We start from the raw sequence: 57,671 nt of genomic DNA on the forward strand, positions 1-57,671 counted from the left end.
CGCGCAGCCGGTCGACGGCGCCCGCGCCGCCGAACTGTGCCGCGCCGAGACCCTCCACGAAGTAGCCGCGCCGCACGCGGCCGGACTCCTCCGCAGCGGCGAGCACTCGGTAGACGCCGGCGAAGCCGCCGGGCACACCCTCGGCCTGCACGGCGCCGCGCGTGACGATGCCGTGCCGGTCGAGCAGCACCTCCGCCTGGGCGAAAGCCCTTGCGGTGACGTCACTTTCGACCACCGGCAGCAGCGCCCAGCGCCCCGTCGCAGTGGGTGGCCCGTTGCGGGAGGGCATCGCCGGGCGGGCGGATCGACCCAGGCCACCGATCCCGGGGCGCCCGTGTCGAGACTGCCGCGGACCGGCTGATCGGGTCTTGTGGGCGGTGCGGCCACCGGCGAGCAGGGCGCGCACCGGCCCGAAGGTGTCGCCGCTGACCCGGCCCGACCAGACGAGATCCCAGAGCGCAGAGAGCATTTCGTCGTCGGCGACGCGTTCGCCACCGGCGTGCACCGCGTCGCTGAGGGCACGGAAGAAGTAGGCGCCACCGCCGTCGAGAGCGGTCAGCAGGTCGCGGTGCAGCGGGGTGAGGTCGACGGTCTCGTCCGGAGGGGCGAGTGTCAGCGGCGCGGTGTCGGCGACGTGCAGCGACACCCAACCGTCGTCGCCGGGCAGGGCGGCGTGCCCCTGCCAGACGACCTCACCGCTCGCCATGAGTTCGTCCAGCATCCCGGGGCTGTATGACGCGACCCGCGTCGGCAGCACCAGCGACTCCAGGGCGCTGGCCGGCACCCGCGCCCCGGCCAGTTGCTCGACGGCGCGCAGCAATCCGTCGATCCCGCGCAGTTTGCCGCCGACGCCCTGCCACTGGGGGAGGAATGCCACCAGATCGCGCGGTGGCACCGGCTCGACCTCGGCGCGCAGCGACGCCAGGGAGCGGCGCTTGATCGTGCGCAGCACCTCGGGGTCGCAGTAGTCGATGCCGTGGACGCCGCCGCCGAGTTCGGCGGGCAGGAACTCGCCCTCCACCAGGCGGCCGGCCGCGACCAGACGGCGGAGCGTGTCGTGCGCGACCGCGCGACCGACCCCGAGGGCGCGGGCGGCGGCGACGTCGGGGAACGGGCCGTGGGTGCGCGCATGGCGCGCGACCAGGTCGCCGAGCGGGTCGTCGGCGGGCTCGAGGAAGGCTGCCGGCACACCGGGCGGCACCGCGACTCCGAGGGCGTCGCGCAGGCGGGCGGCGTCCTCGACCGCGGCGTAGCGGATGGCGTCGTCCCAGCGCAGCTCGATCAGCCGCCGGGCCTCCACGAGTTGACCGAGCCAGCCGGACACCTGGCTCCGCACCTCCTCCCGCGTGCGGTCGGTGACCTGCTCGAGGGTGAGTGGGCCGAGCACCCGCACCAGGTCGGCGACGTCCTCGGCGTCGCGCGCCTGCCGTTCTTCGGTGAGCCGCTGCAGCCCGGCTTCGGTCTGCGAAATCACTTGGGCGTCAAGGAGTTCGCGCAGGGAGGCGCCTTCCCCAGTGCCGAGGAGGTCGGCCAGGAGAGAGGGGTCGAGGGACAGCGCGGCAGCGCGACGCTCGGCGAGCGGGGAGTCGCCCTCGTAGAGGAACTGTGCGACATACCCGAAGAGCAGGCTGGTCGCGAAGGGCGACGGTGAGTCGGTGTCGACCTGCACCACCCGGATGCGACGCGCCGCGACGTCCCGCATGAGCTGGGTCAGCCCGGGCACGTCGAAGACGTCCTGCAGACACTCGCGCACCGCTTCGAGCACGATCGGGAACGACGGGTAGCGCGAGGCGACCTCGAGCAGTTGCGCCGACCTCTGGCGCTGCTGCCAGAGCGCCTGCCGGCGACCCGGGTTGCGGCGTGGCAGCAGCAGCGCGCGGGCCGCGCATTCGCGGAATCGCGATGCGAACAAAGCAGATCCGCCGATCTCGGCGGTGACGATCTCGGTGACCTCGTCGGCGTCGACCAGCACCTGGTCCAGCAGGTCCGGCGACTGCGCGAGGTCTCCGTCGCCGAGATCGGGTAGCCGAAGCACGATGCCGTCGTCACCGTGCATCGCCTGCACGTCGACGCCGAACTTCTCGCGCATGCGGGCCGCGATGGCGAGCGCCCAGGGTGCGTGCACCGGCGCGCCGTACGACGAATGGACGACGACCCGCCAGTCGCCGAGTTCGTCGCGGAAGCGTTCGACCACGATCGCCTTGTCGTGCGGCACCTGACCGGTCGCCTCGCGCTGCTCGCGCAGATAGGCGAGCAGGTTGTCCGCCGCCCACTCGTCGAGGCCGGTCGCGCGCACGCGGGCGTGGGCGGCGTCTTCCTCGGCGGCGACCAGCTCGCGCACGAAAGCGCCTACGGCAGAGCCCAATTCGACCGGGCGGCCGGGGGAGTCGCCGCGCCAGAACGGCAGCCGGCCGGGTTGCCCGGGCGCCGGGGAGACCAGCACCTGGTCGTGGGTGATGTCCTCGATGCGCCAGCTGCTCGTGCCCAGTGTGAAGATGTCGCCGACGCGCGACTCGTAGACCATCTCCTCGTCGAGTTCGCCGACGCGGCGGCCGGGCCCTTCACCGGATGCGAGGAACACGCCATACAGCCCACGGTCGGGGATGGTGCCACCGCTGGTCACCGCGAGTCGTTGCGCGCCGCGGCGGCCGGTGAGCGTGTCGGTGATGCGGTCCCACACGATGCGCGGCCGCAGCTCGGCGAACTCGTCGGACGGGTAGCGGCCGGCGAGCATGTCGAGCACCGACTCCAGCACGGTGCGGGGCAGGCTGGCGAACGACGCCGTGCGCTGCACGAGTTGCTGCAGGTCGTCGACCGTCCAGTCGTCCATGGCGCACATCGCGACGACGTGCTGCGCCAGCACGTCGACCGGATTGCTCGGCACCGCAAGGGATTCGATCAAACCCGAGCGCATGCGGTCGACCACGACGGAGGTCTGCACCAGGTCCCCGCGGAACTTCGGGAAGAGCACACCGTGCGACACCGCACCGACCTGGTGACCGGCGCGGCCGACGCGCTGCAGTCCGCTCGCGACACTCGGCGGCGACTCGACCTGGATGACGAGGTCGACCGCTCCCATGTCGATGCCGAGCTCGAGTGAGCTGGTGGCCACGACCGCCGGAAGGCGGCCCGACTTCAGTGCATCCTCGATGTCGGCGCGCTGGTCCTTGCTGACCGAGCCGTGGTGCGCTCGGGCCAATACCGCTGGTGCGCCACCGGATTGGCCGGCCTGTCCCATGAGTTGGGCGGGTGGCGCGGTGCTGGTTGCTGCGTCGGTGGGAGGCGCGTCGAGCTGCTGCCGGTCGGCCCAGATCTCGTTGAGCCGGGCGGTGAGTCGCTCGGCGAGCCGGCGCGAGTTGGCGAAGACGATCGTCGAGCGGTGCTCGGCGATGAGGTCGACGATGCGTTCCTCGACGTGCGGCCAGATCGACGACCGCTCGACCGGGCCGGCCGCCGGTCCGGTGAGATCGTCGGTGACCCGGCCGAGCTCGGTCAGGTCCGGCACTGGGACCACGACGTCGAGCTGCCACGACTTGTCGGCCCGTGGCTGCACGGTGGTGACCGGGCGGCCACCGGCGAGGAACCGGGCGACCTCCTCGACCGGGCGGACGGTGGCCGACAGCCCGATGCGCTGCGCAGGCTTGGGCAGGATCGCGTCGAGCCGCTCGAGGGAGAGCGCCAGGTGCGCGCCGCGTTTGGTGCCGGCGACCGCGTGTACCTCGTCGACGATGACCGTCTCGACGCCGGCGAGCGCCTCGCGGCCTGCGGAGGTGAGGAGCAGGAAGAGCGACTCCGGGGTGGTGATCAGCACGTTGCTCGGCCGGCGGGCGAAGCTCCGGCGGTCGGCGGCCGGGGTGTCGCCGGACCGCACCGCGACACTCACGTCGGGCGCGGGCAGGTCGAGTCGCTGCGCCGCGTGCCCGATGCCGACGAGCGGCGAGCGCAGGTTGCGTTCGACGTCGACGGCGAGCGCCTTCATCGGTGAGATGTAGAGCACCCGGCAGCGCTTCATCGGGTCGTCGGGCACCGGCTCGCGGGCCATGGAGTCGATCGCCCAGAGGAACGCCGACAGCGTCTTGCCCGAACCGGTGGGCGCCACCACCAGCGTGTGCTCGCCGCTGCTGATCGCGCGCCAGGCGCCGTCCTGGGCGGCCGTGGGCGCGCTGAAGGACCCCTCGAACCACGCGCGGGTGGCAGGGGAGAAGCGCTGCAGGACGTCATCGGGCATGTAGCACTAGCTTCGCACCGAGCACCGACAGCCGCTCCATCCCGTATGACGGCCGGGGCTGGGGCGTGCAGAAGTCGCGACGGTCGCGGGGTATGCACGCGGAACCGGGCTGGGGCGTGCACAAGTCGCGACGGTTGCGGGCTGTGCACGCGGATGGTTGCGGGTTGTGCGCGGGCGCGATGCGAGCGCCCCAGCCCACGCCGCCTACGCTGGCGAGGTGAAGCTTTCCGAATACCGGCGCCTGATGGCCGACGAGTTCGGCTCGGCATACGCCGGCGTGCTCGGCAGCACCCACGTGCTGCAGGCGCTCGGCGACCGCACCCCGGACGAGGCGCTGGCCGACGGGGTCAAGCCGCGCCAGGTGTGGGAGGCGATCTGCGACGACCTGCAGGTCCCGCCCGAACGCCGCCTCGGCAAGGACCTGCCGATCCGCGAGCGCCGGGACGGCTGAGCGCCTTCACCGCGGCGGTGCATCGAGGCTGGGCGACAGGCCGATCACTTCCTCGGGCGCGACCCGGGGCGCACCGCTGAGGGGGCGTCAGTGACACGTGTTATGTAAGCATCGCATACATAGGCTGTATGCTGGAGAAATGGTGGACAAGCAGCAGGCGAGCTACCACCACGGCGACCTGCCCGCGACGCTGGTGCGGACGGCCGTGGAGATGCTCGACGAGGACGGCGAGGTCGAACTCTCGTTGCGTGCCGTGGCGCGCAAGGCGGGGGTGTCGAGCGCCGCGCCATACCGGCATTTCCCCGACCGCATCTCGCTGCTGTCGGCGGTGGCGGCCGTGGGCTACCAGGAGCTGATGGCCGGGCTCGCCGCCCGGCACCCGCAGCCCGCGTCGACCGCCGACCTGGCCGATCTCGCCGTGGCGTATGTCGAGTTCGCGCTCGACCGGCCGGGGCTGTTCCGGGTGATGTTCGCCGAGGGCTGCGATCGCACCAGCCCCGATCGGGTGGCCGCGGTCGACGCGATCCACGCCTACCTGCGGGAGGCGGTCGGCCGGGTGGTCGAGACCGACGACCCGTCCGCCACCGCCACCGGCATGTGGGCCCTCGTGCACGGGCTGGCCTTCCTCTACCTCGACGGCAAGCTCGACGCGTCGTCGCGCAAGGAGGTCGCCGCGCGCATCCGGCAGACCGTGGTCGCCATGCAGGAGGCCCGGTCGAGGTGACCGGCCCGGCCGGCCAGTCCGGCCAGTCCGGCCAGCCTTGTCGGCGTTGTCAGTTGTCGTCCGGCAGGAGGAGCACCTTGCCGACCGAACCCGCCGAGTCGAGCAGCGCCTGACCCTCGGCGGCGTCGCGCAGCGGCAACTTCGCCGAGATGACCGGACGCACGGATCCGTCTGCGATCAAAGGCCATTCGCCCTCGCAGACCGCCTCGACGATCTCCGCCTTCGAGCCGGGACCAGTGGTCGGCCGGTTGCGCACGTTGGTGCCGATGACACGGGCGCGCTTGCCGATGAGTTCGGCGATGTTGAGCTCGCCGACCAGACCGCCCTGCATGCCGATGATCACCAGCCGGCCGCCCGGCGCGAGAGCCTTCACGTTGGGGCCGAGGTAGCTCGCCGCCATGATGTCCAGGATGACGTCGACCTGCCCGGCCAGCTCCTCGGCGAAGTCCTGCTCGCGGTAGTTGATCACGATGTCCGCGCCCAGCTCGCGACAGCGCTGCGCCTTGTCCTCCGAGCCCACGGTCACCGCGACCTTCGCGCCCAACGCCTTCGCCACCTGTATGGCGTGGGTCCCGATCCCGCCGCCACCGCCGTGCACGAGCAACGTCTCACCCGCGCGCAGGCCGGCCTCGACCACGAGGTTGGACCAGACGGTGCTCGCGACCTCGGGCAGCGCGGCCGCGTCGACGACCGAGACGCCGTCGGGGATCGGGAGGAGCTGACCGACGGGCACGACTGCGAACTGGGCATATCCGCCACCGGCGAGGAGTGCGCAGACCGGGTCGCCGACCGACCAGCCGGTCACGTCGGCACCGACCTTCGCGATGGTGCCGGCGATCTCCAGGCCCATGATGTCGGTGATGCCCGCAGGCGGCGGGTAGAGCCCCAGCCGTTGCATCAGGTCGGCCCGGTTGATGCCGGCGGCCTGCACCTTGACCAGCACCTCGTCCGGGCCGGGCTCGGGAGTCGGCACCTCGGTCAGGCGCAGGTCCTGGGTCTTGTCGTCGACAGTTATCGCTTGCATGAGTTTCCTTCGTGGTCGTGAGGTGTGGTGGATCGGGCCGGCGCTCATTTGACGCCGGGCACGCGTCGCAGCAGGCGGAAGGCCGCCGTGACGACCCGCGCGTAGAGCGCCGGACTGACTCCGTCGGGTGCGCCGACGGGCAGGACGCGTTCGACCGCGATCGTCTGGGCGTCGGTGTACTTGGTGATGCCGTGCTCGCCGTGGCGACTGCCGATGCCGGAGGCCTTCATCCCGCCCATCGGCGCGTCGATCGAGCCCCACGTCGCGGCATACGCGTCGTTGACGTTGACCGTGCCGGCCTGCAGCCGGGCGGCCACCGACCGTCCGCGCTCCGGATCCGACGTCCACACACTGAAATTCAGGCCGTACTCGCTGTCGTTGGCCCGGGCGATCGCTTCCTCCTCGGTCGCGACCCGGTAGAGCGAGACGACCGGCCCGAAGGTCTCGTGCGCGAACACCGTCATCTCTTCGGTGACGTCGGTGAGGATGGTCGGCTCGTAGAAGTGCGGGCCGAGGTCGGGCCGTGGGCGGCCACCGGCGAGCACGGTCGCGCCCTTGTCCTTGGCGTCCTGGACATGGTCGGTCACCGTGCCGAACTGCTTGGCGGAGATCAGCGAGCCGATGTCGCCCGAGTAGTCGAGCGCCGGGGAAAGCGTCAGCGCGCGGGCCGCCTGCGCGAACTTCGCGGTGAACTCCTCCCACAGCGTCGCCGGCAGATAGATGCGCTCGATCGAGATGCACAGCTGGCCGGTGTTGGAGAAGCATGCGCGCACGGCGCCGGCCACGGCGTTGTCGACATCGGCGTCGTCCAGCACGAGCAGGGCGTTCTTGCCGCCCAGCTCCATGGAGCAGTCGATGAGCCGCTCGCCCGCCTGGCCGGCGACGGTGCGGCCGACGGCGGTCGAGCCGGTGAACATCAAGAAGTCCGACTGCTCGATGATCGCGCTGCCGAGCTCGGCCCCGGAGCCGGTGACCACCTGCACCAGACCGGCGGGAAGCCCTGCCTCCTCGAGCAATTCGACCGCCCAGAGTGCGGCAAAGGGCGTTTGCTGGTCGGGCTTGGTGAGCACGGCGTTGCCGGCCATGATCGCCGGGAGAGCGTCGCTGATGCCGAGGGTGAGCGGGTAGTTCCAGGGCGAGATCACCCCGACCAGACCCTTCGGGTGGCGCAGCTCGGTGACCTTGGTCAGCGCGAGCTGCACGCCCTGACGGCGCTTCGGCTGCAGGTAGTCGGCGGCGGTATGCGCGTAGTAGCGCGCGTTGAGGGAGACGTCCATGATCTCCTCGAACGCGTGCCGGCGAGCCTTGCCGTTCTCCAGCTGGATCAGGTCGAGCACCTCGTTCTGCCGCTTCAGCACCAGGTCGTGGAAGCGCAGCATGATGGCGGCGCGATGCTCGAACGACATTGCGGCCCAGGCGGGTTGGACGGCGCGCGCTCGCGAGGCCGCCGCTGCGACGTCATCGGGGGTGCACCGCGGCACCTGCCCGAGATCATCGCCGGTCATGGCGTTGCTGACGACGAGAGCGGGCCGTTCGCCGACGGTCTCCACTCGTGCCACCAGGGAGTCCAGACGCGTCGGATTCACTGATCCAAGAGCTGTTTTCGTCGTGATGGTCGCACTCATGAGCGCGTCGCCACCGAGATCGGTGCGGGCAGGTGCAGCGCGATCTGCACCTCGGTCGCCACCTCGAACTGCAACGGCCGGATGGTCTCCAGCGACCGCAGGTCGTCCGACACGCGGCCGTTGCCGAGCTCGACGTCGACCTTCCGCGGAAGGAGTTGCACGCCGGAGGCGAGCACGTTGGTCTGGCTCAGCGTCGAGAACCAGTCGTCGCCGATCTGGGTGTAGGACGTGAGCGATCCGACCTTGCTCCCGCTGGGGTAGTGCTTCTGCTTCGGGGTGCGCGCCGTCAGCGCGATGTCGGTGCCGCCGGTGTCGTTCGCCACCCGCGCGGAGGTGCGTGCGGCGTCGATGTCGACGTCGAGCTCGGTGACCCACTTGGGGAAGCCGTATCCGTCGTGGCCGCGCACCTGCGCGATCTGGGTGTTCACCGGTAGTGACATCACATACGCGTAGAGGTGGTTGTTGCCCAAAGCCGTTGCCAGGTCGGCAAATCCGACGTGACCGTGCCGCGCCGGACGCACCGCGGCACCGACGGCCGCCTCGGTGTAGAAGTCGATGTCGGCGACGTCGTAACGGAAGAACATCACGAAGGCGAGGCCGATGCCGGGCGCCACCTCGAGCGGGTCCAGCTCGCGGGGGAGGCGCGAGCGGATCGCGCCGGTCTTGGCCAGGTAGGTGAGGCGCGCGGTGGAGTTGCGGTAGTAGAAGTTGGGCGTGAGCGTGGTGCCGATCGGCGACTCCACCACGGTCTTGGGGATGCTCCGGAAGAAGCTCACGTCACTGACACGCGGATCACGCGCGACCTCGTCGAGGTCGGAATTCATCCGGAAACGGTCGTAGTACCCGCCCTTCGGCACCGGAACGGTGTGGGTGCCAAGGGTGACGTCGACGGTGTCCATCGCTGCTCAACTCCTTACATGTTTTCACTGATTACATCGAGCATACTCGCAATGTAATCAGTGTCAACATTGGTGCGTCGTCGCACCCTGACGGTCCGATTCACGTCTGACGGTCGAATGCGACCGTCAGACGTGAATGCGGCCGTCAGACTCGGTGGGAGGCAGTCATCCCGTCGGTCATCCCGGCGGTCAGTTGCCGTTGAGCGCGTCGTGCAGGAAGTCGATCGCGACCTGACGGGCCAGGTTGGCGGCCTTGGTGTCGCGCAGGCTGTCCAGCAGCAGGAAGTCGTGCACCATGCCGGCGACGCGCATCGAGGTGACGTCGACGCCCGCTTCGCGCAGCTTGTTGGCATACTGCTCGCCCTCGTCGCGCAGCACGTCGGCCTCGTCAGTGATCACGAGAGTCCTTGGCAGACCACGCAATTCGTCGAGCGAAGCCTGCAGGGGAGCGGCGTACTTCTCCTTCCGCTTCTCCGGGTCGGTGGTGTAGGCGTCCCAGAACCACTTCATGCCGTCGCGGGTGAGGTAGTAGCCCTCCGCGAACTGCAGGTATGACGGGGTGTCGAAGTCGGCGTTGGTCACCGGGTAGAGCAGCGCCTCCGCCTTGAGGTCGAGGCCGCCGCGGTCCTTGTTCATCAGGGCGAAGACTGCCGACATACATCCGCCGACCGACTCACCGGTGACCGCGAGGCGCGAGGTGTCGATGCCGTACTCCGCACCGTGCTCCGCGACCCACTGACCGACCGCGTAGTTCTGCTCGACCTGGGTTGGGTAGCCCTTCTCCGGGGCGCGGTCGTAGACCGGGAAGATGCCGACCGCGCCGGCGCCGACGGTGAGCTCGCGGAAGAGGCGGTCGTGGGTGTGCTCGTCGCCGAACACCCAGCCCGCGCCGTGGATGTAGAACAGGCCGGGCAGGTCCCCGGTGACGCCCTTGGCCCGGACGATGCGGGTGCGGACGGTGCCCCACTCGCCGGCGTCGACGTCGACCCACTGCTCGTCGACGTCGGGGCGCTCGACGCCCTCACCGCTCTGCAGGTCGGAGAGGATCTTGCGGCCCTCCTCCGGCGGCACCTCGTAGATGCGGGGGTGCGGATCGGTCGCGTCGGCCAGTTCCTTGGCCTCGGGCTCGAGGTAGGGGGTGATCGGAGGGGGAAGCTCGGACATTGTCACTCCTTGTAGGGTCGGACTGCTCTGACGGGATGGGTGCTGCGTCTCGGTCAGTCCGGCGATGATTTGCTTCGCCAGCTGCTCCGAGGATTGGGGGTTCTGGCCGGTGTAGAGGTTGCGGTCGACCACGATGTGCGGTCGCAGGGGGAAGCCCTTGGAGTAGTCCGCACCGGACTCCTTCAGCCGGTCCTCAAGGAGCCACTTCGCTTTCCAGGCAAAGGGATTCAGCCGTTCTTCGCGGTTGGACAGCCCGGTCATCCGGTAGCCCGCGAACGGCCAGGAGCCGTCGGGGTTGCGGGCGGCGAGCGATGCCGCGGGCGCGTGACAGAGCAGTGCGAGCGGGCGACCCGAGGCGAGCCGCGCCGTGAGCAGCGCGCCGGACGTCTCGTCGACCGCGAGGTCCTCCATCGGACCGTGGCCACCGGAGTAGAAGACTAGGTCGTAGTCGGCCTGGTCGACGTCGGAGAGGTTGGCCGGGTGCTCCAGCACCGGCGCCAGGCGCTTGGCCTCGGCACCGATCCTCTTGGTCTTGGCGGGCAGCCCGCCGGAGATGCCGAGGCTGAGCTTGTCGATCACCGGCTGGCGGCCGCCCGGCGTCGCGACCGTGACGTCGAAGCCGGACTCGGTGAAGAGCTCGTAGGGCACCACGAACTCCTCGGCCCACACCCCGGTCGGGTGCAGCGTGCCGTCCCGCAGCGTCCACACGTGTGCAGCGGACAGGACCATGAGGACGGACGTCATGCGGGCTCCTCGGGGAGGTGGGACGACAGCGACGACCGCACTGTGGGCGGTGCTTACATCACGCTAGGCAAGGATGTGAGCATCGTCAACACCGGACCGTAGGTTGGCGCCGTCCGCGTCCGACGTCGACGGCGTAAGCCATTTCCGCCCGATACATTGCCTGGCATGTCGGCTCCAGATCAGGTGCGCGCCTGGGACCCCGGCGTGCCCGGCGTCCGCGAAGTGCTGCACGCGCGGTGGGCCGACCACCACTACCCGGCGCACACCCACGACGCCTGGACCGTGCTGATCGTCGACGACGGCCGCATCGGGTATGACGTCGACCGGCACCGTGACGCGGCCACCGCCGGAGCAGGGGTCACGCTGCTGCCGCCGCACGTGCCGCATGACGGGCATCCGTTGACCGCGGCCGGTTTTCGCAAGCGGGTCGTCTATCTGGAGACCGCCGCACTGCCGGAGCGGCTGATCGGGCGCAGTGTCGACGCACCGCTGGTGCTCGACGACCGGTTGCGCGCACAGGTGTCGGTGCTGGACGACGCGCTCGCGGCGGGGGAGCGGCCGGCCGCGGAGTCCGCGCTCGCCATCGTCGTCGAGCGCCTGGAATGGCACCTGACCGGCCACCCCACGCCGCGCCGGGCGGCACCCGGTCAGCCGGCGTGGCTCGCCCGCCGCGCCCGTGACCTGCTCGATGCCGACCCGATCGATCCGCCCAGCATCACCGAGATCGCGCGGCGGCTGGGGGTGAGTCCGGCATACCTGATCCGAGTGTTCACCCGGGAATTCGCGATACCTCCGCACCGGTACGTCGTCGGGCGGCCGCCTCGATGCCGCCCGTCGACTGCTCCTCGCGGGGCAGCCACCGGCGCAGGTCGCCGTCGCGACCGGCTTCTACGACCAGGCGCACCTGCACCGGCACTTCCGCAAGCTGCTGCGGACCTCTCCGGGTCGCTTCGGGGCGGTTGCCGGCTGAGGTCAGTTTCGTACAAGACCGGTGAATGGGTGCCGAAAGAGCATCGGCTCATGGATCAACCCCAACCCGCTGATCAGCTGACCCCGCCCTTCGCGACCAAGGTCGCCGTCCTCGTGCGCGACGACCTCGCCACCTGGCAGCGACTCAACGTCACCGCGTTCCTCGCCGCCGGGATCGCGGCCGCCTACCCGGCACTGGTCGGTGCGCCGTATGCCGACGCCGACGGCGGCAGCTACCTGCCGTTGCTCGGTATGCCGGTGCTGGTCTTCGAAGGTGGCGCGCACACCCTGGGCAACGCCCGGACCCGCGCGGTCGGCCGCGGCCTACCTGCCGCGATCTTCACCCAGGAGATGTTCGGCACGGGCCACGATACGGCGAATCGCGCTGCCACTGCTGCGGTTCCGGCTGATCAGCTCGACCTGGTCGGCATCGCGGTGCACGGCCCGAAGAACGCGGTCGACAAGATCCTCAAGGGGGCTTACCTGCATCGGTGAGGTCGGTCGGCTGGCCCGTTGCCATAGCCCTTGTCCTGGCCCGCTGTCATGGTCGGGTCAGGGGCACGGTGGGCGACGCGCGAACCGACACGCGCACCGACACGCCGAGCACCCCGGGTTTCGTACGGATGTTCGGGTGCGCGTTAGGCTCGTCCACATGTCCCCGACGGGCAGCTCGCCATCCACAGTGCGTGGATCTCGCACGGTGGGTTGTCGGTGCGGAGGCATAGCGTCTGATCAGTTCCAAAGCCCGGCTCACCCGAGCCTGCACGAGGGCGGCGGACGGTCGCAGGTAGGCGCGACCCACCCTCGCAACAGCTAAGGAGTGCCCACCATGGCAGCAAACGCCGGCAACGCCGACAACAAGCTCAAATCACTCGACACCGTGATGGCCCAGATCGAGAAGGCTCACGGCAAGGGTGCCGTCATGCGGCTCGGTGACGACGTCCGCCCACCGATCGACGTGATCCCGACCGGCGCCATCGCCCTGGACGTGGCACTCGGCATCGGTGGTCTGCCGCGCGGGCGCGTCGTGGAGATCTACGGTCCGGAGTCCTCCGGTAAGACGACGGTCGCACTGCACGCGGTGGCCAGCGCCCAGCGCAACGGCGGCATCGCGGCGTTCATCGACGCCGAGCACGCGCTCGACCCCGAATACGCCAAGAAGCTCGGTGTCGACGTCGACTCGCTGCTGGTCAGCCAGCCCGACACCGGTGAGCAGGCGCTCGAGATCGCCGACATGCTGATCCGGTCCGGCTCGCTCGACATCATCGTGATCGACTCGGTCGCCGCACTCGTGCCGCGCGCCGAGATCGAGGGCGAGATGGGTGACAGTCACGTGGGTCTGCAGGCACGCCTGATGTCGCAGGCGCTGCGCAAGATCACCGGCGCGCTCAACAGCACCGGCACCACCGCGATCTTCATCAACCAGCTGCGCGAGAAGATCGGCGTGATGTTCGGCTCGCCGGAGACCACCACCGGTGGTAAGGCACTGAAGTTCTACGCCTCGGTCCGCCTCGACGTGCGTCGCATCGAGACCCTCAAGGACGGCACCGACCCGGTCGGCAACCGCACCCGCGTCAAGGTGGTCAAGAACAAGGTGTCCCCGCCGTTCAAGCAGGCGGAGTTCGACATCCTCTACGGCCAGGGCATCTCCCGCGAGGGTGGCCTGATCGACATGGGGGTGGAGCAGGGCTTTGTGCGCAAGTCGGGCGCTTGGTACACCTACGACGGTGACCAGCTGGGCCAGGGCAAGGAAAACGCCCGTGGCTTCCTGCGGGACAACCCCGACCTGGCCGACGAGCTGGAGAAGAAGATCAAGGAGAAGCTCGGCGTCGGCCCGCAGGTCGACAAGCCCGCCGAGGACTCCGTCGTCACCCCGGTCGACTTCTGATCGAGACGAGACCCCTCCTCGGCCGCTGACTGGGCGGTTCGCGGCCGAGGAGTTCTCGATCGATCGCCACCATGACAGTGGTCGAGCAGGGACCAGCCGCGATGATGGTGGTCGAGCAGGATCCGGCCGCGATGATGGTGGTCGAGCAGGGCCGAGCCGCCATGATGGTGGTCGAGCAGGGCCGAGCCGCCATGATGGTGGTCGAGCAGGATCTGGCCGCGATGACGGTGGTCGAGCAGGATCCGGCCGCGATGACGGTGGTCGAGCAGGATCCGGCCGCGATGACGGTGGTCGAGCAGGATCCGGCCGCGATGATGGTGGTCGAGTAGGGCCGAGCCGCTAGGCGAGGCCCGTATCGAGACCACCGTTCGGCCGCGAAGGAGCGCACCTTTTGAAACCCTTTGACAGCGAGTCGGATGCGCTGCCGGATTTCATCGATCCGGCGGATGTGCCGGCGCGCCCGGCCCCGCCCGCGGCGTCGTCGGCGCCGGAGGCCGGACCGGGTCCACGGCGACGGGTCGAGTGGTCGGGGCAGCGGTCGGCGAACACGCGCGGCCGCGGTGGGCGTGGGACGCGCGGCGGCAAGGCGGGGCGCCGTCGGGATCGCGAGCCACCGGCCGACAACCCCGACACCGAGCCCGACCCGCACGAGGTCGCCCGCACGATCGTGTTGCGCCAGCTCACGATGGCGCCGCGCAGCCGCAAACAACTCGCCGACAAGCTGCGCCAGCGCGGCTGCACCGACGAGGTCGCCGCCGAGGTGCTCGACCGGATGGAAGAGGTCGGGCTGATCGACGACGCCGCCTACGCCGGCATGCTGGTGCGCTCCCAACAGGCGAGCCGTGGCCTGGCCCGCGGCGCGCTCCGCCAAGAGCTGCGGCGCAAGGGCGTCGACGACGAGATCGCCCGCGCACAGCTGGACGAGATCGACGAGGAGAGCGAGCGCGAGCGTGCCCGCGCCCTCGCCGACAAGAAGCTGCGCTCGATGCACGGCCTCGACGCGACCGTGCAGACCCGACGGCTCGCCGGCATGCTCGCCCGCAAGGGCTATTCGCCCTCTGTCGCGTGGTCGGTGATCCGCGAGGCAATTGCGGACGCCCCGGAGCACCAGCCCGACTGACGTCGTCACCGAGCGGCGGCCGGTCCCGGCTCGGACCGACCTGCCGCCCGAGTGACTTCCACCGCCCAAATACCAGCATTGACAGGCACACTCGCGCATCGAGGGGCACACGAATTCGCCCTGACCGTGTGTGCCTCTCGAAGCGGAAGTGGTCCTCTCGATCAGGGGCGAGCGCGGATCGACCGGCACCTGTCTCCAACGCCGCTCCGATGACCGAGTGACGTCCGCCTTCGTCGAGTGACGTCCGCCGCAATGCGTGACGACGCTGCATCGACGTCACTCATTGCGAGCGTCGTCACTCGGGTGCGTTCGCCGGTCATGCACCGACCGGCCACTGCGTGAGTCGGCCCGTCGGTGTAGGGCGGCGGTGGCCTAGCTCGTCGATGGAGGTGCCGCGCGGCGTGCTCCTCCGGGCTAGCGGGCGAGGTCGAGTTCGCGGCGCAGGCCGCGGAGTATGCCGAGCAGTCGCGGATCGGCAGTGCGGGGTGCCGCCATGACGAGCCGCATCGAGCGGCGGAACGGTAACCGCTCGACCACCTCGCCCTCGCGCAGGTCGAAGGCGACCGCGCTCCGGGGGAGGACCGCGAGATGGCCGCGCTTGCGGGCCATCGCGATCGCCGCCGCCAAGGTCACGCCCGGCCGGGCATCCGCGCCCAGGCGATGCAGCCGCTCCAGCACCTCCTCGGTGCTCAGGTCGTAGGTCGACGCGACCACCTGCCGGTCGCGCAACGGCAGCCGGCCCCGGCCGATCGGCTCGACCCCGACCGCGCGAAACAGCACGAGCGGGTCGGTGCCCACCTGGTGTGTCACGACCGACGACGGCACCTCGACCTGGTCGGCCACCGCCACGAACGCTGCATCCATCGACCCCTCCGCGACCCATTGCAGCAGCACGGGACCGTGATCCTGCCGCTGGTCGATCGCAACCTCCGGCAGCAGTGCGTCGAGCGCCGGAAACAGCAACGAGGTGAGACTCGCGAAGGTCCCGACGACCAGCCGCCGCTCCCGCGTGGCCGCCCGACTCGCGGCGAACGCCCCCTCCAGGTGGCCGAGGATGTGCCGCGCCTGCCGCACCAGCTCCGCGCCGGCGGGCGTGGGTCTCGCGCCCGTTGTGTCGCGGTCGAAAAGTGTTGCGCCCACGCGGCGTTCGAGCCGGGCGAGCCGTGCACTCGCCGACGGCTGCGTGACGCGCAACGACCGGGCGGCGCTTCCCACCGATCCGGTCCGTGCGACAGCGACGACAAGACGCAGGTCGTCGACCTCCGGCAATGAGTCCATAGGCACAGGCTATGAGAGCTGCAAGCAATTCGGCGGCTACCGCGCGATGGTTGCTCCCGAGAGGCTGGATCCATGAAAGACGACTCCGCGGCAGGCGCACCCGTGACCACCGCAACCACGACCAACGCACCCATGACAGACGCACCCACGACAGACGATCCCGTGACTCAGCAGGCTCGCACCGCAACGAAACTCGACCGGGAGGAGGCCCTGCGGTGGCTGCGGCGATGGGACGACCAACAAGGCACCTACTTCGTCGATCGTGAGGGACGGTTCGCGGTGATCGCCGACGTCGTGCAGGCATGCGTGCGACGCGACGACCCACTGATCGTGGATCTCGGTGTCGGTCCCGGGTCCTTGGCCTCGCGGCTCCTGCGGCAGTTGCCGGGTGCGACCGTCGTCGGCGTCGACCTCGATCCGTTGCTGCTCGGGCTGGCCGAATCGGCATACAGCAGTGGGAGATTCCGCGTCGTGGCTGCGGATCTCAGCGAGACCGGCTGGCTCCGCCGGCTCGATCTCGACCGCGCACCCGATGCATTCGTCAGCACCACCGCGCTGCACTGGTTGCCCGGGGCCGCGTTGGCGACTGTTGTCCATGAGGCGGTCGGAGCGCTCACGCCGGGCGGTGTCTTCGTCGACGGGGACCACTTCTACGAGCCGGGCTCCGAGCCGCGGCTCGACGACGTGCGACGCCAGGTCGCCGCAGCAGGGGTGCGCCGCACCGGCCGCGTCGACGGGGAGGACTGGTCCACGTGGTGGGCGGCGGCGCAGGCCGCGCCGGAGCTGGCCGAGCTGGCCGCCCGGCGGGAGCGCCTGGCCTTCGCGGCCCGCGCCGACGACGATCGTCCGCCGGCCACCCGGGAGGAGCTGACGGCCGCGCTGCGCGCCGCGGGTTGCGCCGAGGCGGGCGCGGTGTGGCAGCACGGCGACGACTACGTCATGGTCGGCGTGCGCTGAGCGGCCCGGCGGTGCCGGTGGGCGAGCGCCGAGGTAGCCGCGCCGAGGTAGCACTGGACGTCGTATTCCGGCGCTCTTGGCGACATCCAGTGCTACCTCGGCGGCCGGCCAGCCCCGAAGGGACATTGAAACAGTCGAAACGTTCGCTATAGTGAACTCATGCCTCCTGGATCGTCCGGCCTCGCCGCGGCCGTCGGCGCGCAGATCCGCGCGCGTCGCGGGCAGCGGGGGATGTCCGCCGCCGAGCTCGCGAGGCGCTCGGGCGTGTCCAAGGCGACACTGTCCAGCCTCGAGTCGGGTGGGGCCAACCCGACGATCGACACTCTCGACGCGGTGGCCGTGGCACTCGGGATCCCGTTGTCCGACCTGCTCGTGCGCGGCGAGGACACCGGGCCCCAGTTGATCCGCGGCACCCCCGCAACCGAGGGTGAGATCGACCGGGAGCTGCTGCGCCGCGTCACCGGCGGCCATCAGGTCGAGATCTGGAGGTTGCGGATGCCGCCCGGCACCGAGTTTGCGGGCGTGCCACACGCTCCGGGCACCGTCGAGCACCTGGTGGTGGCGTCCGGGTCGCTCCGCGCCGGACCCACGGACGACCTGACCGTGCTCGACAGGGGAGATCTGCTGGCCTTCGCCGGGGACGCGCCCCACACATACCGCACCGACCACGAGCCGGCCGACGTGACCGTGCTCATCGCCTCACCGATGATCGGATAAGAGATGCTCGCGATCACTCCGCTGTTGCTCGCCTGGGCCGTCTGCGTGGTGACGCCCGGACCGGACTTCCTCGCCGTCCTGTGCACCGCCGCGGCGCGCGGGCGGGCCGCCGGTCTGCGCGTCGGCCTCGGCGTCGTCTGCGGTATGGCGTGCTGGGCCACACTCGCCCTGGTCGGGCTGAGCGCTCTGATGGCCCGCTACGAGCACCTCTATCTGGTGATTCGGGCGGTCGGCGCGGTCCTGCTGATCGGCTACGGCCTGCACGTGCTGTGGTCGACCCGCAACGCCGCATCGTCTGGTGCAGAGGCGCCGGGGACGCCGAATGACAAGCAACCACAGTCACATCGGCACCATTGGCGCCTCGGCCTCTTCACCAACCTGTCCAACCCGAAGGCGCTGGTCTTCTTCGGCGCGCTGTTCGCGACGCTGATGCCCCATGGCGCGTCGCCTGCGGTGCGGGTGGCGCTGCTCGCGATCATGCTCGCGATGGGCGCCGGCTGGTTCGCGGCCGTCAGCTGGTGCGCCGGCGCCCAGCCGGTCGTCGCGGCATACAAGCGGCTGCAGAACGTCATCGATCGCGTGGCCGGCGGGGTCTTCGCCGCGATCGGGCTGACCCTGATCCCGCGCTGACCGGCTGTCCGGCCGGTCGCGCTCAGCCGACCGGTTCGGTCGCCACCGGCGGCAGCTCGCGCGCCGCGAAACGCTGCGCGCTGCGCACCGCGGGCGCCATCCCGAGGGTCGCGATCACCGCGATCGCGGCGATCACCAGCCAGCCGGCTGGCCCCCAGCTGATCGCCAGGAAGGTGAAGACCGCGGGCGCCCATCCGTCGCCGGCGGTCTTGAAGACCTGACCGACGCCGCCGTACTCGCCGCGTCGTCGCGGGTCCATCAGCTGCGCCTGGAAGGCCCACTCGCTGGCCGAGTTGGCCAGCTCCGCGCCGGTCACCGTCACGTGCCCGAGCCAGACGAGCAGCACGGTGAGGAAGCCGACCGTGGAGTGGGTGAGCAGCGTGATCAGGCACGAGAGCACGAAGAACGCGCCGCTGATCCGGATGCCCTTGAGGGCGTCGTCGATTGTGCGCACGCCGCGCGAGGTGTAGGCCGGCAGGAAGATGCACATGACCGTGTTGGTGCCGAAGAGCCAGGCCAGCAACCAGTGCGGGGAGTCGGTCTTCTCCACCAGCCACAGCGGGATGACCACGTTGAGCAGCACCTGATTGGTTTCCAGCACCCCGGCGAAGAAGTTGAGCGCCATCCACCCGCGATTGCGCAGCGCGCCCGGACCCGGCACGGGCTCCTTGCGCCGCGACTTGTCCGCGACCCGCACGTCACGCTCGGCGCGCGGCAGCCGCACGATGAAGAAGGCGTTGACCAGCCCGAGGACCAGCGTGACGATCGGCATCCACCGCAGCACGGTCAGGTTGTCCAGCGCCAGCGCCACGCCACTGATCAGCGCGCCGAGGGTGAAGCCGACGTTGAGCGAGGAATACATGTAGGCCTGCGTCTGCACGCGTTCCTTTTCGGGCATCACGTCGAGGATGTAGGCGTTGCGGCCGGCGCCGCCCGGGTTCTGCACCAGCTCGAAGACGACGGTCACCGCGAGGTATGCCGCGAACCCGTGCAGGAACGGCCACAGCGCGAACATCAGCGCCCCCACCAGGGTGCAGACCGCCCACGTCCGTTTGGGACCGATGATGTCGACCACGCGACCGGCGGGGTATGCCGCAAGGAACGCGACAACCGCCGCGACGCTGAGACCGACACCCACCTGCGACGCCGACAGGCCGACAAGCTTGGTGAAGTAGACCGCGCTGCCGGTCAGGAAGGTGCCGAATCCGGTTGCGAACAAGAGGGATTGCAGCGCCAGGCGACGTGAGAGCGGCGTCGGCGGGATCAGTCGCTTGGCCGCCGCGAGCACCCGTCGCGCCTGGGTCGGAGTGCTCGGCGGCTGGGTCACGGGCCTCATCCGACCACATCGGCAGCCGAACTGTCAGCCGGATTATCCGGGCGGCGCGATAGCGTCGGCGGATGAGCGATCGCGACCAGATCGAGCAACTGCGCAGCCGGCTGAGTGACGGGGCCGTCGTGACCGATCCGGCCCTGCTGGAGTCCTATCTGCACGACGAGGCCGAGTGGGCGGCATACGGCAAACCGGTGGCGGTGGTGCGCGCCGGCAGCACCGCCGACGTGCGGGACACCGTGCGCTGGGCGCTCGAGCACGGGGTGCCGGTCGTGCCGCGCGGCGCGGGCACCGGCCTGTCCGGCGGCGCCAACGCGCTCGAGGGCTGCGTCGTGGTGTCCCTGGAGAAGCTCAACCAGGTGCTCGAGGTCAACCCGCTCGAACGCCTCGCCGTCGTGCAGCCCGGGGTCGTCAACGATGACCTGCGCAAAACCGTTGCCACGCAAGGACTTTGGTATCCGCCGGACCCTGCGAGCTCGCCCTGGTCGACGATCGGCGGCAATGTCGCCACCAACGCCGGCGGCGTCTGCTGCGTGAAGTATGGCGTGACCCGCGACTATGTCATCGGACTCGAAGTGGTGACCGGGACCGGCGAGGTCGTGCGCCTCGGGCGGCGTACGGCGAAAGGGGTGGCCGGACTCGACCTGGTTGGCCTGTTCGTCGGCTCCGAGGGCACCCTCGGCATCGTCACCGAGATCACCGTCAAACTGCGCCCCCTGCCCGACCCGGGTCGCACCGTGCTCGGCTACTTCGACGGCATCGTGGACGCCGGGGTCGCGGTGCGCGACGTTGCCGCGCGCGGGCTCACCCCCTCCGCGCTCGAACTCGTCGACCGCACCTGCCTGCTCGCCGTCGACGAGATGACCCACATGGGCATTGCGTCGGAGGCGAACGTCGTGCTGATCGGCAAGGTCGACGACCCGGGCGAGGCGGGGGAGCGGGCGGCGCAGGAGATGGTCGCGGCGTTCGAGACGGGCAACGCGACGTTCGTCGCCGAGACCGACGACCCGGAGGAGGCCGACGCGATGATGGCCGCCCGGCGTCTCGCCTACCCGGCGATGGAGCGGCTCGGGCCGCTGCTCACCGAGGACGTCTGCGTGCCCAAGGAGCACGTGCCGGAGATGCTGCGGCGGGTGGAGCGGATCGCCGCCGAGAGTGACATCACGATCGCCACGGTCGCGCACGCCGGTGACGGCAACCTGCACCCGCTGATGATCACCGGCCGGGGCGACGACGAGGCGAAGGCACGGGCGCAGGCGGCGTTCGACCGGATCATCGAGGAGGCGCTCGACCTGGGCGGCACGGTGACCGGCGAGCACGGCGTCGGGCTGCTCAAGATGCCGGGCGTGACGCGGGAGCTCGGACCCGAGGTGCTGGCGATGGAGCGCGCGGTCAAGCAGGCGCTCGACCCCGAGGGCATCTTCAACCCGGGGAAGGTCTTCTGAGCGGGATCGTCCCTGTGGACAACGGTTTTCCGGCGTCGCAGCGGCCTGCTGTCGGCCGGTGCTGGCCGCGTTCCTCGCCGCGCTGGTCGCCCTGGCGCATCCGGCGCCCTAGCGAAGCGGCCGAGCGGGCCCGCGCGATTCGGGAGTGCGGGCGGCCACGCCGTACCCTGGGTCGGTCATGAAGACCTATGAAGTGCGCACCCACGGCTGCCAGATGAACGTCCACGACTCCGAGCGGATCGCGGGTCTGCTCGAGTCGGCCGGGTATGTCGACCGGGCCGCGCTCACCGACGACGCCCGCCCCGCCGGCCCGGACGTCGTGGTCTTCAACACGTGTGCGGTGCGCGAGAACGCCGCCGGAAAGCTCTACGGCCAGCTGGGCCAGCTGCGCCCGGCCAAGACCGACAACCCGGACATGCAGATCGCGGTCGGCGGCTGCCTCGCCCAGAAGGACCGGCAGGAGATCGTCCGCCGCGCGCCGTGGGTCGACGTGGTCTTCGGCACGCACAACGTCGGCTCGCTGCCGGTGCTGCTCGAGCGCGCGCGGCACAACGCCGAGGCGCAGGTCGAGATCCTCGAGTCGCTGGAGACCTTCCCGTCCACGCTGCCGACCCGACGCGATTCGGCATACAGCGGCTGGGTGTCGATCTCGGTCGGCTGCAACAACACCTGCACGTTCTGCATCGTGCCGTCGCTGCGCGGCAAGGAGAAGGACCGCCGCCCGGGCGACGTGCTCGCCGAGGTGCGTGCGCTGGTCGAGCAGGGCGTCGTCGAGGTGACCCTGCTCGGTCAGAACGTCAACACGTATGGCGTGGAGTTCGGTGACCGCCTCGCCTTCGGCAAGCTGCTCCGCGCGTGCGGCGAGATCGAGGGCCTGGAGCGGGTGCGCTTCACCTCACCGCACCCGGCGGCTTTCACCGACGACGTGATCGACGCGATGGCGGAGACGTCCAACGTCATGCCGTCACTGCACATGCCGCTGCAGTCCGGCTCCGACCGGGTGCTCAAGGCAATGCGCCGGTCCTACCGGTCGGAGAAGTTCCTCGGCATCCTGGAGCGGGTGCGCGACCGGATGCCGGACGCCGCGATCACCACCGACATCATCGTCGGTTTCCCGGGCGAGACCGAGGCCGACTTCGAGGAGACCATGCGGGTGGTGCGCGAGGCGCGCTTCTCCTCGGCCTTTACCTTCCAATATTCGATCCGTCCCGGCACGCCGGCCGCCGACCTGCCCGACCAATTGCCCAAAGCCGTTGTGCAGCAACGGTTTGACCGGTTGATCGAGTTGCAGGAGGAAGTCTCCTGGGTCGGCAACCGGGCGCTCGAGGGCCGGACCCTGGAGGTGCTGGTCGCACCGTCCGAGGGGCGCAAGGACGCCGAAACCCACCGCATGTCCGGGCGCGCCCGGGACAATCGCCTGGTGCACTTCGCGGTGCCCGAGGGCACCGAGCGGCCGCGCCCCGGAGATGTCGTCTCCGTCGACGTCACCTATGGCGCGCCGCACCACCTGGTGGCCGACTCCCCGGTGCAGGGCGGCACCTGGTCGGTGCGCCGCACCCCCGGCGGTGACGCCTGGCAGGCGCTGCAAACTGACTCCGGCGCCGACTCCGGCGCCGGAGCGGTGCGCAAGCCCGCGGTGTCACTGGGCATGCCCGCCATCGGAAAACCCGAGCCGGCAGCTGTTGCCGCCGGCCCGGGTTGTGCTTGTTCGTAACGGTTTTCGCTACTCCGACTGGTCGGCATCCTCGGCGATCAACTGCGCGCAGCGCTCGCCGACCATCATCGTGGTGATGTTCGGGTTGACCGTGGTGTGCTCCGGGAAGACCGACGCGTCGGCAACGCGCAGACCCTGCACACCCTTCACCCGCAGCTGCGGGTCCAGCGGTGAGTCCGCGTCGTCGGCCGCGCCCATCCGCACGGTCCCGGCCGGGTGGTAGACCGTGTTGTGGGTGCGCCGAATGTAGTCGGCGAGCTCCTCGTCGGTCTGTGCGTCGGTGCCCGGGTAGAGCTCCCGACCTGCCCACTCTCGCATCGCCGGCTGCGCCACGATGTCGCGGGCACGCCGGATGCCGGCGATCATCACCCGCATGTCGTGGCCCTCGGCGTCGGTGAAGTAGCGCGGGTCGACCTTCGGCTTGTCGCGGAAGTCGCGAGAACGCAGTCGCACCGTGCCACGTGACTTGGCGTGGGTCACGTTGGGGGTGAGGCAGAAGGCATTGTCGCTGGTGGGATAGCCCTGCCGGAGCGTGTGCATGTCGAAGGGCACCGAGCCGTAGTGCATCATCAGGTCCGGCCGGTCCAGACCGTCCTGCGTGGTGTCGAAGACACCGATTTCCCACCACTGGTAGGACTCGGTGACCATCGGCTGCCTGGCCTCCCACTGGATCACGCCCTCCGGGTGGTCCTGCAGGTGCTCGCCGACGCCGGGGGAGTCGACCCGGACGTCGACCCCGATCTCGCGCAGGTGATCAGCGGGTCCGATGCCGGACAGCATCAGCAGCTTCGGGCTGTCGATCGCGCCGCACGAGACGACGACCTCGCGGGTGGCGGTGATGGTGCGCGCCCGGCCGAAAGCGTTGTCCACCACCGAAACTCCGACGCAGCGCTGTTGCTCGCCGCCGTCGTCGAAGACGAGCTCACGTGCCCAGGTGTCGGTGAGGATCGTGAGGTTGTCCCGGTCCAGGATCGGGTGCAGGTAGCTCACCGAAGAGGAGGAACGCCGGCCGTCCGCCATGCGGTTGACCTGGAAGAAGTTGGCGCCGCTCACGACGGTGTCGCCGGTGTTGAACCTCGCACGGGGGATCCCCGCCTGTTCGCACGCGTCGAGCAGGGCAACCCCGCAGGGGTCGTGCGGCGGGATGTTCATCAGGTGCACCGGGCCGTCCTTGCCGTGCAGCGGCCCGTCGTCCTCGTTGGTCTCCAACTTGGTCAGCAGGGGGAAGGTCTGCGCCGATCCCCAGCCGGTGCAACCGAATTCGCTCTCCCAACCGTCGAGGTCCTCACGCGGTGGCCAGAACGCGATGCACGAGTTGTGCGACGAGCAACCACCGAGCACCTTGGCCCGCGCGTGCCGCATGAACGAGTTACCGTGCTCCTGTGGCTCGATCGGGTAGTCCCAGTCGAAGCCTGACTCCAGCAGCTCCATCCAGCGGTCGAGCTGCAGGATCACCTCCTGGTCGAGGTCGGTGGGCCCGGCCTCGAGCAGCGCCACGCGGACGTCGGGGTCCTCGGAGAGCCGTGCCGCGACTGCGGCGCCGGCCGAGCCGCCGCCGACGACGACGTAGTCGAAAGTGTTGTCGGTCAAGGTGTTTCGTCCTTCCACGTTCGTCTGTGTCAGCGCTGCGCAAACCAGCCGGTCACGCCCGGACGCAGATTGCGGTAGATGTGCTTGGCCTCCTGGTATTCGGCCAGACCGGTCGGACCGAGCTCCCGCCCGAAACCGGACTGCCCGTAGCCGCCCCACTCGGCCTGCGGCAGGTAGGGACCGAACTCGTTGATCCAGACGGTGCCGTGGCGCAACCGGGAAGCGACCCGGTCGGCCTTGCCCGCGTCGTTGCTCCAGACGGCTCCGGCTAGGCCGTATTCGGTGTCGTTGGCGATCTGCACGGCCTCGTCCTCCGTCGTGAACGTCTCGACGGTGACCGTCGGGCCGAACGCCTCGTCGTGCGCGCAGTCCATGGTGCTCGTCACGTCGTCGATCACCGTGGGCAGGTAGAAGTAGCCGTCGTCGAGGGATCCGGCACCCATGTCTCCGGTTGCGTTGGCGCCTCCGGTGCGGATCGTCGCGCCCTGCTCCTTGGCGCGCCGCACGTAGGCGTCGACCTTGTCGCGGTGCTCAGCGGAGATGAGCGGCCCTGTCTCGGTTGCCTTTTCGAAGGGGAGCCCGAGCACGATCCGCTCGGCGCGTTGCACGAGCGCATCGACGAACCGGTCGTGCACCGACTCCTCGACGACCAGGCGCGCACCGGCCGAACACACCTGACCGGAGTGCAGGAAGGCCCCGTTGAGCGCGTTGTCCACCGCGGTCGCCAGATCCTCGTCGGTCTGCACCGCGTCGGCGAAGATCACGTTGGGGTTCTTGCCGCCGAGCTCGAGCGCGACCTTCTTGACCGAACCCATTGCCGCCGCACCGAGTTTGCGGCCGGTGACCAGACCGCCGGTGAACGACACCAGGTCGACGTGTGGGTGGGTGGAGAGCGGCGCGCCCGCGGTCGCGCCCGCGCCGGTGATCAGGTTGGCGACGCCGGCCGGCACACCGGCCGTCTCCAGGACCTCCATCAGCAGGATCGACGTGTGCGGCGTCAGCTCGGCGGGCTTGAGCACGAAGGTGTTTCCGGCGGCAAGCGCGGGCGCGACCTTCCACGCCGCCTGCAGCAGCGGGTAGTTCCACGGGGTGATCAGCGCACAGACGCCGACCGGCTCGTAGACGATGCGGGAGAGCACGTCGGGACTGCCGGCGTCGACGATCCGGCCGGCGTCCTGCCCGGCGAGCTTGCCGAAGTAGTCGAAGCAGCCCGCGATGTCGTCCATGTCGATCTCGGACTCGTAGGGCCGTTTGCCGGTGTCGAGCGTCTCGGCGCGGACGAATTCGTCCTTGCGGCGCCGGATCTCGGCTGCGACCCGCAGCAACAGGTCGCCGCGCTCGGCGGTGGGCCGGGTCGACCACTCGCCGGCGTCGAACGCCTCGCGGGCCGCCGCGATCGCGCGCTCAGTGTCCTTCGCCGTCGCTTCCGAGACGGTGCCGACTGGCGATCCGTCCGCGGGACAACGGATCTCACGGGTGCCGCCGTCGGCCGCGGCTTCCCAGCGGCCTCCGATGTAGAGCGTCGCTGTCGTCATACTCCCTCTCCTTCGGTGCTCGCGTAGTCGTGACGCAGGTGCAGATAGGTCAGGTGGTGCTCGTACTGGTCGAGCACGTCCCCGATGATCTGGTCGGTGGTGTAGCCGTTGATCTGGTAGCCCTGGCTGCCCTCGTCCAGGAAGACCTCGCAGCGGTAGTAGCGGTCGCTGGTGCTGCCGGCCCGCGAGTTGGCGAAGGACGGCGTGGGGCAGGAGACCGGACTGAGCCGGTAGCTGAAGTCCGGCTCGTCCTGCAGGTCGACGACCAGGCGCGGGGCGGGGAGGCCGTCCTCGCCCACGGTCTCCTCGACGAGTGCCGGGGTGCCGGCGTCCCGCAGCCCGGCGGCGACGGATTCCAGTGCGGGCAGGCCGCGTTCGCGCAGGAAGCGTTCGGTGGCGCGATGCCCGGGAAAGGTGGTCGCGCGGGCCAGGCGGTGGCGCCAGTCGGGCTGCCTGCCGGCCGCGCCGCGTCCGGCGGCCATGAAGCCGCGCAATGAGGTGCGCAGCGACGCGTCCTTGAGCGACTCCTCGCGCATCGCGCGATAGAGGCCGATCATGATCAGCGCCAGCACGAACGAGAACGGCAGACCCATGATGATCGTGGCGTTCTGCAGCGTGATGATCGAGCCCGCGCCGCCGCCGGCGAAGAGCATGCCGAGGGTGAGCAGGCCGATGGCGACCGACCAGAAGACCCGCACCCACTTGGCGCAGTCCTGCATCGGGTGGTGCAGGTGCGAGGTGAAGTTGCCCATCACCAGGGCGCCCGAGTCGGCGCTCGTCACGTAGTAGAGCAGCCCGGCGACGGTGGCGATGCCGACGATCAGCGGCGTCCACGGGTAGGTGTCGAGCAGGGAGTAGAAGCCGGCCTCGAACTGATTGAGCGTCTTGGTGCCGAAGGCCGGGTCCTGACGCGCCTGCGAGAGGGCGCTGTTGCCGAAGATCGAGACCCACAACAGGATGAAGAGGAACGGGATCGTGAGCACGCCGAAGAGAAACTCGCGCACGGTGCGGCCGCGGGAGATGCGGGCGAGGAAGAGCCCGACGAACGGCGCCCAGGCGATCCACCAGGCCCAGAAGAACAGCGTCCAGGCGTTCATCCAGTCGGTCGGGTTCTGCCAGGCCATCGTGTCCATCGACTTGCCGACGAAGCCGGTGACGTAGTCGCCGGTGTTCATCACCAGCCCGCCCAGCAGGAAGCCGGTGCGTCCGGTGACCAGCACGAAGAGCAGCAGCGCCACCGACAGCAGCACGTTGAGCTCGGACAGCCGGCGGATGCCTTTGTCGACGCCGGTGGTCGCCGAGATCGTGCCCATCACCACCGACAGCACGATGAGGCCGATCTGCGCGGCCTTGCCGAGCGGTATGCCGAACATCACGTTCAACCCGAAGTTGAGCTGCACGATGCCGATGCCGAGCGAGGTCGCGATGCCGAAGATCGTGCCGAGCACGGCCGCCACGTCGACCGCGTCCCCGAGCCGGCCCTCGACTCGTCGCCCGAAGACCGGTGCCAGGGCCGAGCGGATCGCGAGCGGCAGGTGGCGGCGGAAGGCGAAGTAGGCGAGCGCCATACCCATGAGCGCGTACATCGCCCAGCCGGTGATGCCGTAGTGGAACAGCGTCCACGAGACGGCTTCACGTGCGGCGTGCACGTCGCCGCCCTTGCCGGTCGGGGGCTGGAGATATTGGCTGATCGGCTCGGCGACCGAGAAGAACATCAGGTCGATGCCGATGCCGGCCGCGAAGAGCATCGCGGTCCAGGTGAACAGGTTGTACTCGGGGCGGGACTCCTCCGGCCCGAGTCGGTAGGTGCCGAAGCGGGACAGCCCGATGAAGACGACGAAACCGACGAAGACGGTCGCGAGGGCGAGATACCACCAGCCGAACCAGCTGGAGATCCACTCCACGACCGACCCGATCACGGTCGATGCGGTGTCCGGCAGAGCCAGCGTGAAGATCGCGAAGGCCAGCACGAGGCCTGCTGCGGTGAAGAAGACGGTGCGGTTGAGAGACGGCGGCGGAATGTCTTGTGCGGCCGAAGAATCCGGCGTGGTGTCCAGGTCGGCTGCGTTTGTCACGTGGCAACACCATACAGACGACGCTCAGGAAAGTCGGATCGGCGTATGTCGGGTGCGTGCTGTCGGTGGGCGGCGCGATGCTTGGACCATGGCACTCATCGAGCTGCAACTCTTCGCCCTGGACAGCCCCGAGCCGGAGCGGCTCGGCCGTTTCTACGCCGATCTGCTCGGCTGGGAGGTGACCCGCGCGGACGACGACTGGTGGGAGGTGACGCCACCCGGCGGCGGGGTGCCGCTGGCGATCCAGTGGGCCCGCGAATTCACCCCACCGACCTGGCCGGACCCGGCGGTGCCGATGCAGGCGCACCTCGACTTCACCGTCGACTCCTACGACGAGGCCGAGGCGCACGCGCTCTCGCTCGGCGCCCGCAAGGTCGAGGGCGACGAGGAGCACCCCGGCTTCCGGGTCTACCTCGACCCGTCCGGGCACCCGTTCTGCCTCTGCCTGCGCGGTTAGCGGTGGTGGCCGGGGGAGCGGGGTAGCCGGGTCGGCCGGGTCAGCGGGCGAGGTCGCGCACCCGGCGGGCCGGCTCGGGCAGTGCCCGATCGCGCGCCCACACCAGGCCGACTTCCCGGCCGGCGTCGATCCCTGAGATGTCCAGGAGCACCACGCCGGGCGGCACCCGGGTGTTCGGTGAGTCGGGCAGCAGGGCGATGCCGATGCCCGCGGCGACCAGACCGGCCACGGTGTCCAGCTCCTGGCACTCGACGCTGATGCGTGGCTCGATCCCGGCCGCGTCGCACGCCTCGTCGAGCAGCTGGCGCATGCCGAATCCGCGCCCCATCGCTACGAATTCGACATCGGAGAGCTGCGCGAAGTCGATGGCTGTCTCGCGGGCGAGGGGACTGGCGGCCGGCACCGCGAGGTGCACGTCCTGCCGCAGCAGGCGCCGCCAGCGCAGGCCGCTCGCGGCGGGCCGGGGCGAGACGATGCCCAGGTCGAGACTGCCGTCCGCGACCAGGCCGGTGATCGTCTCGGCGGCGTCCTGCACCAGGTCGAAGCGCAGGGCAGGGTCGGCCGCGCGCGCCTGCTGGATCAGCTGCGGCACCAGCCAGGTGCCGAAGGAGTGCAGGAAGCCGAGGCGGACGACCCGCTCGGCCGGGGTGCCGAGTTCGCGGACGCGCTGCTCGCCGGCGGCCAGCTCGGCGTCGGCCCGTCGCAGGTGCTCGGCGTAGATCCGCCCGGCGTCGTTGAGCACGAGCCGGCGGCCGATCCGGTCGAAAAGCGTTGTGCCCAGCTGGCGTTCGAGCCGGCCGAGTTTGCGCGACAGTGTCGGTTGCGGGACGTGCAGCTGCGCCGCGGCCGCCGTGACGTTCTCCTCGTCGGCCAGCACCACGAACCAGCGCACCTCGTCCCGCATCCCTTCATCATGCATCAGTGCATCGATCTGGTGTCGAGGATTCATTTCCGTATGACGGTGCCGCGCGCCACGATGGTCCGGTGACTGCCCTGCAGACCTCGCCGCCGGCCGCGGGTTACCGCCGCGGTGATGCGGGTTATCGCCGCATCACCCTGGCGCTCTTCGCGGCCGGCATGACGACGTTCGTGGCGATGTACTGCGCCCAGGCCGTGCTGCCGTCGCTGGCCACCGACTTCGGCATCTCACCGGCGGCGTCCGCGCTGACGGTGTCGGCGACGACCGGGCTGCTGGCGCTCGCGATCATCCCGGCGAGCGCGCTGTCCGAACGCTTCGGCCGCACCAGGGTGATGACCCTCTCGGCGGTCGCCTCGGCGGCGCTCGGGCTGGTGCTGCCCTGGTCGCCCAACCTCACCGTGCTGGTGGTGCTGCGGGCCCTGCAGGGGATCGCACTGGCCGGCGTGCCGGCGACCGCGATGGCCTACCTCGCCGAGGAGGTGCACCGCGACCACCTCGGCGCCGCGATGGGCCGCTACATCGCCGGCACCACGATCGGCGGCCTGGCCGGCCGGCTCGTCGCGTCGTTCACCCTGGACGTGTCGACCTGGCGGTGGGCCATGGAGGCCGCCGCCGTCGTCGCGCTCGGTTTCACGCTGATGTTCGTCCGCCTCGCCCCCGCGTCGCGCTACTTCGAGGCGCAGCACGTCGGCCTGCGGTCGACGTCCGCGGCGGTGCGTGAGCACCTGCGCAACCCGGCGCTGCTCGGCTTGTTCGCCACCGCGTTCCTGCTGATGGGCGGCTTCGTCGCGGTCTACAACCTGCTCGGATTCCGGCTGCTGCGGCCGCCGTTCGGCCTGCCGGAGTCGATCGTCGGGCTGGTCTTCCTGATGTATCTGTCCGGCACCGTGTCGTCCGCGGTGGCGGGCCGGCTCGCCGATCGCTTCGGGCGTGCCCGCACGCTGATGACTGCGGAGCTGGTGACGGGGGTGGGCCTCGTGCTGACGCTCCCGTCATACGTCCCGAGTGTGTTGGTGGGCGTATTTCTTTTCACCGCAGGGTTTTTCGCCGCCCACGCGACGGCCAGCGGTTGGGTGGGCCTGCTCGCGAAACAGCACCGTGCCGAGGCGAGCGCGCTCTACCTCTTCGCCTACTACGTCGGGTCGTCGGTGCTCGGTGCCTGCGCGGGCGTCGCCTTCAGTGCCGGCGGCTGGGGCGGCACTGTCGTGTATGTCGGCGCCCTGCTGCTCGGTGCTACCGTCATCGCCATGCTTCTGCTCGCACGCACGTCGTGGTGGCTGCCGTAACCGGCGGCCCCGACGAAGCAACCCCTTTCATTCGACGCCGCCCGGGCCGGGCGGCGTCCTTGTGTCATGCGCCGGTGGTCCGGGCCCACCCCAAGGAGCGCAGATGACCACCATCACCACCCCGCCCTGCCGGCAACGGATTCTCACCGGTGACCGGCCGACGGGACCGTTGCACATCGGCCACCTCTTCGCGACATTGAGGTCGCGAGTCGCCTTCCAGGAGAAGGGGATCGACACGATGATCCTGATCGCCGACCTGCAGGTGATCACCGATCGCGGCGCGATCGGCGACGTGCGGTCGGCGGCTCTCGGTCAGGTCGCGGACTATCTGGCGACCGGCATCGACCCGACCTGCTCGACGATCTTCGCGCACTCGGCTGTCCCGGCGATCGGGCAGCTCACGCTCCCGTTCCTGTCCCTGGTCAGCGACGCGGGGTTGCGACGCAACCCGACCGTCAAGGACGAGCTCGCGGCGACCGACGGGCGGCCGCTGTCGGGGTTGCTGCTCACCTACCCGGTGCATCAGGCGGCGGACATCCTGGCGGTGCACGGCAACGTCGTGCCGGTCGGCAAGGACCAGTTGCCACATCTGGAGCAGGCGCGGGTGATCGCGCGCCGCTTCAACGCCCGTTACGGCGAGGGCTACTTCACCGAGCCGGAGGCGCTGCTCACGGAGGCGCCGGTCGTGCCCGGACTCGACGGGCGGAAGATGTCGACGAGTCGTGGCAACGGCATCGAGCTGGGTATGACGGCAGACGCGACCGCGACGCGAATCCGTAAGGCCCGCACCGATTTGCAGCGCCGGATCACCTTCGAGCCCGACCGCCGTCCCGAGGTGTCGAGCATGCTGCGCATCACGGCGCTCTTCACCGGTGAGACACCCGAGCAGGTGGCCGACCGGATCGGCGACGGGGGAGCGGCCGCCCTCAAACGGGAGCTGACCACGGCAGCCAACGACGGACTCGCCGAGCATCGCCGCAGGCGCGCGGACTTCGCGGCCGACCCGGCATACCTGCGTGATGTGGTGCGTGCCGGGAACGCCCGCGCGGCGGCCCTCGCCGACCGCACGCTGGCCGACGTGTTCGAGCTGATGGGCATGACCTACTGAGGACCCACCCGCCGCGACTGACGCTCCTCTCGCCGAGTGACGGCGCAATGGCGCCGTCACTCGGCGAGGGAGCCGTCAGTCGCCCTTGACGTTGACGATCTGCCGCAGCGTGTGCTGGATCTCGACCAGGTCGGCCGCGTCCTGCATGACTACGTCGATGTCCTTGTACGCCTGCGGGATCTCGTCGAGGAATGCCGCGGTGTCCCGGTACTCGATGCCGCTCATCGCCGAGCGCAGCTGCTCCACGGTGAACGCCCGTCGCGCGGCCGACCGGGAGTAGGCCCGGCCTGCGCCGTGCGGGGAGGAGTTGAGCGCCACCGGGTTGCCCCGGCCGGTCACCACGTATGACGCCGTGCCCATCGAGCCCGGGATCAGGCCCGGCCGCCCGGCCTCGGCGTTGATAGCGCCCTTCCGGGACAACCACACCTGCTTGCCGAAGTGTCGCTCCCGTTCGGTGTAGTTGTGATGGCAGTTGATGCGCTCCTGCTCGATCACCGGCTCACCGACCCAGTGCGACACGTCGTGCACGACCCGATCCATCATCTCCTCCCGGTTGAGCAGTGCGAAGTGCTGCGCCCACCGCAGCTCGGCCAGGTAGCGATCAAACTCCGGCGTGCCCTCCACGAGGTAGGCAAGATCCTTGTGCGGCAGCGAGATCCACCACTTCGCACACTGCTCGCGAGCAACCGCGATGTGTCGCTGGGCGATCCGGTTTCCGACACCCCGCGACCCCGAGTGCAGGAACAACCACACCCGGCCCTGCTCGTCCAGGCTCACCTCGATGAAGTGGTTGCCGGACCCGAGCGAGCCGAGCTGCAGCTTCCACTTCTTGGCGTAGGACGCCGGGTCGAAATCGGCATCCACCGCCATCGCGGACAGCTCGTCGAGCCGGGCAACGGTGTGGTCCCTGCTGATTCGCCGGTTGGCGCCGCCCGCGGACAGCGGGATCGACCGCTCGATGCTGTGCCGTATGACGGAGCGGTCCTCCGGGAGGTCGGCCGCGGTGAACTGGGTCCGGACCGCGATCATGCCGCAGCCGATGTCGACCCCGACCGCCGCCGGGATGATGGCACCCAGGGTCGGGATCACCGAGCCCACGGTGGCGCCGAGTCCGAGGTGAGCATCGGGCATCAGCGCGACGTGTGGGTGGATGAACGGCATGGTCGCGGTGACCTCGGCCTGCTCCCGGGTGTTGTCCTCCAGGAGCGATGCCCAGTTGAACAGTCTGTCGTTGATCTTCTCCATGATGAATTCCTTTGTCGCACAATGACAAACGGCCTTCGGTCGATGACCGAACGCCGCTTCTCACAAGCGGGAAGGCGTCGGTCAGGTCTTGGTGGCCTGCAGCGTGTAGCTGGCGGCAAGCCGTTCGGGTCGGTCGGTGAGGCGCCACTCGCCGCGCTCATCGACGCTCATCTGGCCGGGCAGCGCGCACCACGGCACGCTGTCGTGCTCGGCGAGCGCGGTCAGCCGTAACCCGTGATCGAGCAGGGCGGTGACGATCTCGCCGAGGCCGTGATTCCACTCGACGGTGGTATTCGCGGTGAATGCGTGGTCGGTCTCGACGTAGGTGCCGCCCTCGTCCCAGACTTGCCCCTCGAGTTGTTCGAAGTAGCTGAACTCGACTGTGGGTCCCGGTTTTTCGTCAGTCAAGGACCACAGCATCGGATGCCCTTCCCGGATGAACAGTCGGCCGCCGGGGCGGAGCAGCGCACCGACGGTCGCCGCCCACTGGTCGACGGAGGGCAGCCAGCAGAGGGCGCCGATGCCGGTGTAGACCAGATCGAAGGTCCGGCCGCGAAGGGCGGTCGGCGCGGCATACACATCGGACTCGACGTAGTCGATGTCGGCGCCCGCGCGGGCGGCGATGCCCCGCGCCTCACGCAATGACGCAGGGGAGAGGTCGACGCCGGTCATCCGGGCGCCGAGCCTGGCGAGCGACAAGGTGTCGGTGCCGATGTGGCACTGCAGGTGCACCCCGTCCAGCCCGTCGACGTCGCCGAGACGCGGCAGGTCGAACTCGACGACATCGCTCAATCGGCGTGTGCCGTCTACGAGTTGGGCCACGGCGTAGTCCGGGCTCGCTGCGTGTGCGGCGGCCCGGTCGTCCCAGTTGGCGCGGTTGAGCGCGAGGTAGTCGGTCACCGGAGCATCTTGCTCGCACCCGCCGCCCGCGCGCACCTGGTTTAGCGCGCAGCTCACCCACCGCGACTGACGCTCCCTTCGCCGAGTGACGGCGCAAACGAGCCGTCACTCGGCGAGGAAGCCGTCAGTCGGCCCCCGTCAACGTCGCGTATGACGCCGCACACGCCCCACAGTCACACGTCGTCGTCGCGTGCATCGTCCCGGTGTTGCGGCGCGCGCCGGGCGCGAGCAGCGGCTCCGGGCGCCATCCGGGCAACGAGAACGTCTGCAGCACAACAGGATCCGGGTCAGGGTTGGCGCTGCCTGCGCGACAGCAGAGGCACCGGGTGTAGCCGCCGTTGCGAGGCAGGTGCCCCTCGGTCTGGTGGCCGCAGTCGCGACAGAGGTGGACCAGGGCGCTCACGCGGACGCGCGGGGGTGGGTTGTCGTCATACGGACGAGCCCACACCCTCGACCGGGTTGAAGGTCAAGGGCGCGGGCTCGCCGGGTGGTGCCCCGTGGTGTTGCTGCTCAGTCGTCGGAGGAGGTCTCGGTCGGCTCCGGCCGGTTGGCGTCGTCGTAGCCGGGGCGCAACGGCATGCCCTCGTCGGTCGCCGTCTCCTCTTCCTCGATGTCGTATGTGTCGTCGGTCGGCTCGTTGCTCATGGCGCCCAGTATTCCGAAGTCGGGCGCCCGCCGCTGCGGGTGGGGAGGGTGAGCCAGCCGGTGCGCACGTGCAACTGCCCGCCGGAGCGCCAGTGCGCCAGCACGGCCTGCTCCAGGCGGGAACTGCCGCTGAGCTCGCCGGGCGTCGCGTCCGGGCGGCGGAAGACGAAGTTGCGCACCGACCAGTCGCCGTCGATGGGCGGCCCGATCGGCCGCCAGCGGCCGCAGAACGCCGCGATGTTGCTGCCCGGCACCAGCCTCTCCAGCTGCTCGTCGAGCAGCCAGCTGGTGCAGACCGCCACCCGCAACGGCGGCAGCTCCGGGAAGTGCCGGGCGAAGAACGGCCGCATCCGGGCGAAAGACGCATCGACCTGCGCGGCCCGCAGCGGCCCGCTGTCGGGGATGTGGATGTCGATCACGGGCGCGCCGGGGGGCGCCGGCACCGACGCGGCCGCGAGCTGGGCCGGCGGCTGGGTCAGCTCGCTGAGGTTGCCCTGGAGCCGGCCGAAGTCGTAGATCAGCCCGCGCAGGTGCAACGCGAACCACTCCTGCACGTGCAGGCCGGTCTGCCCGAACGTCCGCTCGAAGATGCGCAGGTGCCGCCCGAGATCGGCGAAGATCGCCCGCGACGCGGCATCCGGTATGGCGCGGGCCCGGTGAAAGGCCAGGGCATCCGGCAGTGCCGCCGCGAACGCCACCGGGTAGAAGAACCGCTCCGCGACCGGCGTCCGACGGTCGTGCGGGTCGAAACGGCCGGGGAGGTCCGCTGGGAGGCGGGTGAGCGGCACACCCATGCCCTCCCGCAACCTGCCGACGACCTCCGCGACCTGCGCCAGCCGCTCACGGTCGGCCGCGACGGCGTCGGCGGCTGCCGCGAAATCGGCCCGGTCCGCGGGATCGACCGTGAAGTAGGAGAAGGCCCGCCGGCGGGCCGGTCCGCAGATGCGGGCTCGCACCTCGGCGCTGCTCGGCACACTCACCCGCTCATCGTAGGGAGCGCGCCGACTATCTTCGGGGCGTGAGCCGCATGCCGATCGTCGCCGTCGTCGGGCCGACCGCGACCGGCAAGTCCGACCTCGGCATCGCGCTCGCCCGGCGGCTCGGTGGCGAGGTCGTCAATGCCGACGCGTCGCAGTTCTACCGCGGCATGGACATCGGCACCGCGAAGCTGCCGCCGGAGGAGTGGGGCGGCGTGCCGCACCACCTGCTCGACGTGCTGGACGTGCGCGAGGAGGCGAGTGTCGCGGCATACCAGGGGCGGGCGAGAGAGGCGTTCGCCGCGATCCGGGCGCGTGACCGGGTGCCGCTGCTGGTCGGTGGCAGCGGGCTCTACGTGCGAGCGGCGCTGGACGACCTGCAGATCCCGCCGACCGACGCGTCGGTGCGGGCCCGCTGGGAGGCCCGGCTGGAGGAGCTCGGTGCGGACCGGCTGCATGACGAGCTCGCGGCGCGCGATCCGGAGGCCGCCGCCAACATCCCGGCCGGCAACGCACGCCGCGTCGTGCGCGCCCTCGAGGTCGTCGAACTCACCGGTCGCCCCTTCTCCGCGACCATGCCGCGCCGCGAATTCGTCGCTCCCACAGTGGTGCTCGGCCTCGCCATCGAGCGAGCCGACCTCAACGAACGCATCGTGCGTCGCATCGACCGGATGTGGTCGTCGGGTCTGCTGGAGGAGGTCCGCCGCCTCGATGCCCAAGGTCTGCGCGACGGGCGCACCGCGAGCCGGGCGATCGGCTACGCCCAGGCGCTGCGGCAACTCGACGGTGAACTCACCGAGGAAGAAGCCAAGAGCGAAACCGCAGCCGTCACAAGGAAGTTCGCCCGCCGACAGCAGTCTTGGTTTGGACCCGACCCCCGCATCCACTGGCTGCCGTATGACGCGCCGGACCTGCTCGACCGCGCGCTCGGGGTGCTGGGCCGCGCCGCGCCGCTCCGCTGAGTTTGTCCCGTCATACGGCATGCCGTTGAATGTCGGCGTGACGACGATCGCCTTTGCCAAAGGGGAGGGCACGCTCAACGACTTCGTGCTCGTGCCCGCGCTCGACGGTGCCCCGGAGCTGGACGCCCGCGAGGTGACGTTCCTCGCCGACCGGCGGGCCGGCATCGGCGGGGACGGCGTGATCCGCGTGGTGCCGATCGAGCACGCGCCGGAGGAAATCCGGCAGCGCGCCGAGGACGCGCGGTGGTTCATGGACTACCGCAACCACGACGGCTCGATCGCCGAGATGTGCGGCAACGGCACCCGTGTCTTCGCCCGCTACCTGGTCGATCACGGGCTGGTCGACACCCCGGAGTTCGCGATCGCGACCCGGGCCGGCGTCAAGCGGATCACCCCGGCCGGGGACGGCTTCGCCACCGATCTCGGGCCGTGGCGGCTGGCCCGGCCGGCCGACGCCGCCGAGCGGGGGATGGACGGTGTCGTGCAGGTCGTCGGCGCCGAGGACCCGCTGCCGGCGCTCAGCCTCGACCTCGGCAACCCGCACACGGTCGTCGCGTTGCCCCCGGGCATCGACCTCGGCGCGCTGGACCTGACGCACGCGCCGCACGTGGACCCGCACCCCGAGCACGGCACCAACGTGGAGTTCGTCCGCGCGCTCGACCCCGGCCACATCAGCATGCGCGTGCACGAGCGCGGCGTCGGTGAGACCCAGAGCTGCGGCACCGGCGCGGCCGCGGCCGCGCTCGCGACGTGGTGGTGGGCGGGTCAGCCCGCCGGCCAGCTCGACTGGCGGGTCGACGTGCCGGGCGGGACCCTCGGCGTACACATCGCCGGCGACCGGGTGGCCCTCTCCGGGCCGGCGCACGTGATCGCCGAGGGACAGGTCACGTTGCCGGGCTGACGCGCAGGATGCGGAACCCCTTCACACTCGTGAAGCGCTCGGCCGCGAAACCGCGCTCGGTCAGCCACTTCTGCAGCGAGTCCGACCCGAGATTGCGCTGCACCACCAGGTAGGCGACGCCGTCGTCGGTGAGGCGCGGCAGCCAGGTGGTGAGCAGGTCGTGCAGCGCCTGCTTGCCGACCCGGATCGGGGGGTTGGACCAGATCAGGTCGAACCGCTGCCCGGCCGGCACCTGCTCGGCGGTGGCGCCGTGCACGTTGGACAACCCGAGATCGGCCGCATTGTGGGCGAGCAGGTCGAGGGCGCGCTCGTTGACGTCGACACCCCACACGTGCGCGTCCGGTGACAGCAATCCGAGGCTGAGCGCGATCGGGCCCCAGCCGCAGCCCAGATCGAGGAAGGTGCCGTCGCTCGGCGGCGGGGGAGCGTGCTGCAGCAGCACGCTCGTGCCCTGGTCGATGCGGTCGGGGGAGAAAACACCCGGTGCGACCTGCACGGCGCGGGTCCGCCCGGCAAGGGGCACGTTGATCGTGCGGCGCTCGTCCGCGCTCGCCGGCTGTGCGGTGAAGTAGTGGTCGCTCATCGGATCGCAACGGTATCGCCGTACGGGTGGATTAACTCGCTCGCCCGGAGCGTTGACACCTGAGACGATATGGAGAACATGACAGCTCGAAACACCCAAGACATGCGTCGATCCGATCTGCTGGACGGCCGCGCAGAGGCGCTGGCCGCGGAGGCGGACGTCGACCCCCGCTACGACAACGACGGCTTCCTCATCGAGGGAAGCACCGACGGCGACCAGTTCGACCGTGAGGACCGTGCCGCGCTGCGCCGCGTCGCCGGTCTGTCCACCGAACTCGAGGACGTCACCGAGGTCGAATACCGCCAGCTGCGCCTCGAGCGCGTCGTGCTCGCCGGCGTCTGGGGCGAGGGCACCGCGGAGGAGGCCGAGCACTCGCTGCGCGAGCTCTCCGCGCTCGCCGAGACCGCCGGCTCGACCGTGCTCGCCGGCGTGCTGCAGCGCCGGCTCAAGCCGGACCCCGGCACCTGGATGGGCTCGGGCAAGGCGGCCGAGCTGCGCGACATCGTGATCGCCGAGGGTGCCGACACCGTCATCGCCGACACCGAGCTCACGCCGAGCCAGCGTCGCGGGCTGGAGGACGTCGTCAAGGTCAAGGTCATCGACCGCACCGCGCTGATCCTCGACATCTTCGCCCAGCACGCCAAGTCCAAGGAGGGCAAGGCACAGGTCGAGCTGGCCCAGCTGCAATACCTCCTGCCGCGCCTGCGTGGTTGGGGTGAGTCGATGTCCCGGCAGGCCGGTGGCCAGGCCGCCGGCGGTCAGGGCATGGGTTCGCGCGGTCCCGGTGAGACCAAGATCGAGCTCGACCGGCGCCGCATCAACACCCGCATCGCCAAGCTGCGGCGTGAGCTGTCGGGGATGAAGACGATGCGCGACACCAAGCGGCACTCCCGCCGCGCCGGCCAGGTGCCGTCGGTCGCGATCGCCGGCTACACCAACGCCGGCAAGTCCTCGATCCTCAACCGGCTCACCGGTGCTGGCGTGCTGGTGCAGAACCAGCTGTTCGCCACCCTCGATCCGACCGTACGCCGGGCCGAGACCCGCGACGGTCGCGGTTACACGCTGGTCGACACGGTCGGCTTCGTGCGCGAGCTGCCCCACCAGCTCGTCGAGGCGTTCCGCTCCACGCTGGAGGAGGTCGGTGAGGCCGACCTGGTGCTGCACGTCGTCGACGGCTCCCACCCCGACCCGGAGTCGCAGATCACCGCGGTGCGCGAGGTGCTCGCCGACGTCGGCGCCGACCAGGTCAAGGAGGTCGTGGTCGTCAACAAGGCCGACCTCGCCGACCCGCACGTGATCGACCGTCTGCTGCGCGCCGAGAAGCACGCGATCGCCGTATCCGCCCGCACCGGAGCCGGATTCGACGAGCTGCAGCAGCTCATCGACGACGAGTTGCCCCGTCCCGACATCCGGGTCGAGCTGTTGCTGCCCTACCAGCGTGGCGACCTGCTCTCCCGGCTGCACGAGGAGGGCGAGGTGCTCGCGACCGAGCACACCGCCGATGGGACGCACGTGCACGCCAAGGTGACGCCGGTGCTGCAGGGGGAGCTCGCCGCGTTCGCAGTGTGACGGTGCGCGACCGCGAGGCTCGCCGCCGCGACTGTATGCCGGCGCCCGCGCCACCCCACGCGCCCAGCGGGACGTGGCAGTCTTCGGCGGGTGACGACGACACCGACGACACCGCCGACCGCCGAACACGCCCGTCTCGCTGAGTCTCCCGACGCCGACGCGCCCTGGCGCCTCTGGGGGCCGTATGTGTCCGGGCGCCAGTGGGGCACGGTCCGCGAGGACTACTCGGCCGACGGGAACGCCTGGGACTACTTCCCGTTCGACCACTCCCACCTGCGCGCCTACCGGTGGGGCGAGGACGGCCTCGCCGGTCTCACCGACCGCTTCGGCTTCCTCAACCTCGGGGTCGCGGTGTGGAACGGCCGCGACGACCGGCTCAAGGAGCGGCTGTTCGGGCTGACCAACGGCCAGGGCAACCACGGCGAGGACGTCAAGGAGGTCTGGTGGCCGACCGACGCCACCCCGACCCACTCCTTCGCCACCTGGCTCTACCGCTACCCGCAGGCCGCCTTCCCCTATGCCGAACTCGTCGCAGGCAATGCGGCCCGTGACCGGTCCCAGCCGGAGTACGAGCTCACCGACACCGGTGTGCTCGACGACAACCGCTTCTTCGACGTCGAGGTCACCTACGCCAAGGCGGGCCCGACCGACGTCCTCATGCAGGTGACCGTCACCAACCAGGGACCCGACCCCGCGCCACTCGACCTGGTGCCGCAGGCGTGGCTGCGCAACACGTGGGCGTGGGGCGGCGACGACCGCACGCCGACGATGCGACTGGTGGACGGCGCCGTCGAGGTCAAGCACGCGTGGCTGGGCACCTACCGGCTGGAGGCCGAGGGCGACCCGCGGATCGTCTTCTGCGACAACGAGACCGACGATCAGGAGCTCTACGGAAGTGCCGGCCGGTCGGACTGCCCGAAGGGCGGGATCGGTCGTGCCGTGGTGCACGGCGACGAGTCGCAGGTGCGGGCCGACGAGGGCACCAAGGCCGGCTTCTGGTGGCACTACGACCAGGTGGAGCCGGGCGGCACCCGCACGGTGCGTCTGCGCCTCTCCGCGACCGGCGCGAGCACCGAGGACGCGCACGCGCCCTTCGAGGCCGCGTCCGCCGGCGGGTTCGCCGACTTCGACGAGGTGCTGCGAGCACGGAAGCAGGAGGCTGACGACTTCTACGCGGCGGTCATCCCGCAGCAGGCGACTGCCGACGACACCCACATCGCCCGCCGCGCATTCGCCGGATTGCTCTGGGGCAAGCAGCTTTTCCGCTACCCGGTCGAGTCCTGGCTGCAGGGGGACCCCCAGCCACCGGCTCCCACGGAACGCCGCGAGCCCGGCGCCCGCAACGTCAACTGGACGCACCTGGACCTCGCGGACGTCATCTCGATGCCGGACGAGTGGGAGTATCCCTGGTTCGCGTCCTGGGATCTGGCCTTCCACACCGTGCCGCTGGCGCTGATCGACCCGGCGTTCGCCAAGGACCAGCTCGAGCTGATGGTCGCCGAGTGGGCGCAACATCCCAACGGACAGCTGCCGGCATACGAATGGAACTTCGACGACGTCAACCCGCCGGTGCACGCCTGGGCGACCTGGCTGGTGTATTCCGTTGCGGGAGACCAGGATCGGGACTTCCTGATCCGGGTGTTCGGCAAGCTGTTGCTCAACTTCTCGTGGTGGATCAACCGCAAGGACGCCGACGGCTCCTACCTCTTCGAGGGTGGCTTCCTCGGCATGGACAACATCGGGCTGTTCGACCGGTCCAAGCCGCTGCCCGACGGGTTGCGGCTGGAGCAGTCCGACGCGACGAGCTGGATGGCCTTCTACTCGCTGTCGATGCTGCGGATCGCGGTCGAACTCGCCCAGGAGACGCCCGCCTGGGGTGCGACCGCGCGCACCTTCTTCGACTACTTCCTGCGCCTCGCACAGGCAATGGACACCTTTGGCTCCCAAGGCATTTCACTCTGGGACGAGGGCGACGGCTTCTACTACGACGCCGTCGTCCGGCCGGACGGCAGCTGTGAGCGACTGCCGGTGCGCTCGCTCGTCGGGTTGCTGCCGCTGATCGCGGTCGAGTCGGTGCACCCGCTCCTCGCCGCGCAACTGCCACGGCTGGTGGGCGAGGTGCAGTGGATGGAACGCCGCGACACCGGCCTGGCGTCGGTCTTCGACCATCACCAGACCCATGACGATCAGCGGATCACCATGGCCCTCGTGACAGCTGACCGCCGGAAGCGGTTGCTGGCAATGGTTTTCGATGAGTCGGAGTTTCTGTCGGCGCACGGCATACGCTCGCTGTCCGCGCAATATCGCGAGCCGCTCACCGTCGACATCGGTGGTGAGCATCTGTCCCTGCGCTACACGCCCGCCGAGTCCGACAGTGCGCTCTTCGGCGGCAACTCCAACTGGCGCGGGCCGGTCTGGTGGCCGGTCAACTTCCTGCTCCTGGACGCCCTCCAGACGTATGCCGAGGCATATCCCGACGAACGGATCGCCGACGCGAGCGGCGCCGCCACCGAGCGCACCCTGGGGGAGGGCGCCGACGAGCTCGCGAACCGGCTGGTCGGGCTCTTCCGCCCCGGGCCGGACGGGCGTCGCCCGGGCACGCCCCGGTGGTATCCGAGCGGGCCGCTCTGGGATCAGCACGTCACCTTCAGCGAGTACTTCGACGGGGACGACGGCTCAGGCCTTGGCGCGACCCACCAGACCGGCTGGACGGCACTGGTGGCCCAGCTGATCTGCGCGGGCACCGCGCAGACACCGGGCTGAGCGGCGGGGATCCACACGGCGCCCCGCGCCTGCACGAGCCGGGGGTCGGCACGGCATACCCTGGACCAATGCCTGTGGATCTCGACGACCTGATGCGTGCCGCCGTCGGGGGAGTCGGCGGCAGCGAGCGCCCGGGGCAGCAGCAGATGGCCAGGGCGGTGGACCAGGCGGCGCGGGACGGCGCCCACCTGCTCGTGCAGGCCGGCACCGGCACCGGCAAGTCGCTCGCCTACCTGGTGCCCGCGATCAAGCATGCGGTCGAGACTCGGCAGCCGGCCATCGTGGCGACCGCGACGCTCGCCCTGCAGGCCCAGATCGTCGACAACGACCTGCCCCGCATCGCCGACGCCGTCGAGCCGCTGCTCGGCCGGCGCCCGACCTTCGGGCTGGTGAAGGGCCGGCGAAATTACCTGTGCCTGCACAAGGTCGAGGGTGGCTACCCGGACGAGGAGGACGCACTTCTCGAGATCGGCGAGGTCGATCGGGCTGCCGGCCGCATCGGCGAGGAGGTCGTCCGGCTGCGTGAGTGGGCGCAGGAGACCGAGACCGGTGAGCGCGACGAGCTGGTGCCCGGCGTCAGCGAGCGGGCCTGGCGCCAGGTGTCGGTCTCGGCGGAGGAGTGCCTCGGGTCCAAGTGCCCGATGGTCACCGAGTGCTTTGTCGAGCGATCCCGCGCGGCGGCCAAGGAGGTCGACGTCGTGGTCACCAACCACAGCTTCATGGCGATCGACTCCTTCGAGGGCCGGCAGATGCTGCCCGAGCACGACCTGCTGATCGTCGACGAGGCGCACGAGCTCGTCGACCGCGTCACCTCGACCATCACCGACGAACTCACCGCAGGCATGGTTTCCACGGCGGCGCGCCGGTGCGGGCGAATGGCCGACGCGTCCACGATGCGTGAGGCCGGGGAGCTGATGCAGGAGCTGCTCGACGGCCTCCAGGAGGGACGGCTGCTCGGCATACCCGACGCTCTCGGTCTTGCGCTGGCCAGGGTGCGCGACGCGGCACGCTCGGTGCAGAGCGAGCTCAAGCCCGCCTCGCCCGCCGACAACGACGCGAGCCGGCAGGTTGCCCGGGCGGCGGTCGACGAGATCTTCGACAACGCCGACCGGATCCTCGAGGGCCGCGAGCTCGACGTGGTGTGGATCTCCAAGGACCCGCGCCGCGGATCGGTGCTCCGTGTCGCGCCGATGAGCGTGGCAATGCTGTTGCGGGACAAGGTGTTCGGTGACCGCACGGTGGTCATGACCTCAGCCACCCTGGAGCTCGGCGGCTCCTTCGACGCTGTGGCCGGCACGCTCGGCCTGCGCGGCGAGGGCGGCCCGCGGTGGACCGGGCTCGACGTCGGCTCGCCCTTCGACTACCCCCGCCAGGCCATCGCGTATGTCGCCTCACAACTCCCGCCGCCCGGTCGCGACGGGCTGTCGACCGCCGCCATGGACGAGATCGAGACGCTGATCCGCGCCTCGGGCGGACGCACGCTGGGGTTGTTCTCCTCCACCCGCGGCGCGCGGGCCGCGGCGGAGGAGATGCGCGCGCGGCTGGGTGACGACTTCCCGGTGCTGTGTCAGGGCGACGACCAGATCCGCACGCTGGTGGGGCAGTTCGCCGCCGACGCGCGCACCTGCCTCTTCGGCACGATGACCCTCTGGCAGGGCGTCGACGTGCCCGGTGTGTCGTGCCAGCTGGTGATCATCGACCGCATCCCGTTCCCGCGGCCCGACGACCCGCTGGCGTCCGCGCGCTCCCAGGAGATCGCCCGTCGCGGCGGCAACGGCTTCATGGCGGTGTCGGCGACCCACGCCGCGCTGCGTCTCGCGCAGGGCGCCGGCCGCCTGATCCGCCGCAGCTCCGACCGGGGAGTCGTCGCGTTCCTCGACACCCGGATGATCACCGCCCGTTATGCGGGCTTCCTGCAGAAGTCGCTGCCGCCCTTCTGGCCGACCACCGACCGGGCGCTGGTGCTCAAGGCGCTGAAGCGGCTGGACGAGACCGCGGGTCCCGTTGGCGCGCAAGCGGATCCGGCGCCCGAGGAGTCACAGGTCGAGGTCGACCCGGCGCCCGCCGAGGAGGAGCCCGGCGACATGGCGCCTGTGCCCGACCCAGAGCACGACGATCTCGCGCCGGTGGTGGATGAGTCTGCTGGCGCCGAGCCGGTGGAGGCTCCGGAGACTGAGGCGCCGGCCTCGGCGACGGAGGCTGGGGCGCCGGTCTCGGTGACGGAGGCTGAGGCTGCGGCGACGGCACCGGTGCCCGCGGCACCACCGGCCGAGGGGTGGACCGAGGAGGACGACGAGGAGCTGCGCGACGGCGCCGAGCTCGGCCTCGACCCCGAGGAACTCGCCGACCATCTCGACCGGCCGCTGCCGCAGGTGCAGTCCCGGATGGCCCAACTCGGCCTGGGCACAACGTGATCCGTCGGAGCGAAGCGGCCGGCGTCGTGTTCGTCGTGGTGTCGGTGCTGTTGGGCGCCTACCTGACCCACCGCGGCGCATCGCACACCGGCGAGCTGCGGCTCGACATCTGGTGGTCCCACCACCGGCCGTCCTGGCTGGCCGAACCCAGCAAGGTCATCGCCCACTACGGCGCGGGCCCGCTCGCCTACCTGCCGGTGCTCGCCCTGCTCCTCGTCGTATGGCGCAAAGGCGGCATCCCGGCAGCCCTCGCCACCGCGCTGGTCTTCCTGGCCGGCCGGATCAGCGTGACGATCGCGAAGGCGATCTATCAGCGGCCGCGGCCCCCGGCGGACGTCGTGCACGCCCTCGTGCCGGTCACCGACCGCGCCAGCATGCCGAGCGGACACACAGCGTTGGCAGCGGCTTTCGCGGGTGCGCTGGTCTACGCGGTGCACCGAAGCGGTCGCTCCGTCATACCTGCGGTGGTGGTGGGGGTGCTGCTCGTGGTGGCCTACGCCGTCAGCCGGATGGTCGTCGGTGCGCACTATCTCGGCGACGTCACGGTCGGCGCGCTGCTGCCGGTCGGGGTCATGCTGCTGGTCGGCGGCCTGCTCGACCGCCGACTCGATCGCCCCGCGCGCCGCTGACCGGCGGCCCGCATACCCTCCGGCCGGGGACTCGTCACGTCATACGGCGACTTGTCACGTCAACGTTCACTTGTCACGTAAAAGGCGACTCGTCACGTAACAGGTGGACTTGTCACGTGCTAGAGCACGTGACAAGTCGGCACAACGTGGACAAGTCCGCATTGACGTGACAAGTCGGCATTCACGTGACAAGTCGGCAATGACGTGACAAGTCGGCACAACGCGTGACAAGTCCTCAGCGCAACACGACCGTGCTGGTGCCGTTGGGAAAGACGCGGTGCTCGGCGTGCCAGGTCACCGCCCGCGCCAGCACCTGGGCCTCGACGTCGCGGCCGGCCACGACCATCGCGTCGGGGGAATAGCCGTGGTCGATGCGGGCCACGTCCTGCTCGATGATCGGGCCCTCGTCCAGCTGCGGCGTGACGTAATGCGCGGTCGCGCCGATCAGCTTCACGCCGCGCTGGTGGGCCTGGTGGTAGGGCCGCGCGCCCTTGAAGCTCGGCAGGAACGAGTGGTGGATGTTGATCGCCCGCCCGGCGAGCCGCGCGCAGAGGTCGTCCGACAGCACCTGCATGTAGCGCGCCAGGATCACCACCTCGGCACCGGTCTGCTCCACCAGCTCGAGTAGCCGGCGCTCGGCGGCCGGCTTGGTCGCCGCCGTCACGGGGATGTGGTGGAAGGGGATGTCGTGCGACGACACCAGCTTCTGGAAGTCCAGGTGGTTGGAGCCGACCGCGACGATGTCGAGCGGCAGCGCGCCGACCTGCTGCCGGTAGAGCAGGTCGTTGAGGCAGTGGCCCAGTTTGGACACCATCACCAGGGCCTTCATCCGCTCGCCGGCCGGCCAGAGCCCCCACGTCATCGCGAAGCGTTCGGCGACGGGCGCGAGCGACGCGCGCAGAGAGTCTTCGTCCACCGGCCCGTGCACCCGCGCCCGGATGAAGAACTGCCCGCTCAGCGGGTCGCCGTACTGCTGGCTCTCGTCGATGTTCGCCCCGTGCTCGACGAATACCGAGCTGATCGCCTGCACGATGCCCGGTCCGTCCGCGCACTGTGCGGTGAAGACGAAGGACTGGTCTTGCTCGGGCACGCTCGTTCCTCGGGTGTCGGCGGGGGATGGCAGGCTGTGAGTATGACGGACGTCCCCTCGCTGGTGCTGATCGCGGGCCCGGAGCAGGTGTTGGCCGAGCGCGCCGCCGCGAGCACGGTGGAGGCGCTGCGCGAGGCCGACCCCCAGGCGGAGCTGATCCGGCTGGACGCTGCGTCATACGAGGCGGGGGAGCTGCAGCTGCATGCCAGCCCGAGTCTGTTCGGCGGCAGCAAGATCGTGCTGGTCCGCGACCTGGACGAGGCCCGCGAGGAGCTGATCGCCGATGTTGTCGACGTGGCGGCCGCTGGGCTGGTCGACGCGACGCTGATCGTGCAGCACAAGGGCGGTGCGCGCGGCAAGAAGGCGCTCGATGCGCTGAAGAAGGCCGGCGCCCGGGTGATCGACGCGCCCGCGATCAAGAGCGACCGGGACAAGTCGGCGTTCGTGACCAACGAGTTCCGGGTCGGCCGCCGCAAGATCGAGCCGGATGCCGTCCGCGCGCTGCTGGAGGCGGTCGGCAAGGACCTGCGCGAGCTGGCGTCGGCCTGCCGGCAGCTCATCGACGACACCGAGGGCGTGATCACCGCCGAGGTGGTGCAGCGCTACCACGGCGGCAAGGTCGACGCGACCGGCTTCCGGGTGGCCGATGCGGCGGTCGGCGGCAACGCCCCCGAGGCGCTCCGCCTGCTGCGCCACGCGCTCGCGTCCGGCCTCGACCCGGTGCCGATCGTCGCGGTGCTGGCCAGCCAGCTGCGCCAGATCGCCCGGGTCGCGACGGCCGGGCGTGGATCGTCCGCGGCCCTCGCCAAGGAGCTCGGGATGGCGCCGTGGCAGGTCGACCGGGCCCGCCGCGACGCCAAGGGCTGGGACGGCGACCGGCTCGGCCGGGCGATCCAAGCGGTCGCGGCGGCAGACTTCGACGTCAAGGGCGGCGGCCGTGACCCGGTCTATGCGGTCGAGCGGGTGGTGCTGGCCATCGCTGCGGAGCGGCAGGGGTAGTGCCGCGGAGCGGCGGGGCTAGTGCCGCCGTGCCCGATTTGGGCGCGATCGAGCGGCGCTGGTAGATTTGGCGCTTGCGTGCGCGCTCTGGTCGTGCGCGCACGACTGCACGATCAGCATCAACCAGCGCGGCACGTCGCCCGGGTGTCCCCACGCCCCATCCGTCGCCGCGTCTGTCACCCTCATGACAGAAATCGACTCGACCGAGGAAGTATTCAGTGGCAAACATCAAGTCGCAGATGAAGCGGATCAAGACCAATGCGATCCGCACTGAGCGCAACCGGGCCTACAAGTCGGAGCTGCGCACGTGGATCCGCAAGACCCGTGAGGCCGTCGACGCCGGCGACAAGGACAAGGCGACCGAGCTGCTCGCCGCCGCGTCCAAGAAGCTGGACAAGGCCGTCAGCAAGGGCGTGATCCACAAGAACCAGGCCGCCAACAAGAAGTCGGCCCTGGCCAAGGCGGTCAACTCGCTCTGATGCGAAGCACGCGATGAGCCCGGTCCCGCCGTGCGGGGCCGGGCTTCGTCATACCCTCGCGCCCTGCCCGGTCCAGGCGGCGCGCGCAGGTGCGGTAGCCTGACCGGCGTGCGGCAGCTGCTCCTCCTTAGCCGGCCGCGTTGACGCCTGACGGACTTCGACGCGGCCTACCCTCCCGTGCTCCTCGTGAGCGACCGGAGGGTTTTTTCGTCCTAGCGGATCCGAACGCTGCCCACCACCGGCGAATAACCACGAGGAAAAGACGATGAACGACGAGAGCCCCGCGCACCGCTACACCCCGGCGCTGGCCGGCCGCATCGAGCGCGCCTGGCAGGACCGCTGGGAGGAGAACGGCACCTTCGAGGCGCCGAATCCCACTGGCCCCTGGGCCGATCCGCAGGCCGTCGGTGACCGGCCGAAGTTCATGGTGCAGGACATGTTCCCCTACCCGAGCGGTGACGGCCTGCACGTCGGGCACCCGCTGCCGTTCATCGCCACCGACGTCTATGCGCGCTACCAGCGGATGACGGGCAAGAACGTCCTCTACACGCAGGGCTTCGACGCGTTCGGGCTGCCGGCCGAGCAGTATGCCGTCAAGACCGGGCAGCACCCGCGCAAGACCACTGAGGACAACATCGCCACCTTCACCCGGCAGGTGCGCATGCTGGGACTCTCGCACGACCCGCGCCGTAAGGTCGCCACGATCGACCCCGGCTTCTACAAGTGGACCCAGTGGATCTTCACCAAGATCTGGGGCGCCTGGTATGACGAGGCCGCCGGCAAGGCACGCCCGATCGAGGACCTGGTCGCCGCCTTCGAGGCCGGCGACGTCGCGACCGCGGACGGCCGCCCGTGGGCGCAGCTGTCCGCCGACGAACAGCGCGCCGAGATCGACGGCCGCCGCCTCGCCTACAAGAAGGAGGTGCCGGTCAACTGGGCGCCGGGCCTCGGCACCGTGGTCGCCAATGAGGAGGTCACCAACGAGGGCCTCACCGAGCGCGGCGACATGCCGGTCTTCCAGCGCAACCTGTCGCAGTGGATGATGCGGATCACCGCCTACGCCGACCGGCTGCTGGACGACCTGGACCGGGTCGACTGGACCGAGTCGATCAAGGTCATGCAGCGCAACTGGATCGGCCGGTCGCACGGTGCGTCGATCCGGTTCGCGGTCGACGGGGTGGCCGCGCCGATCGAGGTGTTCACGACCCGGCCAGACACGATCTTCGGCACGACGTTCATGGTGCTGGCGCCGGAGCACCCGCTGGTCGACCAGCTGGTCCCGCAGGAGTGGCCCTCCGGCACGCACGACGCGTGGACCGACGGCGCGGCGACACCGGCGGAGGCCGTCGCGGCATACCGCACCGCGACATCGCGCAAGTCCGAGCTGGAGCGGCAGACCGAGGACGCCAAGGCCAAGACCGGTGTCTTCACCGGGTCGTTCGCGACCAATCCCGTGACGGGAGAACCGATTCCGGTCTTCATCGCCGACTACGTGCTGATGGGTTACGGCACCGGCGCCGTCATGGCGGTGCCCGCCGAGGACGCCCGCGACTGGGACTTCGCCAAGAAGTACGACCTGCCCTACGTTCGCACGGTCCAGCCGAGCGAAGGGCACGACGAGGACAAGCCCTACCTCGGCCACGGCGTGATGATCAACTCCGACAACGACCGGATCTCGTTGTCCGGCAAGGAGGTCGAGGAGGCCAAGGAGCTCGTCATCGACTTCCTGGAGAAGGAGGGCGTCGGTCGCGGCACGGTCACCTACAAGCTGCGCGACTGGCTCTTCAGCCGGCAGCGCTACTGGGGCGAACCCTTCCCGGTCGTGTATGACGAGTCCGGCGTCGCGCACGCGCTCCCCGAGTCGATGCTGCCGGTCGAGCTGCCCGACGTCGCGGACTACTCGCCGAAGACCTACGAACCCGACGACGCCGACTCCGAGCCGGAGTCGCCGCTGTCCCGAGCGACCGAATGGGTCGAGGTCGAACTCGACCTGGGTGACGGCCCGAAGAAGTATCGCCGCGAGACCGACACGATGCCCAACTGGGCCGGATCCTGTTGGTACGAGCTGAGATACACCGACCCGGCCAACGACGAGCGATTCGTCGACCGGGGCTGCGAGGAATACTGGATGGGGCCCGGCCGCGGTGCCGGTGCGGGCGTCGCGAACGACCCCGGCGGCGTCGACCTCTACGTCGGCGGCCCCGAGCACGCGGTGCTGCACCTGCTCTACGCGCGGTTCTGGCACAAGGTGCTCTTCGACCTGGGCGAGGTAACGTCGGAGGAGCCCTTCCGCCGGTTGTTCATCCACGGTTACGTGCAGGCCTACGCCTTCCGCGACCACCGCGGCCAGCCGGTGCCGGCGGCCGAGGTGGTCGAGCACGGCCAGGGCAAGGACATGACCTTCACCTGGCAGGGCGAGCCGGTCACCCGCGAATACGGGAAGATGGGCAAGTCGCTGAAAAACGTTGTCACGCCTGACGAAATGTCCGCCGAGTACGGCGCTGACACGTTCCGCGTCTTCGAGATGTCGATGGGCCCGCTGGACATCTCCCGCCCCTGGGAGACCCGCGCGGTCGTCGGCTCGCAGCGCTTCCTGCAGCGGCTGTGGCGCAACGTGGTCGACGAGGAGACCGGCGACCTGCGGGTCGCCGACGAGGCGCCGAGCGAGGACCTGAAACGCCTGCTGGCCAAGACGATCGACGGTGTCGGCCGCGACTACGAGGCGTTGCAGTTCAACACCGCCATCGCCAAGCTGATCGAGCTGAACAACGCGATCACCAAGGAGCCGGCGCCGCCGCGCGAGGCCGTCGAGGCGCTGGTGCTGATGACCGCGCCGGTCGCACCGCACATCGCCGAGGAGCTGTGGTCGCGGCTCGGACACCCGGAAACGCTGACCTACGAGGCGTTCCCGGCCGCCGACGAGTCGCTGCTGGTCGACGACACAGTGACCTGCGTCGTGCAGGTGCAGGGCAAGGTGCGCGACCGGCTCGAGGTGCCGGTCAGCATCTCCGACGCCGACCTGGAGGCCATGGCCCGCGAGAGCGAGAAGGTGTTGAACGCGTTGGACGGCAAGCAGATCCGCAAGGTGATCGTGCGTGCGCCCAAGCTGGTCAACATCGTGGCAGGCTGAGGCAGGGCGACACCCGAGGAGGCGACGACATGAAGGTCGCGGTGGTCACGGACTCCACGGCGTATCTGCCGGCCGAGATCGCGGTCGGCCACGGTCTGCACGTCGTGCCGATGCGCATCGCGATCGGCGGCGAGACCCGGCTCGAGGGACGCGACGTGAGCGCCGGCGAGGTCGCGCAGGCGCTGCGCGAGTTCGTGCCGGTGTCGACCTCCCGGCCGTCGCCCGCGGTCTTCACCGAGCTCTACGCCGAACTCGCCGAAGCCGGTCACGACGCGATCGTCTCCGTGCACGTGTCGTCGCAGATGTCCGCGACCCTGTCGTCGGCGCAGCTCGCCGCGCGTGACTCACGGATCCCGGTGACCGTCGTCGACAGCGGAACCATCGGCATGGCAATGGGTTTCGGAGTGATAGCGGCCGCCGAGGCGGCGGCGGTCGGTGACCCTGCGGAGTCGGTCGCAGAGACTGCGCGGCGCCATACGACGGCGTCGGAGACGGTGTTCTACGTCGACACGCTCGAGCATCTGCGCCGCGGCGGGCGCATCGGGCGGGCGTCGGCGCTGATGGGTTCGGCGCTCGCGATCAAACCGTTGCTCACGGTGCGCGACGGCCACATCGAGCCGCTGGAGCGGGTGCGCACCACGGCCAAGGCGCTGTCGCGGCTGACCGAGCTGGCCGCGAAAACCGTCGAGGACCTCGCCGCGCGGCTGGACGTCGACGGCGTGGACGTCGCGGTGCACCACCTGGACGCGCGTGAGCGCGCCGAGACCCTGACCGAACGGCTCGCCGAGCGACTCACCGACGCACGGCGGGTGCTCCTGGTCGAGCTCGGTGCGGCGGTCGGCGCGCACGTCGGTCCCGGCACCCTCGCGGTCGCGGTGACGCCGCGCTTCAGCGGCCGGCGCCGCATCGTCGGCTCCTCGGTCTAGCGTCGTCGGTCGAGCAGCCGGCTCCGGCGAGTGGGCGAATGTGGCTTCGGTGGTCGAGTAGCCGGCTTCGGCGAGTGGGCGAATGTGGCTTCGGTGGTCGAGTAGCCGGCTTCGGTGGTCGAGTAGCCGGCTTCGGCGAGCGTGCCAGCTTAGCTTCGTTGGTCGAGTAGCCGGCCCCGGCGAGCGTGCCATCTTAGCTTCGTTGGTCGAGTAGCCGGCCCCGGCGAGCGTGCCATCTTAGCTTCGGTGGTCGAGTAGCCGGCCCCGGCGAGCGAGTCGGCCCTGGTGTGGCTTCGGTGGTCGAGTAGCCGGCCCCGGCGAGCTTGCGAGCCCTCGGCGTATCGAGACGACCACCAGCCCCACCGTCCACATCCCCTCCGGCCACGCGCGGTCGTCCACAGCCGGCCGATCTCGCGCGGCGCCAACTGCCTTGTCACGTCTAGCTTTCCGGGTATGGCGCGACAGCGGAACGACGATCCGGTGCCCGACCGGCTGACGGCGGTGCTCGAAGAGCTCGAGGCGGTCCGGCGCGCTCCGGGCTGGGTGCCGGCGGAGGACGACGTGATCGACGAGCCACGGTCGCGGGTGGCGCAGCTGCCGCGCCGGGTCGCTGCCACCGCCCGCCGCCCGACGGAGGACACCGACCGTGAGTCGTCCGGGAGCGACCCGTCGACGACGGCCGGCACCTCCCGGGCAGGGCGCGGTGCGCGACATGCCGCCGGCACCGGCCCGGAGCAGGTGCGGCCCCATCGGCCGTTGCTGCGACCTCCGGAGCCCTTGCTCGGCGCCCAGGTGGCTCCGAGCCGGCTGGCAGTGGTGGGGGCCGTCGTCCTGGTGCTGATCGCCGCGCTCGTCTTCGGCGGCCGGGTGTTGTGGGCCCGCACCGCGGCGGCCCCGCACCCGGTGGCGCCGTCGGGGGCGGTGGCGGCGTCGCAGTCTGCCCTCGCGTCGGCGCGGGCAGGGTCGACGGCAGCGTCCGGTCCCGCGGCCGGTTTCGCCCCGTCGGCCGGTGGCACCCCTTCGAGCGCCGGCGCCTCCGTGCTGGTCGTCCAGGTCGTGGGCCAGGTGCGCCGTCCGGGTGTCGTGCAGGTGCGCGCCGGCTCGCGCGTGCAGGACGCGGTCCAGGCGGCGGGCGGCGCGCTGCCGGGTGCCGATCTGGCGGCGATCAACCTGGCGCGGCCGGTCACCGACGGGGAGCAGATCCAGGTGCCCAAGCCGGGGGAGCAGACCACGCCGGCACCGGCGGCAGCACCCGGGCCCGGCGCCCGGGCACCGGGCCCGGCGGCCGCCGGCGGGTCGGCGCCCGCGGTCGTCGACCTCAACTCCGCGGACATCGCCGCGCTCGACACGCTGCCCGGTGTCGGGCCGGTGCTGGCGCAGCGCATCGTGCAGTGGCGCACCGACAACGGACGGTTCACCAGTGTCGAGGAGCTCGGCGAGGTCAGCGGCATCGGGGACAAGCTGCTGGCGCAGCTGACACCGCTCGTCCGGGTGGGCTGATCGGCGGTGCGGCTGCTCCGCTCGGTGCTGGACCGGGTGTTTCCCGACCGGGCCTCCGGCGGCGGAGCGCCACCGCGCCTCGATCTGCGACTCCTGGTCGCTGCCGCGACCGGCTGGGTGGCCGTGCTGATCGCATTGCGTCTGCCCGCGACGCTCGTGCTCGCGTGGGCCGGGCTCGCCGCCACCAGCGCGGTGCTGCTCCTGCGGCTGGGCCGGCAGCGGGAGCTGCGGGTAGCCACTACTGCCGCACTGTCCTGCGCCGCGGCCGCCCTGGTGCTGTGCGCGACGGCCGGTCAGCTGCTCGCACGCCAGGCCGGTCCGGTGCGCGCGCTCGCCGCCGACCGCGCGACGGTGCGTGTCGAAGCGGTCGTCGACACCGACCCGCGACCGGTCGCCGCAGCCCACACCTATGGCAAATCCCTTGTGATCACCAAGGTTTCGGTCCGCGAGATCACCGGACGCGGGGCACGCAGCACGCCCCACACCCCGGTGCTGGTGATCGGCGACGATCGTTGGCTGCCGCTGCACTGGCATCAACGGATCGCCTTCGCGGGCAGACTGCAGGCGGCGGAACCGGGCGACGACGTGGAGGCGGTGATCATCCCTCGCGGGCCGCCCCGGGTCGTCGGCGGAGCCGGGCCGCTGCTCGACGGCATCGAGCGGCTGCGCAGCGACCTGCGCGATGCCACCGACGGGTTGCCGCGCGACCCGCGCGGGCTGGTGCCGGCGCTGGTCATCGGTGACACCTCCCGGCTGCCGCAGGAGCTCAACGACGACATGCGCGCGACCGGCATGACCCATCTCAACGCGGTCTCCGGCAGCAACGTCACCATGGTGCTGCTCGCCGCGATGTGGGTCGCCGGGTGGTTGCGTGTCCGGGGCCGCCGACGGCTCGTCTTCGCCGGTGTCGCGTTGCTGCTGTTCGTCCTGCTCTGCCGACCGGAGCCGTCCGTCGTGCGGGCGGCGGCCATGGGCGCGGTCGGCCTGGTGGGCCTCTCGACGGCGCGACGCACGGCAGGGGCTCCGGCTCTCGCGGCCGCGGTGCTCGCGCTGCTGGTCTACGACCCGTGGCTGGCCGCGTCATACGGTTTCGCACTGTCGTCACTCGCGACCGCGGGCCTGCTCTTCTTCGCCCGCCCATGGGCCGACCGCATCGCCCGATACCTGCCCCACCGGCTGGCGCCGCTCGCGGAAGCGATCGCGATCCCGATGGCCGCGCAGGCGATGTGTGCTCCGGTGATCGTGCTGCTGCAGGGCTCGGTCAGCCTCATCGGCATCCCGGCCAACGTGCTGGCAGCGCCATTGGTCGCCCCCGCCACGCTCGCGGGCATCGTGACCGTGCTGGTGGCCCCGATCAGCACGCAGCTGGCCTACGCCCCGGCGTGGCTCGCCGCGCTGCCGACCTGGGGCATCGCCTGGATCGCCCACACCTGCGCACGGGTGCCGCTCGGGGTGCTGCCGTGGCCGGACGGTGCCCTGGGCGCGCTGCTCCTCGCCGGTCTCACCCTGGTGCTGCTTGTCGGCGGGGTCGCGCTGTTGCGCCTGATCTGGCTGCGGCCCTACCTCGCGGCCGCCGCGGCTCTGCTCGGTGCCGCCGCGTGGGCCCCGGTGCCGGCGTTCGGCTGGCCGCCCGCCGGCTGGGTCTACGTGGCGTGCGACGTCGGTCAGGGCGACGGCGGCGTGCTCGCGACCAGCCCCGGGCACGCGGTGGTCGTCGACGCTGGCCCGGACCCCGGCCCGATCGCGCAATGCCTCGATCGCCTCGGCGTCACAGTCGTGGACGCGCTCGTGCTCACCCACTTCCACGCCGACCATGTCGGTGGGATCGACGGGGTCTTCCGCGGCCGCACCGTGCGCGAGATCTATTCGACGCCAGTGCATTCGGCCGGTCCGTCGTCCCCGGGGACCCATGACGCGCGGTCCGGCGACGAGCCCAGCGACGAGCCCCTGGTGCAGGCCGCACTCCGAAAGCACGGCATGACGGCGCGGTCGCTCCAGACCGGGATGCAACTGCACTACCTGGGCCTGGACGCCCGGGTGCTGGGACCGACGCGGCTCATCCGGGCCGGGTCGGTGCAGAACAACGCCAGCGTGGTGCTCGACGTCCGCTCGCGCGGGCTGCGCCTGCTGCTCACCGGCGACATCGAGAAGGAGGCGGGCGCGGCCGTGCTGCGCGCGCTGCGGGCAGAAGCCGATCCGGAGCCGGTCGACGTGCTGAAGGTGCCGCACCACGGCTCGGCCAACCAGGACCCCGACCTCGAGCGTGCGGTGCACGCGCCGATCGCGGTGATCAGCGTGGGCGCCGGGAACGACTACGGCCACCCGGCGCCGCGCACCCTCGACCTATTGCGGGACAGCAACTCCACGGCGTTTCGCACCGACCGCGGGGGCGCGATCGCGATCGTGGCTCGCGGTGGTCTGCCGTTCGTCGCCCGCCCCTGACCCGACCCGCGCGCCAGGACGCGCAGCCGTGCGACGCTCCGCCCCCTGCCCAGCGCCGAGGTAACGAGGTAGCACTGACTGCCGCTATGGCGGCGTTATAGCGGCAGTCAGTGCTACCTCGCGGGGGCGCCGGCTCAGGCACACCGACGTTCGCGGGTTGCCTTGGACGATGAGCTCATAGCCAATTGCTAGGCGGGCGCGCCATCATCCCGCGTGTGCCTCCTCTCAGCGCCACCCGCCTGCTCACCGAGTGGACCTGGTCGACCGGCGGCGTGCTGCTCGCCGTCGCGCTCACCGCCGGCTACCTCGCGCTGGTCGTGCGGGCCCGGCGGCGAGGAGTGCACTGGCCGTGGACGCGCGTCGCGCTCTTCCTGGTGCTCGGCATCGGCGTGCTGATCTATGCCACCTGCGGCCCGGTGGGGGCTTACCGCACGACGTTCATGTTCATGTTCGCGGTGCAGGTGGTGCTGGTCGGCACCATCGTGCCGGTGGGCGTCGCATTGGGGGATCCGATGCGGCTGTTCACCGCGGCGGCCGGGCACGACCACACCTGGCTGCACCGCGGCTTGCGCAGCCGCGTGGCGAAAATCGTTCTGCACCCTGCAGTTTCGGCCGTCCTCGACATCAGCGGCATCATGCTCGTCTTCTTCACCGGGTATGGCGTAGCCGCCACCCGGTCCGGGATCGTCGAGGGCCTCCTGCTGGTCCACCTGGTGACGATCGGCGTCGCGTTCGGGGTGCCGTTGCTGGTCGAGGAGTTGCTGCCCCGCTGGGCGACGCCGCCGGTGCGCATCATGCTGGCGTTCTTCGACGGGCTGATCGACGCGGTGCCGGGCATCGTGGTGTTCACCCGCAGCTACCTGCTGATGCCGACCTTCCCGGGCTTCGGTCCGGCGGCCGCTGCCGCCCGCGACGGTCTGTCACCGATGCAGGACCAGCGATTCGCCGGCGGCGCGCTGCTGCTCGCGACCGAACTCATCGGCGTGCCCGTGCTGGGAGCGGTCTTCATGGAGTGGCTGCGCTCGGACGCCGTCGAGACCCGTGAGGTCGACGCCCGGCTGGACGAGCAGGAGGCCGCCCGGCGCGCGGTCGGCGCCTCGCAGGTGGGGGAGTCGGGGGAGCCGGATGACGAACCCTGGTGGGTGAGCGATCCTCGCCTGTCCGACCGTTTCCGGCGCTGATCCGGGCGTGGTCGAGGCGGCGGTGCCGCCGCGACTCAGGAGCAGACGTTCTTGGTCTGCGCGGCCTCGCACAGCGCGTCGAGCGTGGCGGCGACCGCCGGGACCCGTTGCAGATCGGGGGTCGTGACGGCATACACGGCGCGGCGGGACGCCGGATCGATCGGGAGCGTCTTGATGCCGGGGTTGCTGGCCGAGCGGCGAATGAGATCCGGGATGAGCGAGACGCCGAGACCTTCGGCGACCAGGCCCATCACCGCGACGTAGTCCTCGGTCTCGAAGGCGACGTCCGGGGTGAAGCCGGCCCGTCCCGCGAGCGACAGCAGGTGGCCGCGACATCGCGGACAGCCGGCGATCCAGGGCTCCTCGGCGAGGTCGGCGAGCTTGACCTTCTTGGACTTGGCGAGCTTGTGGCCGATCGGCACCGCGAGCCGCACCTCGTCGTCGAGCAGTTTGCGGGTC

The 57,671-nt window shown here is 70.5% G+C and carries 46 protein-coding genes (2 of these 46 only partly in view); 27 read left to right on the top strand and 19 right to left on the bottom strand.

The genetic code is table 11. The features are described 5' to 3' along the window. Positions 1-4,228 carry the 5' portion of an ATP-dependent helicase gene (locus HJ588_RS09655; protein ID WP_171154373.1) on the bottom strand. The gene continues 455 nt to the left of window position 1, outside the view, so only the first 4,228 of its 4,683 coding nucleotides appear in the window; it begins with the start codon at positions 4,226-4,228; its stop codon lies off the left edge, out of view. Positions 4,229-4,445: 217 nt separating this feature from the next. Between HJ588_RS09655 and HJ588_RS09660 the strand changes: the two genes are divergently transcribed. Together HJ588_RS09660 and HJ588_RS09665 are read left to right on the top strand one after the other, a co-directional pair. Further along, positions 4,446-4,679, top strand: a complete 234-nt coding sequence (locus tag HJ588_RS09660; RefSeq protein ID WP_171154375.1) for a DUF3046 domain-containing protein — start codon at positions 4,446-4,448, stop codon at positions 4,677-4,679. A 139-nt stretch (positions 4,680-4,818) separates the two neighbouring features. Further along, on the top strand, positions 4,819-5,403 hold the full coding sequence (locus HJ588_RS09665; protein WP_171154377.1) for a TetR/AcrR family transcriptional regulator: 585 nt from the start codon (positions 4,819-4,821) through the stop codon (positions 5,401-5,403). 49 nt (positions 5,404-5,452) lie between these two features. On the opposite strand, the gene HJ588_RS09670 is transcribed toward HJ588_RS09665, so the two are convergent. The 4 genes from HJ588_RS09670 to HJ588_RS19975 all read right to left on the bottom strand — a co-directional run bounded on the left by HJ588_RS09670 (position 5,453) and on the right by HJ588_RS19975 (position 10,859). After that, complete coding sequence (locus HJ588_RS09670; protein WP_171154379.1) at positions 5,453-6,427, bottom strand: NAD(P)H-quinone oxidoreductase; 975 nt, start codon at positions 6,425-6,427, stop codon at positions 5,453-5,455. 44 nt (positions 6,428-6,471) lie between these two features. After that, complete coding sequence (locus HJ588_RS09675) at positions 6,472-8,052, bottom strand: succinic semialdehyde dehydrogenase (RefSeq protein ID WP_171154381.1); 1,581 nt, start codon at positions 8,050-8,052, stop codon at positions 6,472-6,474. Further along, positions 8,049-8,951, bottom strand: coding sequence for an acetoacetate decarboxylase family protein (locus HJ588_RS09680; RefSeq protein WP_171154383.1), 903 nt, complete (start codon positions 8,949-8,951; stop codon positions 8,049-8,051). Before HJ588_RS09680 ends, HJ588_RS09675 begins: the two co-directional genes overlap by 4 nt. Positions 8,952-9,140: 189 nt before the next feature. Next, entirely contained in the window at positions 9,141-10,859 is a 1,719-nt protein-coding gene (locus HJ588_RS19975; protein WP_343036653.1) for an alpha/beta hydrolase fold domain-containing protein, read from the bottom strand. A 165-nt stretch (positions 10,860-11,024) separates the two neighbouring features. Between HJ588_RS19975 and HJ588_RS20185 the strand changes: the two genes are divergently transcribed. From HJ588_RS20185 to HJ588_RS19390, 4 genes are all read left to right on the top strand, one after another. Next, on the top strand, positions 11,025-12,323 hold the full coding sequence (locus HJ588_RS20185) for a DUF2000 family protein (protein ID WP_212755381.1): 1,299 nt from the start codon (positions 11,025-11,027) through the stop codon (positions 12,321-12,323). 334 nt (positions 12,324-12,657) lie between these two features. Beyond that, positions 12,658-13,716: a recombinase RecA gene (gene recA, locus HJ588_RS09705; protein ID WP_171154388.1), complete on the top strand. Its 1,059-nt coding sequence runs from the start codon at positions 12,658-12,660 to the stop codon at positions 13,714-13,716. A 71-nt stretch (positions 13,717-13,787) separates the two neighbouring features. Further along, the gene (locus tag HJ588_RS09710; protein WP_171154390.1) at positions 13,788-14,045 is read left to right on the top strand and encodes a hypothetical protein; all 258 of its coding nucleotides are present in this window, start codon (positions 13,788-13,790) and stop codon (positions 14,043-14,045) included. Between the two features lie 62 nt (positions 14,046-14,107). Then, positions 14,108-14,836 carry a regulatory protein RecX gene (locus HJ588_RS19390; RefSeq protein ID WP_246241792.1) on the top strand — a complete coding sequence of 243 codons (729 nt, stop codon included), beginning with the start codon at positions 14,108-14,110 and terminating at the stop codon, positions 14,834-14,836. Positions 14,837-15,250: 414 nt separating this feature from the next. On the opposite strand, the gene HJ588_RS09720 is transcribed toward HJ588_RS19390, so the two are convergent. Next, entirely contained in the window at positions 15,251-16,114 is an 864-nt protein-coding gene (locus HJ588_RS09720) for a LysR family transcriptional regulator (RefSeq protein ID WP_171154392.1), read from the bottom strand. A 162-nt stretch (positions 16,115-16,276) separates the two neighbouring features. Between HJ588_RS09720 and HJ588_RS09725 the strand changes: the two genes are divergently transcribed. From HJ588_RS09725 to HJ588_RS09735, 3 genes are all read left to right on the top strand, one after another. Then, positions 16,277-17,071: a class I SAM-dependent methyltransferase gene (locus HJ588_RS09725; protein WP_343036654.1), complete on the top strand. Its 795-nt coding sequence runs from the start codon at positions 16,277-16,279 to the stop codon at positions 17,069-17,071. A gap of 159 nt (positions 17,072-17,230) precedes the next feature. Beyond that, entirely contained in the window at positions 17,231-17,788 is a 558-nt protein-coding gene (locus tag HJ588_RS09730) for a helix-turn-helix domain-containing protein (protein ID WP_171154394.1), read from the top strand. Positions 17,789-17,791: 3 nt separating this feature from the next. Further along, a complete protein-coding gene (locus tag HJ588_RS09735) occupies positions 17,792-18,418 on the top strand; it encodes a LysE family translocator (RefSeq protein WP_171154396.1) in 627 nt (208 codons plus the stop codon). Between the two features lie 22 nt (positions 18,419-18,440). Here HJ588_RS09735 and HJ588_RS09740 read toward each other — a convergent pair whose 3' ends face one another. Next, the gene (locus tag HJ588_RS09740) at positions 18,441-19,754 is read right to left on the bottom strand and encodes an MFS transporter (protein ID WP_171154398.1); all 1,314 of its coding nucleotides are present in this window, start codon (positions 19,752-19,754) and stop codon (positions 18,441-18,443) included. A 62-nt stretch (positions 19,755-19,816) separates the two neighbouring features. Between HJ588_RS09740 and HJ588_RS09745 the strand changes: the two genes are divergently transcribed. Continuing rightward, a complete protein-coding gene (locus tag HJ588_RS09745; RefSeq protein ID WP_171154401.1) occupies positions 19,817-21,193 on the top strand; it encodes an FAD-binding oxidoreductase in 1,377 nt (458 codons plus the stop codon). A gap of 178 nt (positions 21,194-21,371) precedes the next feature. Beyond that, positions 21,372-22,907, top strand: a complete 1,536-nt coding sequence (miaB, locus tag HJ588_RS09750; RefSeq protein ID WP_171154403.1) for a tRNA (N6-isopentenyl adenosine(37)-C2)-methylthiotransferase MiaB — start codon at positions 21,372-21,374, stop codon at positions 22,905-22,907. A gap of 9 nt (positions 22,908-22,916) precedes the next feature. Here miaB and HJ588_RS09755 read toward each other — a convergent pair whose 3' ends face one another. Genes HJ588_RS09755 through betT form a run of 3 tightly spaced genes read right to left on the bottom strand, consistent with a single transcriptional unit; the run spans position 22,917 to position 28,107 of the window. After that, the gene (locus tag HJ588_RS09755; protein ID WP_171154406.1) at positions 22,917-24,497 is read right to left on the bottom strand and encodes a GMC family oxidoreductase; all 1,581 of its coding nucleotides are present in this window, start codon (positions 24,495-24,497) and stop codon (positions 22,917-22,919) included. Between the two features lie 29 nt (positions 24,498-24,526). Continuing rightward, positions 24,527-26,032, bottom strand: a complete 1,506-nt coding sequence (locus HJ588_RS09760) for an aldehyde dehydrogenase family protein (protein ID WP_171154408.1) — start codon at positions 26,030-26,032, stop codon at positions 24,527-24,529. Continuing rightward, positions 26,029-28,107: a choline BCCT transporter BetT gene (gene betT / locus HJ588_RS09765; protein ID WP_343036655.1), complete on the bottom strand. Its 2,079-nt coding sequence runs from the start codon at positions 28,105-28,107 to the stop codon at positions 26,029-26,031. Before betT ends, HJ588_RS09760 begins: the two co-directional genes overlap by 4 nt. 88 nt (positions 28,108-28,195) lie before the next feature. Here betT and HJ588_RS09770 point away from each other — a divergent pair, with 88 nt between their 5' ends. Continuing rightward, positions 28,196-28,564 carry a VOC family protein gene (locus HJ588_RS09770; protein ID WP_171154410.1) on the top strand — a complete coding sequence of 123 codons (369 nt, stop codon included), beginning with the start codon at positions 28,196-28,198 and terminating at the stop codon, positions 28,562-28,564. 40 nt (positions 28,565-28,604) lie between these two features. Here the strand turns inward: HJ588_RS09770 and HJ588_RS09775 are convergent, their stop codons facing one another. Next, positions 28,605-29,468, bottom strand: coding sequence for a LysR family transcriptional regulator (locus HJ588_RS09775; RefSeq protein WP_171154412.1), 864 nt, complete (start codon positions 29,466-29,468; stop codon positions 28,605-28,607). An 80-nt stretch (positions 29,469-29,548) separates the two neighbouring features. Between HJ588_RS09775 and HJ588_RS09780 the strand changes: the two genes are divergently transcribed. Further along, positions 29,549-30,769 carry an MFS transporter gene (locus HJ588_RS09780; RefSeq protein WP_343036656.1) on the top strand — a complete coding sequence of 407 codons (1,221 nt, stop codon included), beginning with the start codon at positions 29,549-29,551 and terminating at the stop codon, positions 30,767-30,769. Between the two features lie 103 nt (positions 30,770-30,872). Beyond that, on the top strand, positions 30,873-31,877 hold the full coding sequence (gene trpS, locus HJ588_RS09785) for a tryptophan--tRNA ligase (RefSeq protein WP_171154414.1): 1,005 nt from the start codon (positions 30,873-30,875) through the stop codon (positions 31,875-31,877). 75 nt (positions 31,878-31,952) lie between these two features. Here the strand turns inward: trpS and HJ588_RS09790 are convergent, their stop codons facing one another. The 5 genes from HJ588_RS09790 to HJ588_RS19995 all read right to left on the bottom strand — a co-directional run bounded on the left by HJ588_RS09790 (position 31,953) and on the right by HJ588_RS19995 (position 35,647). After that, positions 31,953-33,122, bottom strand: coding sequence for an RtcB family protein (locus HJ588_RS09790; RefSeq protein ID WP_171154416.1), 1,170 nt, complete (start codon positions 33,120-33,122; stop codon positions 31,953-31,955). Between the two features lie 81 nt (positions 33,123-33,203). Next, entirely contained in the window at positions 33,204-34,022 is an 819-nt protein-coding gene (locus HJ588_RS09795) for a methyltransferase domain-containing protein (RefSeq protein WP_171154419.1), read from the bottom strand. Positions 34,023-34,146: 124 nt separating this feature from the next. Next, a complete protein-coding gene (locus HJ588_RS19000; protein WP_212755383.1) occupies positions 34,147-34,296 on the bottom strand; it encodes a hypothetical protein in 150 nt (49 codons plus the stop codon). Positions 34,297-34,532: 236 nt separating this feature from the next. Then, complete coding sequence (locus HJ588_RS19770) at positions 34,533-34,667, bottom strand: hypothetical protein (protein ID WP_281358820.1); 135 nt, start codon at positions 34,665-34,667, stop codon at positions 34,533-34,535. Then, on the bottom strand, positions 34,664-35,647 hold the full coding sequence (locus HJ588_RS19995; RefSeq protein WP_171154421.1) for an acyltransferase domain-containing protein: 984 nt from the start codon (positions 35,645-35,647) through the stop codon (positions 34,664-34,666). The genes HJ588_RS19770 and HJ588_RS19995 overlap by 4 nt, the downstream gene beginning before the upstream one ends. 47 nt (positions 35,648-35,694) lie before the next feature. Between HJ588_RS19995 and miaA the strand changes: the two genes are divergently transcribed. Both miaA and dapF read left to right on the top strand, forming a co-directional pair. Further along, positions 35,695-36,606 carry a tRNA (adenosine(37)-N6)-dimethylallyltransferase MiaA gene (gene miaA, locus HJ588_RS09805; protein ID WP_171155614.1) on the top strand — a complete coding sequence of 304 codons (912 nt, stop codon included), beginning with the start codon at positions 35,695-35,697 and terminating at the stop codon, positions 36,604-36,606. Between the two features lie 37 nt (positions 36,607-36,643). Beyond that, positions 36,644-37,507 carry a diaminopimelate epimerase gene (gene dapF, locus HJ588_RS09810; RefSeq protein ID WP_343036657.1) on the top strand — a complete coding sequence of 288 codons (864 nt, stop codon included), beginning with the start codon at positions 36,644-36,646 and terminating at the stop codon, positions 37,505-37,507. On the opposite strand, the gene HJ588_RS09815 is transcribed toward dapF, so the two are convergent. Next, positions 37,491-38,090 carry a class I SAM-dependent methyltransferase gene (locus HJ588_RS09815; RefSeq protein ID WP_171154426.1) on the bottom strand — a complete coding sequence of 200 codons (600 nt, stop codon included), beginning with the start codon at positions 38,088-38,090 and terminating at the stop codon, positions 37,491-37,493. The two genes, dapF and HJ588_RS09815, sit on opposite strands and share 17 nt — an antisense overlap. Before the next feature lie 78 nt (positions 38,091-38,168). Between HJ588_RS09815 and hflX the strand changes: the two genes are divergently transcribed. From hflX to HJ588_RS09835, 4 genes are all read left to right on the top strand, one after another. Beyond that, positions 38,169-39,659, top strand: coding sequence for a GTPase HflX (gene hflX / locus HJ588_RS09820; protein ID WP_171154427.1), 1,491 nt, complete (start codon positions 38,169-38,171; stop codon positions 39,657-39,659). A gap of 90 nt (positions 39,660-39,749) precedes the next feature. Further along, positions 39,750-42,422 carry an MGH1-like glycoside hydrolase domain-containing protein gene (locus tag HJ588_RS09825; protein WP_171154429.1) on the top strand — a complete coding sequence of 891 codons (2,673 nt, stop codon included), beginning with the start codon at positions 39,750-39,752 and terminating at the stop codon, positions 42,420-42,422. Positions 42,423-42,490: 68 nt separating this feature from the next. Beyond that, on the top strand, positions 42,491-44,836 hold the full coding sequence (locus HJ588_RS09830; protein ID WP_171154431.1) for a helicase C-terminal domain-containing protein: 2,346 nt from the start codon (positions 42,491-42,493) through the stop codon (positions 44,834-44,836). Beyond that, positions 44,833-45,465 carry a phosphatase PAP2 family protein gene (locus HJ588_RS09835; protein WP_171154433.1) on the top strand — a complete coding sequence of 211 codons (633 nt, stop codon included), beginning with the start codon at positions 44,833-44,835 and terminating at the stop codon, positions 45,463-45,465. Before HJ588_RS09830 ends, HJ588_RS09835 begins: the two co-directional genes overlap by 4 nt. 235 nt (positions 45,466-45,700) lie before the next feature. Here HJ588_RS09835 and purU read toward each other — a convergent pair whose 3' ends face one another. Further along, positions 45,701-46,555, bottom strand: a complete 855-nt coding sequence (gene purU / locus HJ588_RS09840; protein WP_171154435.1) for a formyltetrahydrofolate deformylase — start codon at positions 46,553-46,555, stop codon at positions 45,701-45,703. A gap of 42 nt (positions 46,556-46,597) precedes the next feature. Here purU and holA point away from each other — a divergent pair, with 42 nt between their 5' ends. The 7 genes from holA to HJ588_RS09875 all read left to right on the top strand — a co-directional run bounded on the left by holA (position 46,598) and on the right by HJ588_RS09875 (position 57,212). Beyond that, positions 46,598-47,554, top strand: coding sequence for a DNA polymerase III subunit delta (gene holA, locus HJ588_RS09845; RefSeq protein ID WP_171154437.1), 957 nt, complete (start codon positions 46,598-46,600; stop codon positions 47,552-47,554). 218 nt (positions 47,555-47,772) lie between these two features. After that, positions 47,773-48,033 carry a 30S ribosomal protein S20 gene (gene rpsT / locus HJ588_RS09850; protein ID WP_171154439.1) on the top strand — a complete coding sequence of 87 codons (261 nt, stop codon included), beginning with the start codon at positions 47,773-47,775 and terminating at the stop codon, positions 48,031-48,033. Positions 48,034-48,298: 265 nt separating this feature from the next. Further along, the gene (gene leuS / locus HJ588_RS09855) at positions 48,299-51,163 is read left to right on the top strand and encodes a leucine--tRNA ligase (protein ID WP_171154441.1); all 2,865 of its coding nucleotides are present in this window, start codon (positions 48,299-48,301) and stop codon (positions 51,161-51,163) included. 29 nt (positions 51,164-51,192) lie between these two features. Beyond that, positions 51,193-52,089, top strand: a complete 897-nt coding sequence (locus HJ588_RS09860) for a DegV family protein (RefSeq protein ID WP_171154444.1) — start codon at positions 51,193-51,195, stop codon at positions 52,087-52,089. 453 nt (positions 52,090-52,542) lie between these two features. Continuing rightward, positions 52,543-53,589, top strand: coding sequence for a ComEA family DNA-binding protein (locus HJ588_RS19405; RefSeq protein ID WP_246241794.1), 1,047 nt, complete (start codon positions 52,543-52,545; stop codon positions 53,587-53,589). A 6-nt stretch (positions 53,590-53,595) separates the two neighbouring features. Next, complete coding sequence (locus HJ588_RS09870; RefSeq protein ID WP_171154446.1) at positions 53,596-56,031, top strand: ComEC/Rec2 family competence protein; 2,436 nt, start codon at positions 53,596-53,598, stop codon at positions 56,029-56,031. 215 nt (positions 56,032-56,246) lie between these two features. Further along, a complete protein-coding gene (locus tag HJ588_RS09875; RefSeq protein WP_171154448.1) occupies positions 56,247-57,212 on the top strand; it encodes a cytochrome c oxidase assembly protein in 966 nt (321 codons plus the stop codon). 35 nt (positions 57,213-57,247) lie between these two features. Here the strand turns inward: HJ588_RS09875 and HJ588_RS09880 are convergent, their stop codons facing one another. Then, a protein-coding gene (locus tag HJ588_RS09880; protein ID WP_171154451.1) for a LysR family transcriptional regulator crosses the window boundary here: on the bottom strand, positions 57,248-57,671 show its final stretch. The gene runs 497 nt beyond the window's last position; the window shows 424 of its 921 coding nt (coding positions 498-921); its start codon lies off the right edge, out of view — the gene reads right to left on this strand; the stop codon is at positions 57,248-57,250.

The organism is Flexivirga aerilata, from assembly GCF_013002715.1.
Classification (GTDB): domain Bacteria; phylum Actinomycetota; class Actinomycetes; order Actinomycetales; family Dermatophilaceae; genus Flexivirga; species Flexivirga aerilata.

What these genes read in the sequence shown, in the direction of transcription:
- HJ588_RS09665 (WP_171154377.1), top strand. Translation starts at nt 4,819, where the DNA reads ATGGTGGACAAGCAGCAGGCGAGCTACCACCACGGCGACCTGCCCGCG.
- HJ588_RS09670 (WP_171154379.1), bottom strand. Translation starts at nt 6,427, where the DNA reads ATGCAAGCGATAACTGTCGACGACAAGACCCAGGACCTGCGCCTGACC.
- HJ588_RS09675 (WP_171154381.1), bottom strand. Translation starts at nt 8,052, where the DNA reads ATGAGTGCGACCATCACGACGAAAACAGCTCTTGGATCAGTGAATCCG.
- HJ588_RS09680 (WP_171154383.1), bottom strand. Translation starts at nt 8,951, where the DNA reads ATGGACACCGTCGACGTCACCCTTGGCACCCACACCGTTCCGGTGCCG.
- HJ588_RS19975 (WP_343036653.1), bottom strand. Translation starts at nt 10,859, where the DNA reads ATGACGTCCGTCCTCATGGTCCTGTCCGCTGCACACGTGTGGACGCTG.
- HJ588_RS20185 (WP_212755381.1), top strand. Translation starts at nt 11,025, where the DNA reads ATGTCGGCTCCAGATCAGGTGCGCGCCTGGGACCCCGGCGTGCCCGGC.
- recA (WP_171154388.1), top strand. Translation starts at nt 12,658, where the DNA reads ATGGCAGCAAACGCCGGCAACGCCGACAACAAGCTCAAATCACTCGAC.
- HJ588_RS09710 (WP_171154390.1), top strand. Translation starts at nt 13,788, where the DNA reads ATGACAGTGGTCGAGCAGGGACCAGCCGCGATGATGGTGGTCGAGCAG.
- HJ588_RS09720 (WP_171154392.1), bottom strand. Translation starts at nt 16,114, where the DNA reads ATGGACTCATTGCCGGAGGTCGACGACCTGCGTCTTGTCGTCGCTGTC.
- HJ588_RS09730 (WP_171154394.1), top strand. Translation starts at nt 17,231, where the DNA reads ATGCCTCCTGGATCGTCCGGCCTCGCCGCGGCCGTCGGCGCGCAGATC.
- HJ588_RS09735 (WP_171154396.1), top strand. Translation starts at nt 17,792, where the DNA reads ATGCTCGCGATCACTCCGCTGTTGCTCGCCTGGGCCGTCTGCGTGGTG.
- HJ588_RS09740 (WP_171154398.1), bottom strand. Translation starts at nt 19,754, where the DNA reads ATGAGGCCCGTGACCCAGCCGCCGAGCACTCCGACCCAGGCGCGACGG.
- HJ588_RS09745 (WP_171154401.1), top strand. Translation starts at nt 19,817, where the DNA reads ATGAGCGATCGCGACCAGATCGAGCAACTGCGCAGCCGGCTGAGTGAC.
- miaB (WP_171154403.1), top strand. Translation starts at nt 21,372, where the DNA reads ATGAAGACCTATGAAGTGCGCACCCACGGCTGCCAGATGAACGTCCAC.
- HJ588_RS09760 (WP_171154408.1), bottom strand. Translation starts at nt 26,032, where the DNA reads ATGACGACAGCGACGCTCTACATCGGAGGCCGCTGGGAAGCCGCGGCC.
- HJ588_RS09770 (WP_171154410.1), top strand. Translation starts at nt 28,196, where the DNA reads ATGGCACTCATCGAGCTGCAACTCTTCGCCCTGGACAGCCCCGAGCCG.
- HJ588_RS09775 (WP_171154412.1), bottom strand. Translation starts at nt 29,468, where the DNA reads ATGCGGGACGAGGTGCGCTGGTTCGTGGTGCTGGCCGACGAGGAGAAC.
- trpS (WP_171154414.1), top strand. Translation starts at nt 30,873, where the DNA reads ATGACCACCATCACCACCCCGCCCTGCCGGCAACGGATTCTCACCGGT.
- HJ588_RS09790 (WP_171154416.1), bottom strand. Translation starts at nt 33,122, where the DNA reads ATGGAGAAGATCAACGACAGACTGTTCAACTGGGCATCGCTCCTGGAG.
- HJ588_RS19770 (WP_281358820.1), bottom strand. Translation starts at nt 34,667, where the DNA reads ATGAGCAACGAGCCGACCGACGACACATACGACATCGAGGAAGAGGAG.
- miaA (WP_171155614.1), top strand. Translation starts at nt 35,695, where the DNA reads ATGCCGATCGTCGCCGTCGTCGGGCCGACCGCGACCGGCAAGTCCGAC.
- HJ588_RS09815 (WP_171154426.1), bottom strand. Translation starts at nt 38,090, where the DNA reads ATGAGCGACCACTACTTCACCGCACAGCCGGCGAGCGCGGACGAGCGC.
- hflX (WP_171154427.1), top strand. Translation starts at nt 38,169, where the DNA reads ATGACAGCTCGAAACACCCAAGACATGCGTCGATCCGATCTGCTGGAC.
- HJ588_RS09830 (WP_171154431.1), top strand. Translation starts at nt 42,491, where the DNA reads ATGCCTGTGGATCTCGACGACCTGATGCGTGCCGCCGTCGGGGGAGTC.
- holA (WP_171154437.1), top strand. Translation starts at nt 46,598, where the DNA reads ATGACGGACGTCCCCTCGCTGGTGCTGATCGCGGGCCCGGAGCAGGTG.
- leuS (WP_171154441.1), top strand. Translation starts at nt 48,299, where the DNA reads ATGAACGACGAGAGCCCCGCGCACCGCTACACCCCGGCGCTGGCCGGC.
- HJ588_RS09860 (WP_171154444.1), top strand. Translation starts at nt 51,193, where the DNA reads ATGAAGGTCGCGGTGGTCACGGACTCCACGGCGTATCTGCCGGCCGAG.
- HJ588_RS19405 (WP_246241794.1), top strand. Translation starts at nt 52,543, where the DNA reads ATGGCGCGACAGCGGAACGACGATCCGGTGCCCGACCGGCTGACGGCG.